35 protein-coding genes are annotated in these 40,927 nt (G+C 42.4%); 11 read left to right on the top strand and 24 right to left on the bottom strand.

Features of this window, described 5'->3' with window-relative positions; translation table 11 throughout:
- Nucleotides 1–611 (top strand): transposase (locus tag FKN93_RS08895; RefSeq protein ID WP_170904937.1); only part of this gene is annotated, 611 nt, incomplete at its 5' end.
- A gap of 152 nt (nt 612–763) precedes the next feature.
- Here FKN93_RS08895 and FKN93_RS08890 read toward each other — a convergent pair.
- From FKN93_RS08890 to FKN93_RS08880, 4 genes are all read right to left on the bottom strand, one after another.
- Nucleotides 764–1,909, bottom strand: coding sequence for an IS66 family transposase (locus tag FKN93_RS08890; RefSeq protein ID WP_346009388.1), 1,146 nt, complete (start codon nt 1,907–1,909; stop codon nt 764–766).
- Between the two features lie 14 nt (nt 1,910–1,923).
- Nucleotides 1,924–2,190, bottom strand: coding sequence for a DUF6444 domain-containing protein (locus FKN93_RS18095; protein ID WP_332405993.1), 267 nt, complete (start codon nt 2,188–2,190; stop codon nt 1,924–1,926).
- A 217-nt stretch (nt 2,191–2,407) separates the two neighbouring features.
- Complete coding sequence (galU, locus tag FKN93_RS08885) at nt 2,408–3,238, bottom strand: UTP--glucose-1-phosphate uridylyltransferase GalU (protein WP_050782772.1); 831 nt, start codon at nt 3,236–3,238, stop codon at nt 2,408–2,410.
- Nucleotides 3,239–3,463: 225 nt separating this feature from the next.
- A complete protein-coding gene (locus FKN93_RS08880) occupies nt 3,464–4,468 on the bottom strand; it encodes an NAD-dependent epimerase (RefSeq protein WP_170904935.1) in 1,005 nt (334 codons plus the stop codon).
- Between the two features lie 160 nt (nt 4,469–4,628).
- Between FKN93_RS08880 and FKN93_RS08875 the strand changes: the two genes are divergently transcribed.
- Nucleotides 4,629–6,197, top strand: a complete 1,569-nt coding sequence (locus FKN93_RS08875; protein ID WP_039422768.1) for an IS1182 family transposase — start codon at nt 4,629–4,631, stop codon at nt 6,195–6,197.
- A 233-nt stretch (nt 6,198–6,430) separates the two neighbouring features.
- On the opposite strand, the gene FKN93_RS08870 is transcribed toward FKN93_RS08875, so the two are convergent.
- The 20 genes from FKN93_RS08870 to FKN93_RS08775 all read right to left on the bottom strand — a co-directional run bounded on the left by FKN93_RS08870 (nt 6,431) and on the right by FKN93_RS08775 (nt 29,869).
- Entirely contained in the window at nt 6,431–7,597 is a 1,167-nt protein-coding gene (locus FKN93_RS08870; protein ID WP_170904934.1) for a nucleotide sugar dehydrogenase, read from the bottom strand.
- A 216-nt stretch (nt 7,598–7,813) separates the two neighbouring features.
- Complete coding sequence (locus FKN93_RS08865) at nt 7,814–9,778, bottom strand: nucleoside-diphosphate sugar epimerase/dehydratase (RefSeq protein ID WP_170904933.1); 1,965 nt, start codon at nt 9,776–9,778, stop codon at nt 7,814–7,816.
- A gap of 25 nt (nt 9,779–9,803) precedes the next feature.
- Nucleotides 9,804–10,358, bottom strand: coding sequence for a sugar transferase (locus tag FKN93_RS08860; RefSeq protein WP_170904932.1), 555 nt, complete (start codon nt 10,356–10,358; stop codon nt 9,804–9,806).
- Nucleotides 10,359–10,362: 4 nt separating this feature from the next.
- A complete protein-coding gene (locus tag FKN93_RS08855) occupies nt 10,363–11,274 on the bottom strand; it encodes an NAD-dependent epimerase/dehydratase family protein (protein WP_170904931.1) in 912 nt (303 codons plus the stop codon).
- A 2-nt stretch (nt 11,275–11,276) separates the two neighbouring features.
- Complete coding sequence (locus FKN93_RS08850) at nt 11,277–12,038, bottom strand: glycosyltransferase family 2 protein (protein WP_170904930.1); 762 nt, start codon at nt 12,036–12,038, stop codon at nt 11,277–11,279.
- Between the two features lie 16 nt (nt 12,039–12,054).
- Nucleotides 12,055–13,239, bottom strand: coding sequence for a mannose-6-phosphate isomerase, class I (gene manA, locus FKN93_RS08845; protein ID WP_170904929.1), 1,185 nt, complete (start codon nt 13,237–13,239; stop codon nt 12,055–12,057).
- Nucleotides 13,240–13,263: 24 nt separating this feature from the next.
- On the bottom strand, nt 13,264–14,703 hold the full coding sequence (locus tag FKN93_RS08840; protein ID WP_212755154.1) for a phosphomannomutase: 1,440 nt from the start codon (nt 14,701–14,703) through the stop codon (nt 13,264–13,266).
- A gap of 9 nt (nt 14,704–14,712) precedes the next feature.
- Complete coding sequence (locus FKN93_RS08835) at nt 14,713–16,119, bottom strand: mannose-1-phosphate guanylyltransferase/mannose-6-phosphate isomerase (protein ID WP_170904928.1); 1,407 nt, start codon at nt 16,117–16,119, stop codon at nt 14,713–14,715.
- A 17-nt stretch (nt 16,120–16,136) separates the two neighbouring features.
- Complete coding sequence (locus FKN93_RS08830; RefSeq protein ID WP_170904927.1) at nt 16,137–16,601, bottom strand: GDP-mannose mannosyl hydrolase; 465 nt, start codon at nt 16,599–16,601, stop codon at nt 16,137–16,139.
- A gap of 11 nt (nt 16,602–16,612) precedes the next feature.
- Nucleotides 16,613–17,575, bottom strand: coding sequence for a GDP-L-fucose synthase (locus FKN93_RS08825; protein ID WP_212755150.1), 963 nt, complete (start codon nt 17,573–17,575; stop codon nt 16,613–16,615).
- Entirely contained in the window at nt 17,575–18,750 is a 1,176-nt protein-coding gene (gene gmd, locus FKN93_RS08820; RefSeq protein WP_170904926.1) for a GDP-mannose 4,6-dehydratase, read from the bottom strand. The genes FKN93_RS08825 and gmd overlap by 1 nt, the downstream gene beginning before the upstream one ends.
- Nucleotides 18,751–18,768: 18 nt before the next feature.
- Nucleotides 18,769–19,557 carry a glycosyltransferase family 1 protein gene (locus FKN93_RS17655; protein WP_272870229.1) on the bottom strand — a complete coding sequence of 263 codons (789 nt, stop codon included), beginning with the start codon at nt 19,555–19,557 and terminating at the stop codon, nt 18,769–18,771.
- A gap of 212 nt (nt 19,558–19,769) precedes the next feature.
- Nucleotides 19,770–20,510, bottom strand: a complete 741-nt coding sequence (locus FKN93_RS08810) for a glycosyltransferase (RefSeq protein WP_170904924.1) — start codon at nt 20,508–20,510, stop codon at nt 19,770–19,772.
- Complete coding sequence (locus FKN93_RS08805) at nt 20,507–21,697, bottom strand: O-antigen polymerase (protein WP_170904923.1); 1,191 nt, start codon at nt 21,695–21,697, stop codon at nt 20,507–20,509. Before FKN93_RS08805 ends, FKN93_RS08810 begins: the two co-directional genes overlap by 4 nt.
- Nucleotides 21,672–22,916 carry a glycosyltransferase gene (locus FKN93_RS08800; RefSeq protein ID WP_170904922.1) on the bottom strand — a complete coding sequence of 415 codons (1,245 nt, stop codon included), beginning with the start codon at nt 22,914–22,916 and terminating at the stop codon, nt 21,672–21,674. Before FKN93_RS08800 ends, FKN93_RS08805 begins: the two co-directional genes overlap by 26 nt.
- Entirely contained in the window at nt 22,913–23,824 is a 912-nt protein-coding gene (locus FKN93_RS08795; protein WP_170904921.1) for a glycosyltransferase, read from the bottom strand. The genes FKN93_RS08800 and FKN93_RS08795 overlap by 4 nt, the downstream gene beginning before the upstream one ends.
- 113 nt (nt 23,825–23,937) lie before the next feature.
- Nucleotides 23,938–25,299: a flippase gene (locus FKN93_RS08790; RefSeq protein ID WP_170904920.1), complete on the bottom strand. Its 1,362-nt coding sequence runs from the start codon at nt 25,297–25,299 to the stop codon at nt 23,938–23,940.
- Between the two features lie 230 nt (nt 25,300–25,529).
- Entirely contained in the window at nt 25,530–26,531 is a 1,002-nt protein-coding gene (locus FKN93_RS08785; protein ID WP_170904919.1) for a Wzz/FepE/Etk N-terminal domain-containing protein, read from the bottom strand.
- Nucleotides 26,532–26,700: 169 nt separating this feature from the next.
- Nucleotides 26,701–29,271: an SLBB domain-containing protein gene (locus FKN93_RS08780; RefSeq protein ID WP_170904918.1), complete on the bottom strand. Its 2,571-nt coding sequence runs from the start codon at nt 29,269–29,271 to the stop codon at nt 26,701–26,703.
- Between the two features lie 61 nt (nt 29,272–29,332).
- Entirely contained in the window at nt 29,333–29,869 is a 537-nt protein-coding gene (locus FKN93_RS08775; protein WP_170904917.1) for an outer membrane beta-barrel protein, read from the bottom strand.
- Nucleotides 29,870–30,376: 507 nt separating this feature from the next.
- Here FKN93_RS08775 and FKN93_RS08770 point away from each other — a divergent pair.
- The 9 genes from FKN93_RS08770 to FKN93_RS08730 all read left to right on the top strand — a co-directional run bounded on the left by FKN93_RS08770 (nt 30,377) and on the right by FKN93_RS08730 (nt 40,847).
- Nucleotides 30,377–30,664, top strand: coding sequence for a hypothetical protein (locus tag FKN93_RS08770; RefSeq protein ID WP_170904916.1), 288 nt, complete (start codon nt 30,377–30,379; stop codon nt 30,662–30,664).
- 175 nt (nt 30,665–30,839) lie between these two features.
- Nucleotides 30,840–31,514, top strand: a complete 675-nt coding sequence (locus FKN93_RS08765) for a YjbF family lipoprotein (protein ID WP_170904915.1) — start codon at nt 30,840–30,842, stop codon at nt 31,512–31,514.
- A gap of 3 nt (nt 31,515–31,517) precedes the next feature.
- Nucleotides 31,518–32,342 carry a capsule biosynthesis GfcC D2 domain-containing protein gene (locus tag FKN93_RS08760; RefSeq protein ID WP_170904914.1) on the top strand — a complete coding sequence of 275 codons (825 nt, stop codon included), beginning with the start codon at nt 31,518–31,520 and terminating at the stop codon, nt 32,340–32,342.
- A 2-nt stretch (nt 32,343–32,344) separates the two neighbouring features.
- Nucleotides 32,345–34,507, top strand: a complete 2,163-nt coding sequence (locus FKN93_RS08755) for a YjbH domain-containing protein (RefSeq protein WP_170904913.1) — start codon at nt 32,345–32,347, stop codon at nt 34,505–34,507.
- 167 nt (nt 34,508–34,674) lie between these two features.
- Nucleotides 34,675–36,252, top strand: a complete 1,578-nt coding sequence (locus tag FKN93_RS08750; RefSeq protein ID WP_170904912.1) for a hypothetical protein — start codon at nt 34,675–34,677, stop codon at nt 36,250–36,252.
- A 118-nt stretch (nt 36,253–36,370) separates the two neighbouring features.
- Entirely contained in the window at nt 36,371–37,312 is a 942-nt protein-coding gene (gene rfaD, locus FKN93_RS08745; protein WP_170904911.1) for an ADP-glyceromanno-heptose 6-epimerase, read from the top strand.
- Nucleotides 37,313–37,334: 22 nt separating this feature from the next.
- Nucleotides 37,335–38,501, top strand: a complete 1,167-nt coding sequence (locus tag FKN93_RS08740; protein WP_170904910.1) for a nucleotide sugar dehydrogenase — start codon at nt 37,335–37,337, stop codon at nt 38,499–38,501.
- Nucleotides 38,502–38,708: 207 nt separating this feature from the next.
- Nucleotides 38,709–39,674, top strand: coding sequence for a lauroyl-Kdo(2)-lipid IV(A) myristoyltransferase (gene lpxM / locus FKN93_RS08735; RefSeq protein ID WP_170904909.1), 966 nt, complete (start codon nt 38,709–38,711; stop codon nt 39,672–39,674).
- Nucleotides 39,675–39,677: 3 nt separating this feature from the next.
- Nucleotides 39,678–40,847 (top strand): O-antigen ligase family protein, encoded by a 1,170-nt coding sequence (locus FKN93_RS08730; RefSeq protein ID WP_170904908.1) that lies wholly within the window; start codon nt 39,678–39,680, stop codon nt 40,845–40,847.
- Nucleotides 40,848–40,927 lie beyond the last annotated feature (80 nt).

The following is a 40,927-nucleotide window of genomic DNA, read 5'->3' as shown; positions in this document are numbered from 1 at the left end:
GACTACTTGGTGAAGCGGTTTCACACCTTTTAGTGACTGACCAATATTCTGCCTACAAATATATCGACGAATCTAAGCGCCAATTATGCTGGGCTCACATATTAAGGAACGTCATCGCTATCGAGGAGAGCGTTTGTCCTGAAAACCAAAAAATCGGAGAAAAACTCGCTTTAATCGCTCATAGCGTATTCAGGTGTCATCACCGATATATCGAAGAAAAAATTACCGAAAGCCAATATTACCGCCGACTCAGGCGATTACGAAAGAGCTGGCTTCATTGGCTCAAATTGGGTAGTTATCAATGCTCAAAACGATATCGAGGTAGATGTCGAAACCTCATCGCTGATGATGCCATGGTCTGGCGGTTTATGGACGACTCCGAATGCCCGTTAACAAACAACGCAGCGGAGCGAGTTCTCCGTAATTACATACTGATGAGGAAGTGTTGTTACGTGACTCGCTCATATCGAGGCGACCAGTTCCGCGAACGAATGTTCTCGCTGATAGAAACAGCCAAACTTCAGCAGGTCTCTGCTTATAAATGGCTGCGTGAAATCGTCGAACATCACATGTTGAAAGTTGATTATCAGGCGCCAGTATTTTTAGCGTAAACCGTCGTCAATAGCTCGTGGGTGAATAGTTACCAAATAAGGACTATTGGACTGAATTAAAATAATCCGTGGTAGGTAATGATTGCTCCTCACTTCCGTGAGGGGCAAGTTAAGTGAAAGTAACCGTTCACCGGTAGTTAATTGACTTTTGTCTACAGACCAAGAACGTTTGGATATGGCTGACGCGCGGTTACCGCCTGTACAATCTCTGTTAGCACAGACAAGCTGGATAACCAACGTTTCTTGCAGGTTTCTACCAATGTGTGCATTCGGCCTCTGAACTTGTCGCCAGCATCTGAGGTAGTACCAAAGCTGATTTTACGTTGAATAACGCTGCCACGGATGCGCCGCTCAGCTTCATTGTTGGTAAGCGGGATGGATTCATGCTTCAGGAACAGCCATAAGCTTTGCCGATGCTGCTCCAGCTTTTCGCAACGACCTTTATACCTTTTAACCACGATCGACCGGCCCTTTTCAAGCCAGTGGTCGAACGCTTTTTGAAGCCTGAGCATCCGGCGCATGTATCGCTTATGGCACAGTTCATTCTGTTCGAAGCGATGACGTGTTCTGAAGAGAGCACTGGTGATAAAAGTCAGATACCGGCCAACTCTGGCGGTAAAACCTCCGCCACTATAATCAGCGATTTGCTGCAGGTTTCGTTTAATATGGGACCAACAGAGTTGGCGTTGGCCTTGTGGTATCCAGTTATAGCTCGGACACTGATCACTGATGATCACGCCGGAATATGCATCACCCAAGATGAGCTTTGCTGAGTGACTTGAACGCGAGTACAGGATTTTTTCGTAAACCAGATCTTCGCTGCTCGCCAACCAACACCAACGCAGACGGGATTCATCATTTCTCGGATGAGAGGTTTCATCAATATGAACCATGGGGGCTTTTTGGATGCCAGCCCGAATAGCCTGATGTAGCGGCGTCAGCATTGAAGCCACTTTGGTTTGTGCCTCACTGATGGCTCCGATGGAGAATGTAGTGCCTAACTGTTCTTTGAGCAGAGACTGTATTTTACGGACACTCAGGTGATATTGCCCAGCTAGGACCGCAGTATAGCTGAGCAGGTTTGGGCCCATGATACCTTGCGGCGCGCCTTCTGGTAATCGAGCTCTACTCACTTCTCTGCAATATTGGCATTGCCCTGAGTAAAGTTGGTATTCCGTAATATCTACACGGGGATTCGGTATTTCATGGACTTGGTGACGATAAAAGGGTTTCTTGTGATAAACCATTTTCGATTCACCACAGCAAGGGCAACAGGTATCAGGCCAGCACTCTACCACTGAGTCTGTTTCTTTCAGTGCTGAGAGTTGTCGTTGATGCCCTGTGTGACCCGGTTTAGCTCCTCTCGAATGGCGACCACCAGAGCTTTGAGCTTTTTTCGTTCAGCTCGCTCTTTCGGTCCGTCGGAGGAAGGCGGCTTTGATGAGTTAGAGCCACTGGTCTTGAGTTTATCTTCATACTCACGAAGCTGTGCCCACAACTCTTCGATGAGTGCGTTAGCTTGATGGATATCAGAGACGACGGGGGGCGCGTCTGCAAATTTGGATTTTTTCTTTTTCATGCTCTGATGATGAAGGATGAAAATGATCACTCAAGAGAAAAAAGGGGATCAAGTGCTGTTGGTCACAATTTAGAGGCTGTCAATGGGAGGACTGGTGAACGGTTACAAGTGACATTCATTAAGTGATTGATTAAACGCTCCCACTCACGTTCTTCATCCCCGCGCAGGCGGGGATCCATTCCGCCGAAAACGCCAAGTGACGAGCGCAGGTGCGAGACTACCCCTTAGCGCCATATAAATTTTCATAACAGTAATTGGTCGCTTCAATGTAGCCCTCAACACTGCCGCAATCAAAACGCTGGCCCTTAAACTTATAGGCCAATACACAACCGGATTTGGCTTGCTTTAACAGCGCATCAGTAATTTGAATCTCGCCACCTTTACCCGGCTCAGTTTGCTCGATCAGCTCAAAAATATCCGGCGTTAAAATATAGCGGCCAATAATCGCTAGGTTACTTGGCGCCGTGCCTGGCTCAGGTTTCTCAACCATGGTATCAACTCGATAAATATCATCTTTGATCATTTCACCAGCAATCACGCCATACTTATGAGTTTCATCTTCAGGTACTTCTTGCACGGCAATGATTGAGCAACGAAACTGGTTATATAAAGCCACCATTTGCGCTAATACCCCTTGCTCAGGATTAACACATAAATCATCCGCTAACACCACCGCAAAAGGATTATCACCAATCAAAGGCTGGCCGGTTAAAATTGCATGACCTAAACCTTTCATTTCACGTTGGCGGATATAAGTAAAGTTGGCCGCATCAATCAGTGAGCGAATACCGGTTAAGAGATTCTCTTTGTTAGTGCCACTGATCTGATGTTCTAATTCATAGTTTTTATCAAAGTGATCCATTAAGACATTTTTTCCACGCCCAGTGACCACACACATGTCGGTCATCCCCGCCTGAATGGCCTCATCAACGCCGTATTCAATTAAGGGCTTGTTGACAACCGGCATCATCTCTTTAGGCATTGATTTGGTGGCAGGTAAAAAGCGGGTGCCGTAGCCAGCGGCAGGAAATAAGCATTTTTTAATCATAATAATAACTTACTGGGTAATGGTTAATGGTTAATGGTTAATGGTTAATGATGATAAAGTTTATAGTTTATAGTTTATAGGTCCTAGATCCTAAGAAAAACACCACTCACCATTGTCATCCCCACTCACGTTCGTCATCCCCGCGCAGGCGGGGGATCCAAGTTTTAGTTTTTATCTAGGACCTGCTTTTCCCTAGGACCTAGGACCTGCTTTTAACCTAGGACCTCATAGTTTATAAAACTCGCGATACCAATTAATAAACTCCGCCACGCCCTCTTTGACACCAATACGTGGGCGATAACCTGTCGCGGTAAATAAATCTTCGGTATCTGCGTAAGTTTGATAAACATCCCCTGGTTGCATACCACGGAAGTTTTTCTTGGCTTCAATGCCAAGTTGATCTTCAATCGCTTTAACAAATTCCATCAAATTAATTGGCGAACCATGACCAATGTTATAAATCGCGTAAGGGGCTGAGCTGGTTGCTGGCGTGCCAGATTCTACCGTCCAAGCCGCATTACGAGTTGGTAGCACATCGGCAATGCGTACTACGCCCTCCACAATATCGTCAACATGGGTAAAATCACGCCACATATCACCATGGTTATTAATATCTATGGTTTCGCCCGCTAAAATCTTCTTGGTAAAGATAAATGGAGCCATATCCGGACGTCCCCAAGAACCATAGACAGTAAAAAAGCGCAAACCCGTGGTCGGAATATCGTAAAGGTGCGAATAACTGTGCGCCATTAGCTCATTAGATTTTTTAGTGGCTGCATATAACGAGACTGGGTGATCGACCGAGTCAGAAGTCGCGAAAGGGACTTTAGCATTTAAGCCATACACAGAGCTGGACGAAGCGTAGACTAGATGGCCCACTTTATTTTGTCGGCAACCTTCAAGAATATTCAAATGACCGACTAGGTTTGAATCGGCATACGCATGAGGGTTTTCGAGTGAATAACGCACCCCAGCCTGCGCGGCAAGGTGAATCACGCGCTCAAACTTCTCTTGATCAAAAAGCTGCGCCATGGCATCGCGATCGGCAATATCTAGTTGGATAAAACGAAATAGCGGGTGCTCAATACGTGCCAGTCTGGCGTGTTTTAGATTAACATCGTAATAGTCGTTGATATTATCAATGCCAACCACATGATGGCCTTGCTCAGTTAATTTTTTAACGGTGGCGCTACCAATAAAGCCAGCGGCACCAGTAACTAGATATTTCATGTTTAAGTCTCGAAAAAGAATTAGGGGCTAGATTGTAAATGCTTAATGATGATAAAGGTGATAGGGCCTAGAGCACCGATCAGTTTAAAAAACACACAGTGACTTTAGCCCCAAAACATGATCAAATACACAGTATTATTAACTTATCAACTGATTGATTATGTCTAATTCTAGAAACTGGGAACCACCAACTGCTCTTTCCAAAAAAGAGCAGTTTATTTGCAAAAAGTTAAAACAGACCGGAAAACTGTTTGTGTTCTTACGCACCAATCGTCATCTCATCATTAATGAAGAGATTAATCATAAGCTTATGTCGATGTATGCTGACCACCCAAGAGGAAAGCCTGCTGTTCCGGCCGCTCTTTTAGCGATGGCAACGATTCTTCAAGCATACGAGCAAAAATCGGATGCCGGAGCGACATTAGAAGCGATGTTTGACCAACGTTGGCAAATGGTACTGGACTGTCTAGGGAGCGAGGAATCGCCATTTTCACAAGGCACCTTATGTGATTTTCGTCATCGTTTAATTGCACACGATATGGATGTAGTTTTACTTGAACATACCGTAAATGTCGCTCGTGAAGTTGGAGGTTTTAGTCATGTTCAGCTCAGAGTGGCCCTAGACTCAGCGCCACTACAGGGCGCTGGTCGAGTTGAAGATACGTTCAATTTAGTGGGACATGCTCTTGAATTAGTCGTCAACTGTGCTGCACAAATAAAGATGATCTCAGAAGAAGAACTCATCGAAGAATGTGGTCTAAAACTGGTAGGAAAAAGCAGTGTCAAAGCGGCGTTAGACATTGATTGGTCAGATAAAAACGAGAAGCATCAAGCCGTTGAAACCTTGCAAAATGATGTTGACGCTCTGAAGCAGTGGTTAGAAAAACAACCCTCCGCCTTTATTAAGCATAAAGGGCTGGAAGAGAGCCTCGCTTTACTTGCAAAAGTTTTGGAACAGAATATAGACCCTGACCCGGACGGAAATGGGCCTAAAGTAAAAGAGGGTTCGGTGCCGGATAGGCAAATCTCTATCTCAGACTCAACAATGCGCCATGGACGAAAATCAAGCTCAAGGACGATTAGCGGGTTTAAGCAACATATTGCTGTCGACTTAGACAACAAGCTGATATTAGCGACCTGTGTCCGTCCTGCCAATGAACCGGAGCACAAGGCGTCGGAGTACTTAAAACCCAAAGTCAATGCTTACGGTGAAGTTAAACAAATTCAAATAGATAGGGGTTATTTAGCTGCTCACTGGACAACGGAGCTGTACGAAGCAGGAAAAGAGGTTGTTGCAAAACCATGGACACCGCCATCCAAGAGCGCACTGAGTAAAAACGCATTCCAAATTGACTTGGTTGAAGGCAGTGTCATGTGCCCAGCAGGGAAAGTTGCCATGATAAAGTCTGGAAAAGTAACGCAAGCCCGTTTTAAATCAACGGAATGCAACGCTTGTCCGAAAAAAGCAGATTGTACGACATCAGAGAAAGGTCGAAAAATTAAAATACACGAGCAGGAAGCGATGCTGCAAAAACTTCAGAAGTACGTAAGTACGTCTCAAGGTCGGGCTGATGCTAGAGAGCGGGTCAAAGTAGAGCACTCTCTAGCATCAATCTGCAACCGCAAAGGTCCTAGAGCAAGGTACCGAGGCTTGCGGCTAAATGAATATGATTTAAACAGAACGGCAGCTATTACCAACCTGCATATAGCGATGAGTTTGGCTGCTTAAAATTTAAACTATATGGTGCTCTAGGATAAGTGCCATTCTCACCGTCGTCATCCCCGCGCAGGCGGGGATCCAGGTTTTAGGCTCTAAAATCCCCTCCACTCACCGCTGACTTTAGTTCACTGATTTATGACAACCACAGCGTTAACTAACACTTAGTATGGATTCCCGCCTACGCGGGAATGACGGTGGTTGGTGCGAGGGTATAAACGTAGTTGAGCGCCTTAGCTTTTAACTTAATCACTACCAAACAAATCACGGGTGTAGACCTTATCAACCACATCCGCCAACTCTTCCACCATACGGTTAGAGACAATCACATCCGCAGTTTGTTTAAACTCGTTTAAATCTTTAATCACCCGTGAATGGAAAAACTCCGGCTCATCGAGTACCGGCTCATAAACCACCACGTCAATACCCTTGGCTTTAATCCGTTTCATAATGCCTTGAATGCTCGATGCGCGGAAGTTATCTGAACCGGCTTTCATGATCAAACGGTAAATACCCACCACTTTTGGCTGGCGCTTGATGATTGAATCAGCCACAAAATCTTTACGGGTACGGTTCGCCTCGACAATCGCGCCAATGATGTTATTTGGCACACTGCTGTAGTTGGCAAGTAACTGCTTGGTATCTTTCGGTAAACAATAACCACCATAACCGAATGACGGGTTATTATAGTGGCTGCCAATACGAGGGTCTAAGCCTACACCTTCGATGATCTGACGCGCATCTAAACCATTGGCCTCGGCATAAGAATCTAGCTCATTAAAGTAAGCCACTCGCATGGCTAAATAAGTATTCGAAAACAGTTTCACCGCTTCTGCTTCGGTAGAATCAGTAAACAGCACTGACACGTCTTTCTTTTCCGCCCCTTCAAGCAGTAAGTTGGCAAATACCTCTGCCCTTGCGCTGCGTTCACCGACAATAATTCGTGATGGGTGCAGGTTATCGTACAGCGCTTTGCCTTCACGCAAAAATTCAGGGGAGAAGAGGATATTATCGCAATTGAGCTCTTGTTTAATCCGTGCTGTGTAGCCCACGGGTACGGTCGATTTTATCACCATCACCGCATCAGGGTTAATCGCCATCACATCGCGGATCACCGCCTCAACCGAGCTGGTATTAAAGTAGTTAGTTTGCGGGTCATAATCGGTGGGCGTGGCGATAATCACAAACTCGGCATCTTGATAGGCTTGCTGCTTATCTAAGGTAGCAACAAAACTAAGCGGCTTATGAGCGAGAAAGTGTTCAATTTCTGCATCGACAATTGGCGATTGCTTTTGATTTAACATGGTGACTTTATGTTCAACGATATCAACCGCCACCACTTGATGATGCTGGGCTAATAACATGGCATTGGAAAGACCAACATAGCCAGTACCTGCTACTGCAATTTTCATTGTTTGTTCCTGATTTGAATATTTGAGATTCTGATTTGAGGTTCTAGGTGCTTAATGCGTAATGATGACAAAGGTTATGGGGCTGGATACTCTAGGTCTTAGGAAAAACACCACTCTCACCATCGTCATCCCCGCGAAGGCGGGGATCCATTCTGCCACATGCGCCAATTGGTGAGGTGAGCGCCTAAGTTCTAACTGTCTAGATACAGACTCAGTTTAAGCCGTCTGGGTCGTTTTTAACTCTACAATATTAGACTGAGCCTGCTCTTTTTTTTGTTTTTCATTCCACACCAAATCACCGATACCATCAGTAGGATCAAAACCTGTAGGCGCATCTAATAGAATTTGGCGAATTGCTTCATGATCAAAGTGATGACAAGCTTTATCAAGGTTGTCGAGGATAATCGCAAACTCATTCAATGGTAAGAAACGCTCATTCGCTGTCATGATACGTTCATGTTCAGTGCCCTCAACGTTATCGCCGATCAAGAGTTCTTCATAGAGCTTCTCACCTGGGCGCAAACCGGTGAATTTAATTTCAATATCACCATTCGGGTTTTCAACACTTTTCACTTCTAAGCCGGATAAACGAATCAAATTTTTCGCTAAATCGACAATTTTAACTGGCTCACCCATGTCCAGAACAAACACATCTCCACCTTTACCCATTGCGCCAGCCTGAATCACCAACTGTGCTGCTTCAGGAATCGTCATAAAGTAGCGGATAATATCTGGATGAGTCACCGTGATCGGCTTACCTTCAGCTATTTGACGTTTAAATAAAGGGATAACCGAGCCTGAAGATCCCAATACATTACCAAAGCGAACCATACAAAAACGCGTGCCACGGGCTTTTTGCGCTTCTTGCTGGGCTAAAGCTTGCAATGCTAATTCTGCCATACGTTTAGTGGTGCCCATGACATTCGTTGGCCGCACCGCTTTATCGGTTGAGATAAGGACAAAAGATTCAACCTTGGCTTCAATCGCGGCTCTGGCGCAATAATAAGTGCCAAAGACATTATTACGTACCCCTTCAACCACATTGTACTCAACTAAAGGAACGTGCTTATAAGCCGCAGCATGATAAACTGTTTGTACATTAAAAGCTTTCATCACTGTAGATAAACGGTTAATACGTTGCACAGATCCCAGCAGTGGGATGATCTCCACCGCCAGCTGTTCAGCTTCAACAAACAGTGATAACTCTTTATCGATTTGATATAGAGCAAACTCTGACAGTTCAAATAAGATCAAGGTGTTAGGCTTTTGCATCACAATTTGACGACAAAGCTCAGAACCTATCGAGCCGCCAGCGCCAGTGACCATCACCACTTTGCCTTGAATATTTGACTGCATTAAATCCACATCGGGAGCAACCGGATCGCGACCTAATAAGTCTTCTATCGCAACATCTTTTAATTCATCAACAGTAGCGTGCCCCTCAACAATATCGGCAAAATCAGGTACGGTGAGCACTTCTACTGGTAAATGCAGTAACTCATCAAGGATCTGCTTTCTTTCTGCACGAGAAGTGCGAGGAATAGCCAATAAAATTTTATCTACCTGATATTTATCAACTAATCTTTCAGCCATCTGTGCCGGATAAACCGTTACCCCTTGAATAATGGTATTGGCCAGGGTCAGATCATTATCTAAAAAGGCTTTAATTTGGTAATGAGGGGAATTACGTAGTGCAATAGCGAGTTGCCGTCCGGTGCTACCAGCACCATAAATTAGCACTTGGGCGCGATCATTATTACGGCACTGGGTTTGTACTATCATTGAACGCACTAACATGCGCGCGCCACCACAAAGCAACACGAGAAAAGTTAAATAAATAACTGGCACGGTGCGAGGTATGGCAGCGTTAAAATAATAAGCAAAGGATGTTAATGCTAATGAAGACAGCAAGGCACCAGCGAAAATCACCACCAGCGCATGGAAGGTTAAAAAGCGCAGCACCGCGCGATAAAGCCCTAAACGAGTAAAGACCACTAAGGTGACAACCACAGTACCAAGTAAAGTCAATGTGGTTAAAGATGAAGGAGGTATAACTACCTCACCTAATCTCGCCCATAGCGCAGCAAAAAAAGACACGGTGATTAACAAGGTGTCAATTGCTAAGCTAATTAAACGTTTATAAGCTCTGGGTAAGGACCAAAGGTAAGCCAACTTGTCCATAAATACTGATCACTTTTATCGTAGATTAAGATTTTTTAACAGCGTCACCCGAACCGCTACCTGTGACTGTCATGATTATATACTTAAAGTAGTTTGTTATAGTTAAAGTATCAATCATTTCACGGTCTGTTTGTGCCAGTAGCGCTGGAGTGGACATATCGATATTTTGTACTTGTGCTAAGCCAGTAATACCAGGGAGTACATCATATACCCCAAGGGCATCACGTTCTTTAATTAACTCTTGTTGGTTAAAGAGATTGGGGCGCGGACCCACTAAGCTCATTTCACCTTTCAGCACATTAATCAATTGTGGCAGCTCATCGATCTTGGTTTTGCGCAAAAACGCACCTAATTTAGTGATTGAAGCATTACTTGCTAGGTGTGAAGCCACTGACTGAGTATCTACTGACATGGTGCGGAATTTTACCAGTTTGAATGGTTTTTTGTTTCGCCCGACACGCTCTTGCACGAAAATCGGCGAGCCAGTATCAAACAACCCAATGATGGTTACGACCAGTAAAACTGGCCATAAAAATAGCAAGCCAAAGAAAGCTGCTAAGAAATCTATTAGACGAATCATGATATTATTTATCCGAGTCTTTTAATGAAGCCATGGCTTGTTCCATGGTGAATGGTGGAGTCCAACCCAAAAATTGTTGGATATTTGAAGAATCCACTTCTAAATTACCAAATAACTGTTCAATCATCGCTGATTTACCCGTTACTTTACCAATTAAATGCATTAGACCAACTGGGATTGGCAGTTGAACAATTTTCTTACCCAATCCTTTAGCCATGGCATTAGTAAATCCCTTAATAGAAACCGTCTCACTATCACTCGCTAAAAAAGTATGGCCTGCTGCATTTGGATGGGTAGCACATGTTACCAGTAAATCCGCTAGGTTTTGCACTGCAATAAAATCACGACGATTATTCGCAAGCCCAAAAGGTAAAACAGGCAGCTTTCTTACTAGCTTAGTCAGCATACCAAAGTTACCCGGCGCATTAGGGCCATAAACCAATGTAGGCCTAACAATAACTACCTCAAGCCCAGTTTCCTCGGCAATTTTTTTTAAACCAAGTTCGGCTTCGTATTTAGATTGTGCGTAAGGATTGTGCGGCTCAACTTTCATATTCGAGGTGAAAGGTTTATCTTTGGTTGAGATGCCATTGACACCAATTGAACTGACAAAAACAAAGCGACGAACACCAGCCTCAGCAGCTTTTAAAGCAAGCCTCAAAGTTCCATTTGTATTTATAGACCGATATTCTGCATCAGTAAACACGTTATTGTGTGCAAGACCAGCAAGATGAATCACCGAATTAATATCATGAAAGCAATGACTCCAATCCGTTGATTCATCTAAAGAAGTAATGACATAATTATCTTTGAATGGATGCTTTTCACCAAAACGTACTACACTACGAAAATCTTGTTCTAAACTAGTAAGTTCTCTACCAACAAATCCTGTAGCTCCGGTTACTAGTATTGCCATAATTAAACTCTCACCAATTTTCTAGTCAATAAAGTGAACACTTTATAAGGCAATTTAAGTGCAACCATGATCATGTTCGTGTAAATACCATTTTCTCGACAAGCCCTAACGATTTCTAAATTTTGATGTATCCTCCACATTAAACCACTGGAGCTTATTCCACCTTCTCTCATTTTTACCGTAATCTTAGGTACTCGATTGAATTTGATACCTTTCGTTACACAACGAGCTATAAATTCAAAATCTGCTGCAACTCGGTAATTTAATTTATAGAGTCCACATTTATCATAAACGGACTTTTTTGCGTAAAATGTAGGGTGAGGTAGCATTAAACCAAATCTAATTAGTGACCGTTTGAAAATTTTAGAACTATAAAGTCTTGTCACTTTATCGGTATTCTCTGCTTGAACATAAATAAGATCAGAATAAACTGCATCAACATCTAATTGACTGAATCCAGACATCAAATCCGATACACTCGTTCGAGAAACGAAAAAGTCATCCGAGTTTAATATGCCAATTACATCACCACTCGCTAGTTTAATCCCTTTATTCATTGCATCATATAAGCCCTCATCCTTCTCACTTAAGTAAACATCTACATGATTAGAATTTTTTTTCACAATATCCAGAGTACTATCAGTCGAACCTCCGTCTATGATTATATATTCAATATCATCATAATCTTGAGAAGCGACCGATCTAATAGTGTCCTCTATCGTTTTTTCAGAGTTATAACAAACCGTAATTATCGAAACTTTCATATTTAATTAGTACTACTTAGCAGTAAGTTCGAGCAATCGTACCATTGCTATTTAATGAATAGCTGGACGTTGCTGCAGGAATAATCGCTGACTCTCCGGCAGTCAAAATCACTCTACTCTGAGATGAGTAGAGCTCCACCGTACCATTGATACACAATACAATTTCCGGTGATAAAACAGCAATATCTAACAACCCATCTTGGATAATATCAAACTTGAAATCATCTACAGGGATTGGATATATCGAACGCAGGCCATCTACTGAAGGGGGCATTCTTAGTTCGCTCGACTTAATAGACTCAAACCTAGTGTTTGCTAACAACGCGGGGACATCAATGTACTTCGGTGTTAAACCTGCACGTAAAACGTTATCAGAGTTAGCCATAACCTCAACACCGATGCCTTTTATATATGCGTGGGGAGTTTCTGCATATAAAAACATGGCTTCTCCCTGTTGAAGTTCAATAACATTGAGGAATAACGGTGAAAAAAGTCCTACATCACAAGGATACAATTTTGCCAGGTCGGTAATAAGCTGAAAAGTTTCAATAACCTCTACGTCTTCTTCTTGAGTAGGTTCAAAACTCAATAATTCTTTTACCGCACGAGTCTTTTGTAACTCATCCATTTGCAAAATAGTAGCGAATAACTGCTGTAACGTTTCCTTGGTAGGCATAGCAAGAAACGGTGCTAATATATCATCCAGTGAGGTCAAGACGGCAGCAGAAAAAAGCTTATGAATAAACTGTAGCTCACGAAAGCCATTCATTGCTAAGTAAGGGGTAATCGCGTAAATGAGCTCTGGCTTATGATTAGCATCCTTGAAATTACGCTCAGGCGAATCAATAGCGATTCCTAAGTAATTCTCTTGTTCAAAACCAAATTTAGCTGCAACTTTACTAGGATGCACTTGAACCGATAACGGTTGGTGCGCTGCTAGGATTTTAACCAAAAATGGTAATTGGCTCCCATAACGCTCAAAGTTTTCACCTAACCAAAAAATTGGGTTGGCGACTATTGCATTAGCTAAAGAACATTCTTGACCGTCAATGAAGAGTGTCGAGCTACCATTAGGGTGTGCTCCCATCCATAGCTCTGCTTGCGGTTGTTGGTCTGGATTTGCAATTTGGAATAAATCTGAAAACGCATATTTACAGCCCCATGCAAAATTTTTTATTGGGTTATTTAATCGATATATCACTATGTTACTACCAACTAACTATTGCTACTTAATCAAATACGATAAATCCATAGTTAGCAATTTATCTAAGGTTTGTTGCACGATCTGATTTGCTTTAACCATCGTACTCGCCTCGGCATAGCAACGCAGTTCAGGAGCGTTGCCCGATGGCCGCAAATGGAAAATCGAGTTATCCGACAAAGTAATACGCAACCCATCAGTGATATCCACTGCCTGTACCGTAAGGCCAGTAAAGCCAACTTGCTCGCTAAGTGCTTGGGCGTTTTTTGCGCCTGCTTGCACAATCGCAACGCTCTTCTCAGTGGCAAAGTTTTGAATACGGTCGCTATGAGTGTAACGTTTAGGCAGGGCTTCTACTAATGCCGTAATACCCGACTCTTTCGCTGCAGACAGCAACATAATAAAGGGTAATACCGCGTCACGTGTTGGTAGCGCTTTCAGTGCTTTGCCATTGATTTGCACATCAGAACCTAGCAGATAACCGCCATTGGCTTCAAATCCGGAGATAGAATCATAATGCTTCGCCAACTCAGCAAATTCGGCAATGACATACGGTGAGCCAATACGAGTGCGCGATACCTGACTAAATTGTGGAATCGACTCGATCACCGTATTACAGCTGACTGGCACCGCCAGCGCTTGCATGTTCATGGCCTGTGCGCACAGCACGCCAAGAATATCCCCACGCAGCCATTCGCCGTTTTCATCAGCCACTAGTGGTCGGTCGCCATCACCATCAGTAGAAAAAATCGCATCCAGTTGATACTGCTGTGACCACGCCTTAGCCTTCAACTTATCCGCTTCTGATACCGCTTCAGTATCAATAGGCACAAACTCATCACTGCGCTCAAGTGCAATCACTTCAGCACCTAGTGCGGTAAATAGAGGTTGATAAAGATCGCGTCCCGCACTGGAGTGTTCATAAACACCGATACGCTTGCCGGCCAGTAAATCTTGCTCAAACAAACTGGTGTAGCGCTCAATATAAAGTTCAGCAGCTTGTGGATTGACGACTAAAGCAGGGAGCGTTTCTGGCAAAGCAAATTCCACTTGCGCAGTTAAAATGGCTTGTTCGTCGGCTTTGGTAATTTCGCCATCTGGGCGGTAAAACTTCAGGCCATTACGGTCAAAAGGAATGTGGCTACCGGTGACCATGATACAAGGGATAGCTTGCTGCATCGCCGCATAAGCCAGTGCAGGTGTGGGCACAACACCATAATAGACAGCCTCTAAGCCTTGTGATTCAATTGCTGCAATACACGCTTGCGCCATGGCTGGGCTACTTGGGCGATTATCAATCGCAATCGCAACCTGCTGGAATGCAAAATGTCCTTGCAAGCTGGCTAAGAAAGCGTGAGTGAAAGCTGCGCACGCTTGCGGGGTAAATTGAGTCACCAAGCCCCTTGCCCCACTAGTACCAAATTGGATGCCAGATTGTTCAATCACTTGCTTTGTATTTAACATCACCATAATTTAATACCCAACTCCATACTCTTCTAAACGGACAATATCGTCTTCTTGCAGATAACTTCCCGAACGAACTTCAATCAAATGTAAGTCAACTTTTCCTGGATTTTCAATCCGGTGAGCAGATCCAAGAGGAATGTAAGTGGATTGATTTTCACTGATCAAATAACTATTCTCACCATTAGTGACTTTGGCCGTACCTTGTACAACAACCCAATGCTCAGCTCTATGATGATGCATTTGTAAAGCCGTTTTCTCACCGGGTTTGACTTTAAGATGTTTAACATGAAAACGCTCGCCTTCAGCAATTTCATCATGCGATCCCCAAGGGCGATACACTTCACGATGCTGCTCACATTCACGGCGATTTTGTGCTTTTAATTGGTTAACAATATTTTTGACATCTTGCACTTTATCTTTATTGGCAACTAAGACCGCATCTTTGGTTTCAATAATGACTAAGTTATCAACCCCAACGGTAGATACCAATTTGTTCTGCGCATACACATAACTGTTATGGGTTTGTTCAAGCATGACATCACCGACAACCGCGTTGCCTGCTGAGTCTTTTTCAGATACTTCCCATAAAGCACTAAAGGATCCAACATCGCTCCAACCAGCATCCATCGGAACCACAAGTGCATCTTGGGTTTTTTCCATCACCGCATAATCAATCGATTCATCGGGGCATTCAGCAAATTGATCTTCTGCTACACGGATAAAATCAAGATCGGATCTTGCGCCTTGCATGGCCAATTCACAGGCTTTTAAAATATCAGGGCGATGGGCTTTTAGCTCGGCTAAATAACGCGACGCCTTAAATAAGAACATGCCACTGTTCCAATAATATTGACCAGAGCTGAGGTATTGCTCGGCAGTGGCAAAATTGGGTTTTTCGACAAATTGAGCAACGCGATAAGCTGTTTCGCCAACTGGCTCACCTTGCTTAATATAACCATAACCGGTTTCTGGCGCGGTCGGGACAATACCAAAAGTGACTAACATGCCTTGCTCGGCAGAAGCAATCGCCGCTTCAACGGCTTGTGTGAAAGCAAGAGAATGTTGAATAACATGATCAGCGGCTAAAACGAGTAAAAGCGGGTCTTGACCCTCTTTAATCGCTTGCAGAGCAGCTAAAGCAATGGCAGGGGCAGTATTTCGCCCAACGGGCTCAAGAATAATACCACCATGTTGTAAACCTTGTTGGCGCAATTGTTCTGCGACAATAAAGCGATGTTCTTGATTACAAATTAATAGCGGTGCTTGATGAGCTAACCCTTCAAGCCGAAGCAGTGTGTCTTGTAACATGGTTTTATCGCTAGCCAAGCTGATAAATTGTTTCGGGTATAAACTGCGAGAAAGTGGCCAAAGGCGACTCCCTGAGCCTCCCGCCATAATGACAGGTAATAACATAACCGTTACCTACTTTTTTATTTATAGTTATCTGAAAAATACGCTTTGGTATTGCGATGAACCAAATCAGAATTAAGCAACTCTTGCTCATCCCACCACTGATAGTTTTGATGCTGTTCTACGGGTAGCGTTTGCAAATCAAGATCTAACATAATTTGGTAACCTAACACCACATAATGAGTCGAGAAATCGGTACCTGAAAAATTGTCACTGTAGAGATGTTGGTAAGGCCCAAGAAAACTCGCTTCGTTGAGAGGAATCGGATAACCAAGCTCTAGCTGAGTTAAACGCAAGAAAGCCTGTTCAAAGGTTTCATCTTTGCCAATCCGCCCTCCGGGAACAAACCAAAACCCTTGTGCAGGGCGGTTAGTTCTTAATCCTAATAAAACCTGATTACAGCTATTGCTAATGATCAGGTCGATAGAAACCAGCGGCGTAGAGGCAACGACAGTTTTAAACGTTTCTTTATCTAATCGTTGCATTGATCCCTAGCCTATTTTCGAAAGCTATCTTGATTAGCCAAAAACCACTGATAGGTTTTCGTTAGCCCTTGTTCAAGGTTAACCTGATAGCGCCAACCTAAAGCCACTAAGCGTGATACATCCATTAATTTGCGTGGCGTGCCATCAGGTTTAGTGCTATCAAAGATCACTTGACCGTTAAACCCAACGACCTTGGCCATGGTTTCGGCCATTTCACGAATCGTGCAATCGACTCCCGTACCCACGTTGATATGCGATAGCATTGGCTCGGTATGGGCTTGATAAGTTTCATTATCTAGCTCCATAACATGCACAGACGCGGCGGCCATATCGTCCACATACAAGAACTCCCGCATTGGCGTGCCCGTCCCCCATACCACAACTTCAGCATCACCACGCAGTTTTGCCTCATGAAAGCGACGCATTAACGCAGGAATGACATGAGAGTTTTCAGGGTGGAAGTTATCATTTTCGCCATATAAATTGGTTGGCATCACACAGCGATAATCACGACCATATTGACGGTTATACGATTCACACAGTTTAATTCCAGCAATTTTGGCAATCGCATAAGGTTCATTAGTCGCTTCTAACGTACCAGTCAGCAAGGCGCTTTCTGTCATCGGTTGTTCTGCAAGCTTAGGGTAAATGCATGAAGAGCCTAAAAACAACAGGTGCTGTACGTTATTCTGATGTGCAGCATGGATAATATTGCACTCCATGAGCAGGTTTTGGTAAATGAACTCAGCAGGGTAAACATTGTTGGCATGAATACCACCTACTTTAGCCGCCGCTAAATAAACTTGATCAATTCGCTCAGCAGCAAAAAATTGATTCACTGCAGCTTGATTCAGCAAATCCAACTCACTGCGCGAGCGAGTAATAATCTCAACATCATCACGAGCTGAGAGTTGGCGCACGATCGCCGAGCCCACCATACCATTATGGCCAGCAACAAATATTTTCGTAGTCATTATTCACCTGCCAATCCATGAGCCTTAATATCCAGCTCCTCTTTCGCCTTAGCAAAAGTATTGGTGTTTTCCAGAGAAATAGACACATCAAAACCATGCGCTTTTAAAAGCGCGTGTTGCTTGGCTTTATCAATATCTGCCGCAACCATTTCGGCGCACATTTCTTCAACCGTGATTTCTGGCACCCAGCCCAACTTAACTTTGGCTTTACTTGGGTCACCCAACAGTGTTTCGACTTCTGCAGGACGGAAGAATTTCGGACTAACGCGGACAATCACATCGCCTACCTTAACCGATGGCGCTTTATCCGCATCAACCGCAGTAACGGTGGCAATTTCATCCACACCTTCACCAGAGAACGCTAGTTCAATTCCCGCTTCTTTGGCAGACATACGCACAAACTCACGCACTGAAATCTGCTTGCCGGTTGCAATCACAAAATCATCGGCCACGTCTTGTTGCAGCATCATCCACTGCATACGCACGTAATCTTTCGCGTGGCCCCAATCGCGCAGCGCATCCATATTACCGAGGTATAAACATTGCTCTAAACCTTGAGAAACATTAGCAATAGTACGGGTAATTTTACGCGTCACAAACGTTTCACCACGACGTGGCGATTCATGATTAAACAAAATGCCGTTACAGGCATACATGCCGTAAGATTCACGATAGTTGACCGTGATCCAATAAGCGTACATCTTCGCGACTGCATAAGGAGAACGCGGGTGGAATGGTGTGGTTTCTTTTTGCGGGATTTCTTGCACCTCACCATACAACTCAGAAGTTGATGCTTGATAAAAGCGAGTTTTCTTCTCTAAGCCATTGATACGTATTGCTTCTAATAGGCGAATAGTGCCCATCGCATCGACATCCGCTGCGTACTCAGGCGACTCAAAAGAGACCGCCACATGCGACATTGCGCCTAAGTTATAGATTTCATCAGGCTGAATTTCTTTCACCAAGCGAATCAAATTCGACGAATCAGTTAAGTCGCCGTAGTGAAGATGAATATTACCAGAATTGGCAATCGCAGAGTCGATCCGCTCAGTATTAAAAGAAGAGGCACGGCGAATAATACCGTGTACTTCGTAACCTTTTTCCAACAAAAACTCAGCCAAATAGGAGCCATCCTGACCTGTAATACCCGTAATAAGCGCTACTTTGTTATTCATTTCATTTCGTTCCATTTATCACATTAATTCTTTATAAACTTGCAGTGTTTCTTCAAAACACTTATCCCAAGAAAACTTCTTTGCCTGCTCTATACCAGCCTCAACGAGTACCTCTCTTCTTTGTGGGAGGATCGACAAGGAATTAGCAAATAGCTCTGCGTCAGCAATATCGGTCAAAATGGCAGCACTGCCCGCCACCTCGGGAATTGATGACACATTCACCGCAATAACAGGGCAACCCGCACGCATCGCTTCAATTACTGGAATACCAAATCCCTCGTAGCTTGAGGGGTAGAGCAACGCGTAAGCGCGATTGTACGCCAAATTAAGTTCTTCATCACTTAAGCGCCCTAGCCAAGTATAGCGGCCGGGGATACGTGCGTCTAAACGTTGCTGCTCCGCTTCGCTGAGTGGTCCACCGCCTACGATGCTGAGGGACAGCTCAGGCCGTTTCACCAAAGCATCGACCGCTAGTTCAAAGTTCTTGTACCCTGCACGAGCACCAACAAAAAGCACTTCATTGGTTTTAGACTGCACATCGGGCAATACATGATAGCTCTCAGAGACACCATTATGTATCACGCGAATCTTACTTGGATCGATTGGGCAGTAGTGCATAAGATCTCGAGCGGTATTGTGTGAGACGCAAATCACAATATCACTATGCTTAATTGCCCGATACTTTTGCCAACAGTGCACCCATTTGGCTGGACCATTAACAAATTTTTCATAAGTAAAGTCATGAACTGTTGTTACTGTAGGGACTCTAATCGATGGCAACCTATAATATGAGGAATGGAATAGCATTGTGTTTTTTGTGCATGAAACATCACGATAACGTTCTAAGAACCTCAACAACCTAAGTTCAGAAACCTCATCTGACATGTTTAGATATCCACGTTCATTATATTTGAGATATGTTATACTTTGTTTTTTTTGGCATCTTTTAACAATCTCATTAAAATAAACAGATATCCCTCCACATCCTTGAATGCTTTCTATTACACCATCAAATAATATCATTTATATCCAAACCCTCTTAAAAAAATCAAAACAAGATTTCTAAAATACAAGCCAGCAAAAAACAAATTAATTCGCATATGACTTATGTCTGAATATTTTTTTGTCAACTTCCATTGCTCTAAAATTGAAGTAATTCGACATAAGTCTGATAAGCCACCAGGTTCGATTACAGCTAATGACAAGTCAATTTTTTTAATCGAAATACCACTATTCATAGCCCTAATTACAAACTTAGTGTCAGCACATATTTTTAAGCTCTCATCAAACTTATTGTTTTGAAAGACTTCCAATTTTACAGCCATGCTTTGATGACAGAAGTAACCTTTCCACAAAGAAGATTGTTGTTTATTCCTTTTGACATCTATACGTGAACCTCTATCAATACTGTAGTCACCATAAATAAAATCATATTTACCGCAAGTCATTACTCGATAGAACTCTTCAAAATTATCTAAATCAAGAATATCTCCAGAGTTTAGAAAAATAATGTAACCCGAATCTATAAAGCCTATAGCTTTATTCATAGCATTGTATATACCAGAATCAGGCTCTGACAATTTAAAATCAACAACCTCTAAGTTGTCATTAATAACAACTACGGAACCATCAGTAGAGGCGCCATCGATAATTATATAATTAACATCATATTTCAGCTTCAACTTCTTGACATTATCTATCGTTTTGTCAATTCCACTTAAATTATTGTAATTAACTGTAACAATATTTACCTTAATCATCTAGCATCTCTTCTAGCAAATAAAATTGACAAAACAAATATAAAAACGTACGAAGATTCCAATACTGATGCAAAAATTGAAAAATAACCAATAAAAAATAAAGACAAAACAATACAAAATGATTTTGCATCGCTAAACTTCAAAAAAACACGCTCAAAGTAAGTTAGTATGCATCCAAAAAAAAACAAAGACGTAAAGACCCAATATACACCACCATCGAAATAAAGAGAATAGAACCAAGTTCCAAAAGCGTTCATATACAATGGCTTATTCAGCCCAACGTCTCTAAATACATTCAAACTTTCCGACACTAATACAACTGTAGATTGGAGTTCTATACCAAATTTAGTTACAACAATCACAAACAATCTTTCAAAAACACCAAAAGATAAAAAGGAAAACATTGAATTAGAATTCAATTGGGAAAACTCGTCGGATAATTCAGAGGAAAAAATATGAACCCCAAGGAGATGATAGTTAACAATCGCATCAATAATACTACCTCCTCCTCTAAAAGAAGAAATAGCAATAAAAAATAAAGAGAGAAATAGAACCAAACGAAAAATAATTTTAAATACAGTGCGTTTAATCACAAAGTCACTTGACCTAAGCTTTAGAATAAATCCAATAATAAAAAATATTGCTATGTGATATATAAAAAATCGCCCAAAGGTAACAATCGACATTAAGAATATACTAAATAGGCTAAAAAACAGAAATCTAACTTCGCTGAAGTAAAAAAACCTATATAATGAAAGAATAAAAACATAATAAATAAAAGGTTTAACAAAAACAGACAGCAACAATTGAACTCGTGCTGAGCCAAGAACAACTGAATTACCATCTTCATCTAACATAAAAATTATACTTCTTATGTTTTCCAAACCATTTACACTAATATAATTTATAACATTAAAAACTGGTGAAACTGATAAGACTATAGAAACAAGTATGGCAAAATATAAAATTCCATCACCAAACAAACTTCGTCTGGTCACAAACACTCTAATTGGGAAAAAATATGATGCCATGCTACCCATCAGCATTCCAACAAGACCAATCAAAATAATTATAGCTGCATCTTCTGATACAGGCTTAACCGATGACACCTTTAGATATGATAGTGCTAATATTATTACCCATACAAAAAATAGAAATAAACTAAAGATTGGAACTCTCGATTGCACGTTTATATACCTCTATATACTTTTTAGCAATTACATCTTCAGACCATAGTGTAACTGCACGGCATCGACAGGTTTCATTAATTTCCTTACTATTATCAACACACCACATGATCCCATTAGCTAGATCTTGGCAATCAAAAGGCAAAGCTAGATAGCCCGTCTTTTTATGCTCAACCACATCGAGAAGCCCTGTTGAATTAAACGAGGCAACAGGTGTTCCACAGGACTGTGCTTCGGTTGCAGTTTGAGGCAAATTCTCAACCCTTGACGGTACTACCATTACATCAATAGCACTATAAAACAGCGCCAGTTTTGACTCATCAGTTAAGTAACCTAAATAAATCACTTGTATACCGTTTATAGTGGGCTTACTTTCTCCTTGCTCTCCAACAACAACACAGCAATAGTCATTTTTTCTATCTATATATGAAAGCGATTTTTCCAATAAATCAAAGCCTTTATTTGGATCACGCGTACCAGAAATAGCTCCAAATCCAATCAACTTTTTATCTTGCGGTAAATTTAATGTTTCCCTTGCGTTTAACTTATCTATAGGATAATACTTATTAGTATCAAGGGCATTAGGAATTGTGTGCACTTCCCATCCAGAAAACAAGATACTATCTCTTACACACTTTGACATCCATCGACTGGGAGTCACTATTATAAAAGGTTTTACCCAAAACTTTCGTTTTAATCTCCATATGAAACGATTTATATTCAGACCGGAAATATAATCAGCGTCTTTACTTTCATGATCATATCCGATTCTAAATTGGGATAGATGCGTATCATTTGACAGATGCTCACTACCACAAAATGCCCACATGTCATGAAGAGTCATAACAATTGGTTTGTTAATTTCTGAGATCTGTTTAATCGATAAAGTTTCTCCATTAACCCAATGAATATTAACAACATCACATCTTTCTTTATCAATTAATTTTGCAACAAAACAGCCAACAATATTTAAAGAATGAAGATTTGGACTCTTACTCCGTTGAAGAAAACAAATTTTATTTGATAAAAAAGCAAACAAACGGCTAATAAACAAAGTTAAACTGGAGCTTGTAGTAATAACTGAATCATCATCCGTTGCTTTTATTTTCACTAGCATGTTTGAAGTAACATCTTCCTTCCTAATTGCAGCATGGAGACGATACGCTGCCTTAGAAGCACCACCATACGCATCAGAATGTGAGACAATAGAAACTTTCATCGTAACCATCTTCTTATTCTTATTCTTCTTATTACTCTAGATACAAATCCAATTCGACTATTTTTAAAAAACATTTTAATTTGCTTCACGCAGTCATCATCTTCGAGTACCCTACTTGGCCACATTTTTATTTCACTGGAATTAATCTCCTTGGAATATATGTCTACTTTACCACAATTTTCTCCCGTACCATCATTACCAATATTCTTAACATAACTTTGGTATGGGTTTAAGCACAAACCGTTATTAGTAAATATTGTCGCGTACCAGAATATTGCCCAAGTATTTAGTTTTCCAGATTGGTTATTCAATACTTGAGACCAAAAGTCATGCGTTCCATCTAGATTAAATCGATGAATTTTTTCTTCTTTCCATTTATCAATTAATTTTTTGGGGTCTTTGTTAAAATGCTGCCATCGATCATTCCATGTGGCCCATCCCCAACAGTTCATAACACGCCAAAAAAAAGCATCTGTATTACAACCATCTGTAAGTGGATAGTTCCAACCACTTATATGCCAGACTTTATTTTCATTCTGATAGTGCTCAAGTGCTTGATTCATAAATGACAAATAGGATGGGCTAGTAACAATATCGTCTTCCATCACAATCACCTTGCCATAGTGGTTAATTACTTCACTCACACCATCAATAATATTAGCTGCTAAGCCCCAATTTTTATCACGCTCAATAATTTTTATCGTTTTAAAACCACTAACTGTTTTAAGGTAATTACGGACTTCTTGAACTTGCGAACTGCTCTGATCATTTTTAGAGCCATCAGAATAAATAATCAAATCGCTTTGATCTGAGAGCTCATTTTTTTGCAAGGCTTCTATTGTTTGTTGTGTATGCCACTGGCGGTTATATACAAAAATAACGATTGGAGCTAGGTTATTAGTCGGCATTTAAAACTCTCACATTCACATAGAATTAATTATAATTATCTTTAATTTTAAAATCTCATATAATTAGAAATACAACTTATGACTATATTTGTTTTCAATGATAAAATCATAAGTTAAGAAATAAATTTTATTACATTACACTTTATCAGAAATATACTTTTAACCTGTAATAAAAAAATTTTCCGACATAAGAATACGTTAGCCAGTACAGTAGAACAAAGCTGGGCGGCCACAGCACTAATTGCTGCTCCAGTAATACCTAGCAGTGGAATCAAAAAGTAATTTACAATAACACAAACTATGGCCCCAAAACATGTTTTGTATAGACTTAATTTAGATCTGCCTTCATTCAATATCCATAAACTCTGTGCAACACCCATATTTATAAATAAGTTTGTGAAAATTATTATAGATAACACTTGTGCTCCACTTGAATAGGCAGAGCCAAACAGAGTATTTACTATGAAAGACGATAATAAAAACATTGGTATACATATCAACCAACCTAATAAAGCAAAACCTCGGAAGATCTTACTTAGACATGACCAATATTCGTACTCTCCCTTCTGTTTTGCCTTAGCAACCATAGGAGCAAAGCTTACTGACAACGTCATCGGGATAAATGACCAAAGCATTGCCAATGGTAGAACAGCCGCATAAATACCTAACTCTGTTTCACCCAGCATTTCTTTAATCATAAGTTGATCAATTCGCATATATACTATTATCGATAGACCACTCAAGATAAATGGCCAAGACTCTTTGAGCATTTTTATAGATCTATGAGGCGTTAACTGCCAAAGTTGATTACATGAATATTTACGATAAGCGAAGATTAACGCTGCTGCCGCCAGAAAAACCTCTACTGCCATCACTGCTGCAAATGCAATAAGCGGAGCACCATTTAGAATTAGTAAGATCTTAAAACCATTAGAAATTAGATAAGCAAACAACTTTGCAACAACTGTTCGACGACTTTGGCTCTGACTTTGAAACCAAAGATCAATCGTATCCGCTGATTGAAATATCAAGCTCGCCCCTGCAAGAGCTGTAATATAGACACTTCTATCTTGCCAACCATTGGCCAATGCCATACCAGCGATAGCAATTATCCAGCAAGAGAAACCGACTGTTAACCGTAAGATACAAGCTGTACCTAGTATCTCACCTGCTTTATTCTTGTTTTTCGCAATATCACGAACAACAATACCATCCATGCCAAGCAGAGCTATAGCTTGAAAAAAAGCTAAATAAGCTAATACATAGGCAAGTTCACCAAATTGAGTAGGGCCGAGATAACGAGCAACCCAAGCGCTAACTAATAACCCAAGTAATAATCGAATTGACTTATCAAACATTAACCAACCACTGTTATTAATAGCGGCAAGTAAACTATCGTTACTGGATAGGCGCTGCGAGAACTTAGTAGGAAGGATTTTCAACCATTTCGGCGGCAGTTGTTGTGTATCAGACAAGAGTATTCCTTAGCTTCTGTAGCACGGCTCACGGAAAAATCATGAACATTCACGTAAATAAAGGCTTCCCAATACCTTCAAAAGGTACTCTGGATCCATCGCGCACATCGCTCTTTTTGTAGACTAAGAGCGGGCTGCGCCCTGCTAGAGCGACGCTGCGCGACTGCGAGAAACTAGATTCTATAAAAACGTAAAAGCAGTTATAGATTCTAGCAGGCCGTTAGGCCGCTCTAGCTTCTCGGCTCAAGCGCCTCAACTTCTTCTTCCCTTCTAAACGCAAACCTTACCAATACAATCGCCACCCCAAGCATACCGCCGAGTAGCGTGCCTAACACACAAATCAGCGCGCGTTTCGGGCCATCTTTTAGCTCTGGCACGACGGCTGGGTCAATCAGCTTAAATACAAACTCATCTTGCGCTTCCGCCAACATCAGGCTTTTGGTTTGCTCTTCAATTAGCGAATAAAAGGTCGCTTGCATGGCAGCAATGGAGGTGCGTTGCAGCTGCTCTTGCAGGTAAGCGAGGTTTCGAGTCGCCTCAGTAATGGTGCGCTGACGCATCACTTGGTTAATATCATCCACCAATAAACTCACCCACTGCTGGGCAATATAAGGTGAAAGATGAGTAATACTTACCGTATATAAACCAGTATCGCGACTGGAATTGACGCTAAACATGTCTTTAAAGGCTTGAATCGCTTCTTGAGCGGTGGGCTCAGCGCCACGTAAGCCTTGCGGTTCACGCAACCAAGTTTGGGTTTGCGAGTCGTAAACCTCTTGATTAATCACTAACTGGTTATTGGCTGCATCCCATTCTTTGGTTGCCATTAACGGCACCCAGAGATTGTGCTTATCAATAAAGTATTCTAAAAACTGACGCGATTGCATCACTTGGGCAGCTAACTCAGTTTGCGTGATTTGTCCGCTACCCAAATTAACGCCCCCTAAAGCGGCTAGGCCACCCAGTTGACCTGCCATCCGCGAGAGACCGCCTCCTTCTCCGCTGTCTGCCGGAGCCAATAAAGCATCGGCTTTATAAGTATTAGGTTGGCTAAGGGCGTATAACACCGCACCGACGGCAAAGATGAAGGTGGTGGCGATGATGATCCATTTGCCTTTCCAGAGGGCGATGAAGAGTTCGCGTAAGTCGATTTCGTCATCGTGCCGCGGCAGCGGCGCGAATTGCGCATCTGATTGATATGGCGGATTGTTTTGGGTTATTTGTGTGTTCATAGGTTCTTCAGGTTTAGGGTCTGGTGAAGAAAGAGCGGGCTGCGCCCTGCTAGAGCGTCGCTGCGCGACTGCGAGAAGCTAGATTCTATAAAAACGTAAAAGCAGTTATAGATTCTAGCAGGCCGTTAGGCCGCTCTAGTAAGTTGCGTTAGCAACGCTCTCGTGTCTATTACTTCAACGCATTTACCGCTACACCGGTTTGATACAAGATTTGCGTTGCGGCGGTCCAAACATTAAGCGCGTCGCGGTAATCGGTATCCACTGGAACGACAATGGTATCACCTGGCCTTAATGCTTGATTACGGCGACCGAACCAGAAACTGGTGTTGGGGGTAAAGACAGAGCCGTCAGCACGGACCACAAAAATACGCCCTTCATCCGCTTGCTTCTTAATGCCACCCGCGCGGTTGATGTAATCTTTCACGGTTAAACTTGGGTCGAGTAAGTAGGTGATCCCCACTTGTACTTCACCCATGATCGAAATGGTATTACGGAATTTAGGCACGTATAAAAAGTCACCATCTTCGAGCATAAAGTTGGCACTTGTATGACCAGCAATCACTTCATCGAGTTGTACTACCATACGCCCTAGGGCACGACTTTTGGTCGCTTCTTCAATAAAGGCTAAGGTTTTATCTGGGTCACTGATCACATTCGAGATGCGGCTATCAGCATTAAAGCTTTTTTTGGCGACTTCGCGGCGCATATCTGCCGCGTATTGAGTAAGCAGTTTTTGCTCTTGCAAACGCAATGCTTCACGGGTAAATACTGCACCTTGTGGGTGAGCAAACTCGGTTAAGCCACCGGCACGCTCAATCACTTGCGCTAAGGTATCCCCAGGCAGTACGGTATAATTGCCCGGGAAGCGAACTTCACCTTGCAAAGTGATGGTATTTTGCTGGCGGACATCTGGTCGTTCAAATACGCTTAGCCTATCTCGTGGCTTAACGACCACTTGATAATCCCCATTAAGCACGGCGGTTAAGTTAACTTGCTCAATATTGGCTCGGTTATCCGCTTGGTTAATCGCTGCGCGGGTTAGCTCGGCTCGGTTACTGTAAGCATTGGCGGTTAAGCCACCAGCAGCAGTAAGTAAGCTGTTTAAATCATGCTGTTGAGTTATCGGGTAACGACCTGGGTAACGTAGTTCACCCACTAGCTCAACAATTGGTGCTGGCTCGCCGTAACGTGCTTGTTGTTGTAAGCGAAACAGTACAGGGGCTAATAGCGCACGACGTGAATTGGTGGCTTGGTTACTATCTATAACTAACTGGGCACTGATCTCTTGTTTATCTTGACGAGCTTGACGCTGAGCTTGATCTAAAGATTGAATGGTTTCTTCTGTGGTGCCGTTATCGCGATCAACACCATTACGGCTAAAAATAATCAGTTGATCGCCATTATTAAGCGAGAGATTATTTGTTCCTGCAGGATTGAGTAACGCATCCGCTAGGCTAAATTGTAAAACTTTAATGTCACGTTGATGATTAATTTCTCTAACCACCAGCGCATAATCTAAATCAGCCGTTGGATTAAAAGCGCTGTCTTGAGATTGAAAGACGTCGCTAATAGTCATGCCATCACGCCACTCGAGCAATCCTGGATGACTGACATCCCCTATCACTTGTATTACATTAGTTAAAGGATTAGTGCGGGTGGCAACCGTAAGAATATCACCGCGACGAGCAGGTTGATTGAGTACACGGATATCGGTCAAATTGAGGTCAATCAGTTCGACACTTTCTCCTGACAATAAACGTTTAACTTGACTACGCTCAGCAAACGCATTGATACGCAATCCGCCTGCCATGGCGATTAAATCTTGATAGGTTTCTCCCGACTTGATCTCATATATAGCAGGACGTTGCACTTGTCCTTCAATGGTTACCACATCGGCTACCGGAGCAATCCAAACCACATCGCCCGGCAGTAGGCGGACATCACTGCTGGTATCGCCTTTCAGTAACAGATCGTACATATCTAAAATTTGCACGACTTGACCATCACGTTTAAGCTGAACGTTACGTAATGCACCACTGTTGTTAAAACCACCACTGTGATAAATCGCTTGTGATAGGGTAGTTAAAGCACTCACGGTATAAGCACCAGGTTTATGTGCTTCACCCATTACAAAGATCTGCATACTACGTAATTGGCCTAAAGTGATATCGCTACGCACACCGATCATTTGCTCTTGAACGCGTTGCGTAATGCTAGCTCTCACATCACTAAAAGCTAACCCTGCCACAGAGATAGGGCCTAAAGTAGGAAAATTGATCACCCCTTCTCGGTTAACCAACAACCGATGAGTAACATTCACTTTACCAAACAGTTGCACGACAATTTCATCTCCAGGGCCGACAGGATAATCACTGGGTACAGGGGAGTCATTCGTCGGAGCAAAGGTAGAAGGCGAAGAGGCAAATAAACCCAAGCCAAAGCGCTTTAAACCATTCGCTTTGCCATTATTTTCTTTGTTTTTATTCAGCTCATCATCTTCTGAGTCTCTTGGTTCTTGCGTTGCAGCCTCTTCTAGCTGACTAGGCGACTCGCTGTTTGTCGCCTGTGCTTGTGCCTGCGATAAATCAACACCAAATTGATCCGCTAGCGCTTGTTGCTGACTGGCTGGAAGATTTTGAAACATGTTGATCTGTGCTGGCGTTGGACCTTGAGCAATAGCTTGGCTAGCTAATAAACAAAGTAATAGCGGCGCAAAAAGGGTAAAGCGTCCTTTAAACATGGTAGTTTCCGATGGTTGAATAGGTCTTTGTTTTGAGGTCTGAGTATTGAGATTCTAGTGTTTAGAACTTAAATTGAATACCCAGCTGAAGTGCGCTTAAACGAACGTCATCACCATGCAAATAGTTAATCCACTCACTGGTGATGGCACTGGTTGAGCTCAATGCATAGTGAACCCCCAAACCAAAACTTATGCTGTCGTCATAATGTGATTGATTGCGATAATCAGCACTCACATAGCTGTAACCGCCAAGGGCATAAACTGAAGTACGAGGAGTTACGGGGATATTGGCTTTGATAAAGGCACTTGAGAGGCTATCAATGGCTAAACCTGCATCACGCTTAACACTCGCCGCGTGGCGGGCTTCAATAGCAAGATAATCATTGAAAAAATAACCAATTTGCGCTTGTGCTAAAAGGGGAGAAGCTTCTTGCCAAGTTTGGCTACGAAACTCACTACTACTATAGAGGCCGTTAAAACCGAAGTAAGTATCAGCATGAGCAGATGCGCCAGCAAAACAGGTTGCAAGCGCTAAAAGAGGGGGAATGCATCGGCCTGACGTTAGGGCGCTAATGCCTGAAATATAGGTGTTTGCCATGATATTTAAATAACTCTTATTGGTAAATGAACCGTGTGGTTCTATACTTTATTATTGCTTGGCTTTGATTGCCAAGTCTGAGTTAGCAACAAAAGATGACTGAACATCACATTGCTTCATTTTTAGGCATGCTACCGCCCTACGCTGTCACACGCATTCCGGGCAATCATTGTAATTAGTTTGAAAACCTTGTTGCCAACCTTAAACAGAAAATGAAAGCCAGATTTACTGCTGCTAATTAAAGCATTAGGTTGGAACAATTAATTCAGCGCAGGATTACATCACAAACTGGCGTTGATAAGCAAACACTTCCCAACCAACAAAACGTGACAAACCTCACACTAAAAGCAATCATCAAGCTCATGAATGGTTATTTTATCAACTAAATTATCATTAACAGGTATTGTGTTTACAAATGCTTTTTTTTGTACTTACAATGGGCGCGGAATGCCTGTCATTTCATAACATCGATGTTATTTTAACCATTAAAGATCCATGGAGAAACTTATGAAAAAAACAGCAATGGTTTTGCTGGCAACATTTGCAATGGCACAAGGTGCAATTGCAGCTGAAACAGTAGGAGCCGTAGGCGGCACAACAGGGACAACCACAACAGCAACGACAGCAACCGCAGGCGCGGGTTCTGCAGGCGCAGCAGCTGGTAGCGCAGCAGCGGCTGGCGGCGTGGCAGCAAGCACGGCAGCAGCAGTAATGGCAGCAGCAGTAGCAGTCGCCGCTGTTGCAGCAAGCGATAACGATACTGTTACGACTACGTCTTTGGTTAAACCAAAATAACGAATTTAGTTCGTATAGCATCATTCAAAGCCGCTTGACGCGGCTTTTTTATACATAAATTCATTCAACTTTACTTAGATATGTATAAGCTATATGACTTTCCCTCTGATATTGTTGATTAACTCACCATATTATCGTTATTCTCTATCAACTTGCCTGTCTTAAGGATTGTGATATGCGCTTAGCCCATCACGGCTTGCTTATTGTTACGCTTGCGCTCAGCGGCTGTGCGCCGCAAACTCAACATATTTCAGAAACACTCTCAGTAGCCCTATTTGGGGTCAGTGATGAACGCGCTACCGTGGATTACGCCCAAACGCTGCCTTATGCGTCTTTATTTGCTAGCTTAGATAACGCGCCTCATGCTTTGTTAGTGTTAGCTTGGGATGAGCCCGGTCAACATAACGCGCTGGCTTTAAAATGGATTTCTGCTCAGCAAGAGCTCATTGTTACTGAAGCTGGGCGGATTACCAAAACGGTTAATGTGGTGGTCGGTAATATTCAGCACCTCTACGCCAATCAACCCGACCCACTGAGTCAAAATCTATTGCTCGATAGCACACCGAAAACTTGGCGTTATCAATTGAGCTGGCAAGATACTCAGCGCCATCAGCAACCCGCGGTTTCGACGTTTATTATTCATCCGCAACAAGAAAAAACCTTACCTAATGGCACTCAATCACTGATTTGGGTCGAGGAGCAAATTTCATTGCCACTGACCAAGCAACGCTATACCAATCACTATTGGCTCGACCCAACGAACGGCAAAGTGATTGCCAGTGAACAGCGTTTGGGACCAAACGGGTCTCAACTGGCCTTATCCATTGCTAAACCTTTTGCAGGAGAATAAACCATGCGCTTTGCGTTATTGTTCGTGCCATTCTGGCTTCTGGTTAGTCAATCTAGCTTGGCAAGCACACCGGTTTCTCATCCTATATCAGGCTCTCGTAGCAATGATTCAACCTTTAGCGCACAAGTGGCGATCTCAACCGCTCCACCGATGCTTAATTTGGTTGCTGAAGGTCCCGTACGTTTAGAGGCGATGATGATGGAGGCGCTGCACGCCCAGCAACCCATCTTAAGTACCTTACGGGTCGATTGGCAACGCGCTGCCCTATTTACGCTCAATGCGCCTTTTACTCATCAAGCGCAAGTATTAAAACAACTAGCCCTGCAACAAGACAATATCTCGGCGGATCAAGCCCGAGCTTGGGAGCAATTGCGCAGCCAATTACAACGCCGTGAATTTGCTCAGCGTGAGTTTATCCCTCTTGATCCGGATATGATTCGTGTTGTTGATCGACATAATCCATTATTGAAGGGACATTTTGCTCTTCACTTACCGCTGCTCAGCGACCAAACGAATGTTTCAGTATGGGGAGCAGTTAACGAGCCAACCCGTTTTGAATGGCAAGCCAATTTCAGTGCTAAAGATTATGCCCAGCAAGCACAGTGGATAAACCCGATATTAAGTACTGTAGTAGTGATTCAGCCGAACGGCGATGTGCAATCTCACCCGGTTGGCTATTGGCACTCGCAGTCTCTACCCGTTCAACCTGGTGCGATTATCTACGTTCCCTTCACACGCAGCCTGCTCGCTTCTCTGTCACGCTCAGAGTTAGAGCAAACCAATCAGCAAGTGGTTGAATTGCTTCGCCACCTTTTGCCCAATGAGTAACCATGATGATGTTAACTAACGGTTTCTTTAAATATTTAAGCTACACCGGTGTCTTATTGCTGGCCCTCCCCGCCACCGCACATCAGTATACACAATCGAATTTTGGTGGCACTGGATTAATGCAAATGCCCAGCGCGCGCATGCAGCCGGAAGGGGAATTTAGCGTTGGCTTTAACCATAACGATGTCTATGATTTCTATACCGTTTCTGTCCAGCTTTTTCCATGGTTAGAAACCACCGCTCGTTACGCCCAAGCGCACGACCTGTTGTATAGCGAAGACCCCTCTTTTAGCGGCAATACCAAATACACCGATAAATCGTTTGATATGAAGGTGCGCCTGCTAGAAGAGAGCTATTGGCTACCTCAAATTTCCGTTGGCTTTCAAGATTTTGCAGGTACAGGACTGTTCGATGGTGAATACCTAGCAGCCAGTAAACGCTGGGGACCACTTGATTTCACTCTTGGGGTGGGCTGGGGCTATCTTGGTAATCGAGCGAATTTACGTGGCGATAAATCGTTATCTGTAGACTGTGGCCGAGACACTAACTATAAAGCGAATGGGGGCAGTTTTGATGTAGAACGCATGTTTACCGGCTGCATGGCTCTGTTTGGTGGCATTGAATATCAGACTCCTTATCAGCCGTTGACCTTAAAAATCGAATACGATGGTAATGATTATCGCAGTGATTTTCCGGTTGAAAGAGGCAAAACCTCAATGATCCAATCAACGCCATGGAATGTTGGGCTTAATTATGCGATGACCGATTGGGCCAGTGTGCGCCTTAGTTATGAGCGCGGTAATACGGTTAATCTAGGGGTTAGGCTGCACAGCAATTTCTCTTATATTAAACCATTGTGGCTTGATGAACCTAAACCCGCTTATCAACCAAATCAACCTCGCACTCAGCTCAGCAATGAAGAGTGGCAAGCCTTGACCGAAGAAGTGGCTCAAGTTGCCGGTTATCAATCGGTAAGGCTCTACCAAAGTGATAACGCGGTGACAGTGACAGGCGAGCAAAAGCGCTATCGAGATCGCCAAGAAGCTCATGAACGAGTGGCGCGCGTTGTGCTTAATAGTGGCATTGATACCGATGAACTGCTGATCATTGAAACGCGTAATCAACAGCCATTAACTGAAGTCGTCATTAACCGTGAGCAAGCTCATCAAGTGCTGAACCAAGCCTATATTGGTAGCCATATTGGTGATGCCAGCACACTGCAAGAGCCGTCGCCGATTGTCGGCGAACAACATACGCATCAAGATAAAGCATGGGACTTTGGACTCGCGCCAGTATTGCAACAATCGTTTGGTGGCTCTGAAAATTTTTATCTGTATGCGATTGGTGTGCGCGCCGATGCCAGTTGGCGCTTAAATGATCACTGGCTACTGTCTGGCAGCTTATACGGCAATATTTACGATAACTACGACAAATTTAACTATACCGTGCCACCCGATGGTACCGATTTAAAACGCGTTCGCACGCTCAGTCGAGAGTATTTAGAAGACACGATACGAGTTAACCATGCTCAGTTAACTTACTTTGATAACTTAGGTCGTGGTGTGTATAACCAGTTCTATGGTGGTTATTTAGAAAACATGTTTGCTGGTGTCGGAACCGAATGGCTCTATCGACCACTTAATGACAACTGGGCATTTGGGGTTGATATTAACTACGTCGCACAGCGGGAAGCGGGATCCGCCTTTGGGATTTACCGTGATGAAACTCATTACGATAAAACATTTGACCGAGACTATCGAGTGCAAACCGGTACTGCCACTGGCCATGCCACATTATATTGGCAGCCGCAATTTTGGTCGTTACTGGATAACAGCTTATTAAAAATCAGTGCTGGACGTTATTTGGCAGAAGATATTGGCGTGACCGTCGAGTTTTCAAAACAGTTTGCCAGTGGCGTGATTGTCGGCGCTTTCGCGGCAAAAACCGACCTCTCTGCTGATGAATTTGGTGAAGGGAGCTTTACTAAAGGCTTTTATATCTCAGTCCCACTAGAAATGATGACCGCTAAACATAATACCAACCGCGCGGCGATCAGTTGGATGCCAATTCAACGCGATGGTGGGCAAATGCTCGGTCGCCAACATAGTTTATTTGGTATGACTGACGCAAGAAGCCCGTGGTATGAAAAGCCGGTGAGTCGATAGAAGGTTCTAGGTTCTAGGTTCTAGGTTCTAGGGTTGCTTTTCCTAGGACCTACTTTTCCTAGAGCTTAGGTCCTAGGCCCTAAGCTCTTTTCATGGCCCGATTTTTGCTTTATTTTCATCAATGAGATTCAGCAACGTCAATTGGCGACATTCAGAGACTTCATACGATGCAAAAACAAATTATAACCAGCGCTATCGCCCTTACCCTATTCGGCTGTGGCGGCGGAGAGAGCGGCAACTCGGGCAACCCAACGCCACCACCGGTAAAAAATTATACGATTAGTTTTTTGGGTACTCAGACCGTAACTGCAACTAAAGCTACTACTGATAATTGCCAACTATTTGAAGATATTCCAGAGAGAGATGAGAAAATTATCGCTTATCGCACCCAGCCAACAGATCTCCCTAGAGTACAATACGAGGTATTCATTCATTATGCTGATGGTAGCCTACGCAAGCACTATCGAGGCAGTGATTTAAACACTACACAATTACAATTTGCCCAAAATGAAATCCCCAATGATGGGTATTTGAGTTTTGCAATCTTTGAGCCTTTACGTCCAGAAGCTAACGTAACTACCTTCTCAAAATCTGTATTACCCGATTCTTTTGCTGTCTATACCGAAGGGAATATCGCTACATGCTTAACCGGAACTAATCCTCAAGTTAAATCCGTTGGTGGCTTTATCGACCCGATTATTTCTCCCCCATCCCCTTTTTATTCCGGTTTTAATACTGTTTATCAAACTCTGGATAACCTAACTCAACAATACAAACAGAACGTTACTGGTACTACAGAAATTAACTTTGATTCGCAAGTTCGTACTTTATTAGCAATGCAATATAAGACTGATAGTGAAGGCTCTAAACTGAAGCAGCCTATTGGCTTTAAGTTTACGGCTTTTGATAATAGAGGAAAAAGAGGAGCGGAATTAAAGCTTGATCCTGTCGAGTTGCAAGGTTCTCATTGGTCAATAGACAGTCATTTGAATATTGAAAATGCATTTTTATTTGTTAATGGTCAACAAATCTTATCCAGCGCTAATTATGCTTATTTATGGCAACCACTGATCATTAATCATGAAACCATAAATTCGACATTCAGCTACGCTCTCTCAGGTTCTGCCCCTAACTCTGAGGTTAAGAAGATTGGTGATGACAATTACTATCTCTATTTAGAAGGCCAAGAAGACCCTAATGGTAATCCTCTCTACTGGGGGCTGCAACACGTCGCTCAAGGTACTACTAATCAAGGTACTAGTCTCAGAGCCGATAAAGTATTAGATCCACTACCAATGGCGAACACTCCAACTTTAGGGAGTTGTTTAACTCATTCTACTCATCAGTGCCTAACTATCAATAAAGGTAATCTATTGCCTAATGATGGAATTCAACGGATATTTTTAAGTGCAGATTCCATATCTGATGACGAAGGCTCACTAAGACAAGTATTCTATACGCCCATCAAGGCGACAGTACCGATGTTAAAATTCGACCGCTCGTATACAGATAATGGTTTAGCGCAAAAAACTACGAGTGTATCTTTTGTTGTCAGTCAATCTCCTGAAGTTCGCGAGGCGTTTTTATATCAACATCAAGAGTTAGATCCTAGAAAAATAAAATCTTCAGATGTCTCAATAGACGCTATTCCACTACTCAAAAATATCGCGGCCCAGCAGGATTTCCAAGATAAGCTCAAGCGTCATCCTTATACTTGGGTATGGCTAAAGACCGATGGGAGTTGAGGGTTAGGTTCTAGGTTCTAGGGCCTATGAACCTAGGTCCTAGATTCCTAAACCTTCCCCACCTCCCCCTTTCCTGCTACTATTTTGTGAGACTTTTTAGCATAAGGTAGAACAGGTTATGATCATCGTCACTGGCGGTGCTGGCATGATTGGCAGCAATATTATCAAGGCCCTGAATGAACGCGGCATTAATGATATCTTAGTGGTAGACCATTTGAAAAATGGCCGTAAGTTCAAAAACTTAGTCGACTTAAACATTGCCGACTATATGGATCGTGATGATTTTCTGACCCAGATTATGGCCGGGGATGATTTCGGGCATATTGACGCCGTATTTCATGAAGGTGCGTGCTCTGCGACGACCGAGTGGGATGGCAAATATGTGATGCTCAATAACTATGAATACTCTAAAGAGCTACTGCATTACTGCCTCGACCGTGAAATCCCCTTCCTTTATGCTTCCTCGGCGGCCACCTATGGCGATACCGATACCTTTATTGAAGAACCCCAATATGAAGGTGCATTAAACGTTTACGGTTATTCCAAGCAGCAATTTGATAACTATGTCCGCCGCCTATGGCAAGACGCTGCCGAGCATAAAGAGAAGCTCTCGCAAATCACCGGTTTTCGTTACTTTAACGTCTATGGCCCACGTGAGCAGCACAAAGGTTCAATGGCCTCGGTCGCTTTTCACTTAAACAATCAAATGAACGCTGGGGAAAATCCAAAACTGTTTGCGGGTAGCGAACACTTTAAACGCGATTTTGTTTATGTCGGCGACGTTGCAGCGGTCAATTTATGGTTTATGGACAGTGGCGTATCAGGCATTTTTAACTGCGGTACCGGTAACGCTGAATCTTTCAACGAAGTCGCCAAGGCCGTCATTAAGCATCATGGAAAAGGGCAAGTAGAAACCATTCCCTTCCCTGAGCATCTAAAAGGCGCTTACCAAGAATATACGCAAGCAGATTTAACCAAATTACGCGCCGCAGGTTGTGATATAACGTTCAAAACCGTTGCTGAAGGTGTCGCTGAGTATATGGCAATCATTAATCATTAATTTGTTGAGAGAGGATGATACTGTGAAAATAGCCGTTGCAGGAACAGGCTACGTGGGCTTATCAAACGCCATGTTGCTCGCTCAACACAATCAGGTAGTTGCCGTTGATATCATTGAAGAAAAAGTCGCGATGCTTAACCAAAAGCAATCGCCCATTGTTGACCACGAAATTGAGGATTTCCTGCGTAACAAAAATCTTAATTTTGTTGCCACTCTTGATAAAGTCGAAGCTTATCAAGACGCTGATTTTGTGATTATTGCCACGCCAACAGATTATGACCCAACGACCAACTACTTCAATACCGCCTCTGTTGAAGCGGTGATTCGTGATGTGATGGCGATAAATCCTAATGCGGTGATGGTCATTAAATCTACCGTTCCGGTTGGTTATACAGAGCAAGCTAAACAGCAGTTCCAGTGTGAGAACATTCTCTTTTCGCCTGAATTTTTGCGTGAAGGAAAAGCCTTATACGATAATTTGTATCCCTCTCGCATTATTGTCGGTGAGCAGAGTGAGCGGGCGCAGGTGTTTGCCAATCTATTATTGGCAGGAGCGATCAAAGATCAGGTTCCTGTATTGTTGACCAACTCCACCGAAGCCGAAGCGGTAAAATTGTTCTCCAACACCTATCTGGCGATGCGTGTGGCTTATTTTAATGAACTCGATACTTATGCTGAAGTGCATGGCTTAGATAGCCGACAAATTATTGAAGGGGTTGGATTGGATCCGCGAATTGGTAACCACTACAACAACCCTTCATTTGGCTATGGCGGCTATTGTCTACCCAAAGATACCAAACAGCTCTTAGCCAATTATCAAGCGGTACCGAATAATATTATTGGCGCGATTGTCGATGCCAACCGTACTCGCAAAGACTTTATTGCTGATTCAATACTAAAACGTAATCCCAAGGTGGTTGGTATCTATCGGCTGATCATGAAAACAGGATCGGATAATTTCCGCGCTTCAAGTATTCAAGGGATCATGAAACGCTTAAAAGCCAAAGGAATTGAAGTGATTGTCTATGAGCCGGTACTCAAAGAGAGTCATTTCTTCCATTCACAAGTGATCAACGATTTAAATGCGTTTAAGCAAGCGGCTGATGTGATTGTCTCTAACCGTATGACCGATGATCTTAAAGATTGTGCTAGTAAAGTGTATACCCGTGATTTGTTCGGAAGTGATTAGTCTCTAGTGCTATTTAGCCTCTACTTCTACTCTTGCATAGTCGTGGTGCAACAATTGCGCCGCGACCATCACGGCGCCTTTTATATCGTAACGTTATAGAGAGCATTGCCTATCATTTTGTTAGATTGTTTCTGTTCCGTACTGTAGGGAGCTGCTATACTTTTCTGATAATTCAAACAATATTCTCGTTTTTATACTGGGTAGTTTATGTCTTTACCGCGCAATGACTTTGATCAATACGCCTATAATCCAACGTTTCAATGGCGTTTTTTTCACCCTCGTTACTGGGGTACGTGGCTAGCGATCCTCATCGCTTGTCTGATCAGTTTTCTACCTACCAGCTTTAAACGTACCATCGCCCACGGACTTGCTCGTTTGGCCGTTAACGTGAAAAGTAAAGCCAATAACCGCGCCAGAGTGAATTTGGCGATGTGCTTTCCAGATAAAACGGAGTCTGAACGTGAAGCTATTCTGAGCAAAATGTACGTCACTTCAACGATGTTTTTGATGAGTTTTGCTTCGACAACACTCAGAAGTAAACAGTGGCTAGAAAAACAAACGACCGTGCGTGGTTTGGAGCATGTTGAACAGGTACTAGCAAAGGGTGAGAACGTGATTCTTCTCGTCCCCCACACTTGGTCAATTGATATTCCGGCCATTTTGCTTGCTTCACGTGGATTACCAGTTTCAGCAATGGCAAAAAGCCAGAGCAATCTACTCTCCGATTGGTTGATGCATAAACAGCGTGTGCAATACGGTGGGCGAGTTTACGATCGTAGCGTCGGCATTAAGCCATTTATAAAGTCGGTTCGTAAAGACGGTTATTTAGGCTACTACTTACCCGATGAAGATTTAGGCCGTGAGCACAGTGTGTTTGTCGATTTTTTTGCCACTCAAAAAGCGACCATTGCTGGGCTGGGCCGCATATCAAGCCTTAGTAAAGCGAAAATTGTTCCTCTTTTCGCGATGTTTAACACTGACACCGGGAGTTATGAACTGGATTTTTATCCCCCCCTGCCATTCCCAACAGGTGATGAACAACAAGACGCACGAATGATGAATGAGTGTATTGAAGCGTATGTCACCGAACGTCCAGAGCAATATATGTGGATTTTACGTTTGTTAAAAACACGCCCTGATTCAGATATTAATCCTTATAATTCATCGGTTTAAACTATGAAAATAATGAAAGCATATATTGTTCAAACTTTGATATTTTCACCTTATCTATTTTTAATGGCGGGCATTAATTTCATTCCTAATGGTGATAAGAAAATGGTTATTTTCTGTCTCCTAGCTATTATAATATCGATAATTTTCTATAATATTAAACATCTAAAAGAAAACATTAAAAATCCCGTATTATGGATATGTGCTCTATTAGCTATTTATCTTTCTATTTCGTATTCAATACAAGATGGAAGTCCGAGTTTATTGCGGGCTTTTCTCTCTGCGGTTTTAGTTATGTTTTTCATACCACCACTATCAAATAAAAACTTACTTTTTTTAGCAACCCTTGGGGCCGGATGTCTATTTTTTAATAGTGTGTATCAATCTTTTTATCTAGATCACTCACGTTCAGCAGGGTTGGTCAATGTTATACCATACGCAACATTTTGCTCTACACTATTTCTAATTGGTATTTATTTTATAATAAAAGATCATGATAAAAAACAAACATCTCTAGCAATAATAATTATTATATTATCAACTACATCTATTATTTTAAGTTTATCTAGAGGTGTTTGGCTTGCATTAGTAGTAGCGACTTTCGCTATGATTATATGTCAATTTTTAAGATCAAAGAAATTATGGAAGTATATTTCAATTATATTTATTAGTGGTATTAGTATTTTATACCTATTTAAAGAACCTATCTTAGATAGAGCACAAGAGACGATTAGTGAAATCCACGAAATACAAAAGGGAAATCTAAACACATCGATTGGTTTGAGATTACAAATGTGGAAAGCATCTTATTTCATTGCACAGGAAAACTTGTTGTTTGGTGTAGGAGGTCAACATCAATCGATTTTAAATAAACTATACGACACAGGAAAAGTCAGTAATGACCTATTAAAATTCCAACCTCAACATTATCACAATCAGCTAATTGACTTTATGGTTAAATACGGATTGATTGGTGTTTTCTTTATTATCTTATTATATTTATCACCGATTGTCACTAGTATCTATTATAAAAGTGACTATACCACATTAATAGTGGGCATCTCATCTTTATATTTTATTGCAGGTTTAACAGATGTGCCATTAAATCACAGTCAAACTATTTATATTTATATACTTTTTATGGTCCCCTTATCAAGCATGAGAAAAACCAGTTAAATATAAAAATTAAAAACGCCTCTCATTAAAAATAATGAGAGACCAACATTGGACTCAAAATCTATTATATTTACTAACAA

The sequence above is a fragment of the Vibrio sp. A8-1 genome (genome assembly GCF_013048685.1).
GTDB lineage: Bacteria > Pseudomonadota > Gammaproteobacteria > Enterobacterales > Vibrionaceae > Vibrio > Vibrio metschnikovii.
Note: the sequence above shows the minus strand (reverse complement) of the source record. Positions and strands in the feature narration are given on the sequence as shown.

Excerpts from the sequence above, each read along its gene's own strand:
- FKN93_RS08840 (WP_212755154.1), bottom strand. The coding sequence starts at position 14,703 with ATGTTAAATACAAAGCAAGTGATTGAACAATCTGGCATCCAATTTGGT.
- lpxM (WP_170904909.1), top strand. The coding sequence starts at position 38,709 with ATGTCTTTACCGCGCAATGACTTTGATCAATACGCCTATAATCCAACG.
- FKN93_RS08770 (WP_170904916.1), top strand. The coding sequence starts at position 30,377 with ATGAAAAAAACAGCAATGGTTTTGCTGGCAACATTTGCAATGGCACAA.
- FKN93_RS08810 (WP_170904924.1), bottom strand. The coding sequence starts at position 20,510 with ATGATTAAGGTAAATATTGTTACAGTTAATTACAATAATTTAAGTGGA.
- rfaD (WP_170904911.1), top strand. The coding sequence starts at position 36,371 with ATGATCATCGTCACTGGCGGTGCTGGCATGATTGGCAGCAATATTATC.
- FKN93_RS08825 (WP_212755150.1), bottom strand. The coding sequence starts at position 17,575 with ATGACTACGAAAATATTTGTTGCTGGCCATAATGGTATGGTGGGCTCG.
- FKN93_RS08865 (WP_170904933.1), bottom strand. The coding sequence starts at position 9,778 with ATGGACAAGTTGGCTTACCTTTGGTCCTTACCCAGAGCTTATAAACGT.
- FKN93_RS08765 (WP_170904915.1), top strand. The coding sequence starts at position 30,840 with ATGCGCTTAGCCCATCACGGCTTGCTTATTGTTACGCTTGCGCTCAGC.
- FKN93_RS08830 (WP_170904927.1), bottom strand. The coding sequence starts at position 16,601 with ATGCAACGATTAGATAAAGAAACGTTTAAAACTGTCGTTGCCTCTACG.
- FKN93_RS08750 (WP_170904912.1), top strand. The coding sequence starts at position 34,675 with ATGCAAAAACAAATTATAACCAGCGCTATCGCCCTTACCCTATTCGGC.
- FKN93_RS08780 (WP_170904918.1), bottom strand. The coding sequence starts at position 29,271 with ATGTTTAAAGGACGCTTTACCCTTTTTGCGCCGCTATTACTTTGTTTA.
- FKN93_RS08855 (WP_170904931.1), bottom strand. The coding sequence starts at position 11,274 with ATGGCAATACTAGTAACCGGAGCTACAGGATTTGTTGGTAGAGAACTT.
- FKN93_RS17655 (WP_272870229.1), bottom strand. The coding sequence starts at position 19,557 with ATGCTATTCCATTCCTCATATTATAGGTTGCCATCGATTAGAGTCCCT.
- FKN93_RS08795 (WP_170904921.1), bottom strand. The coding sequence starts at position 23,824 with ATGCCGACTAATAACCTAGCTCCAATCGTTATTTTTGTATATAACCGC.
- FKN93_RS08760 (WP_170904914.1), top strand. The coding sequence starts at position 31,518 with ATGCGCTTTGCGTTATTGTTCGTGCCATTCTGGCTTCTGGTTAGTCAA.
- FKN93_RS08870 (WP_170904934.1), bottom strand. The coding sequence starts at position 7,597 with ATGAAAATTGCAGTAGCAGGTACTGGCTATGTTGGTCTTTCCAATGCC.
- FKN93_RS08730 (WP_170904908.1), top strand. The coding sequence starts at position 39,678 with ATGAAAATAATGAAAGCATATATTGTTCAAACTTTGATATTTTCACCT.
- FKN93_RS18095 (WP_332405993.1), bottom strand. The coding sequence starts at position 2,190 with ATGAAAAAGAAAAAATCCAAATTTGCAGACGCGCCCCCCGTCGTCTCT.
- FKN93_RS08785 (WP_170904919.1), bottom strand. The coding sequence starts at position 26,531 with ATGAACACACAAATAACCCAAAACAATCCGCCATATCAATCAGATGCG.
- FKN93_RS08775 (WP_170904917.1), bottom strand. The coding sequence starts at position 29,869 with ATGGCAAACACCTATATTTCAGGCATTAGCGCCCTAACGTCAGGCCGA.
- FKN93_RS08755 (WP_170904913.1), top strand. The coding sequence starts at position 32,345 with ATGATGATGTTAACTAACGGTTTCTTTAAATATTTAAGCTACACCGGT.
- FKN93_RS08850 (WP_170904930.1), bottom strand. The coding sequence starts at position 12,038 with ATGAAAGTTTCGATAATTACGGTTTGTTATAACTCTGAAAAAACGATA.
- gmd (WP_170904926.1), bottom strand. The coding sequence starts at position 18,750 with ATGAATAACAAAGTAGCGCTTATTACGGGTATTACAGGTCAGGATGGC.
- galU (WP_050782772.1), bottom strand. The coding sequence starts at position 3,238 with ATGATTAAAAAATGCTTATTTCCTGCCGCTGGCTACGGCACCCGCTTT.
- FKN93_RS08880 (WP_170904935.1), bottom strand. The coding sequence starts at position 4,468 with ATGAAATATCTAGTTACTGGTGCCGCTGGCTTTATTGGTAGCGCCACC.
- FKN93_RS08875 (WP_039422768.1), top strand. The coding sequence starts at position 4,629 with ATGTCTAATTCTAGAAACTGGGAACCACCAACTGCTCTTTCCAAAAAA.
- FKN93_RS08835 (WP_170904928.1), bottom strand. The coding sequence starts at position 16,119 with ATGTTATTACCTGTCATTATGGCGGGAGGCTCAGGGAGTCGCCTTTGG.
- FKN93_RS08860 (WP_170904932.1), bottom strand. The coding sequence starts at position 10,358 with ATGATTCGTCTAATAGATTTCTTAGCAGCTTTCTTTGGCTTGCTATTT.
- FKN93_RS08800 (WP_170904922.1), bottom strand. The coding sequence starts at position 22,916 with ATGAAAGTTTCTATTGTCTCACATTCTGATGCGTATGGTGGTGCTTCT.